52 protein-coding genes and 1 riboswitch (1 of these 53 cut by a window edge) are annotated in these 57,671 nt (G+C 53.8%); of the genes, 16 read left to right on the plus strand and 36 right to left on the minus strand.

Annotated features, from left to right (window positions below; genetic code table 11):
* Positions 1-154: 154 nt before the first annotated feature.
* The 4 genes from MUB23_RS05190 to MUB23_RS05205 all read left to right on the plus strand — a co-directional run bounded on the left by MUB23_RS05190 (position 155) and on the right by MUB23_RS05205 (position 4,505).
* Positions 155-1,249 carry a Bug family tripartite tricarboxylate transporter substrate binding protein gene (locus MUB23_RS05190; protein ID WP_244799281.1) on the plus strand — a complete coding sequence of 365 codons (1,095 nt, stop codon included), beginning with the start codon at positions 155-157 and terminating at the stop codon, positions 1,247-1,249.
* A 70-nt stretch (positions 1,250-1,319) separates the two neighbouring features.
* Positions 1,320-1,796, plus strand: a complete 477-nt coding sequence (locus MUB23_RS05195; RefSeq protein ID WP_244799282.1) for a tripartite tricarboxylate transporter TctB family protein — start codon at positions 1,320-1,322, stop codon at positions 1,794-1,796.
* A 13-nt stretch (positions 1,797-1,809) separates the two neighbouring features.
* Positions 1,810-3,312 carry a tripartite tricarboxylate transporter permease gene (locus MUB23_RS05200; RefSeq protein ID WP_244799283.1) on the plus strand — a complete coding sequence of 501 codons (1,503 nt, stop codon included), beginning with the start codon at positions 1,810-1,812 and terminating at the stop codon, positions 3,310-3,312.
* Between the two features lie 11 nt (positions 3,313-3,323).
* Entirely contained in the window at positions 3,324-4,505 is a 1,182-nt protein-coding gene (locus MUB23_RS05205; protein ID WP_244799284.1) for a Gfo/Idh/MocA family protein, read from the plus strand.
* Positions 4,506-4,567: 62 nt separating this feature from the next.
* On the opposite strand, the gene MUB23_RS05210 is transcribed toward MUB23_RS05205, so the two are convergent.
* From MUB23_RS05210 to nikB, 8 genes are all read right to left on the minus strand, one after another.
* On the minus strand, positions 4,568-5,479 hold the full coding sequence (locus tag MUB23_RS05210) for a LysR family transcriptional regulator (RefSeq protein ID WP_244799285.1): 912 nt from the start codon (positions 5,477-5,479) through the stop codon (positions 4,568-4,570).
* Positions 5,480-5,586: 107 nt separating this feature from the next.
* Positions 5,587-6,345 carry a helix-turn-helix transcriptional regulator gene (locus MUB23_RS05215; RefSeq protein WP_244799681.1) on the minus strand — a complete coding sequence of 253 codons (759 nt, stop codon included), beginning with the start codon at positions 6,343-6,345 and terminating at the stop codon, positions 5,587-5,589.
* A gap of 144 nt (positions 6,346-6,489) precedes the next feature.
* The gene (locus MUB23_RS05220; protein ID WP_244799286.1) at positions 6,490-7,434 is read right to left on the minus strand and encodes an MBL fold metallo-hydrolase; all 945 of its coding nucleotides are present in this window, start codon (positions 7,432-7,434) and stop codon (positions 6,490-6,492) included.
* Between the two features lie 87 nt (positions 7,435-7,521).
* A complete protein-coding gene (locus tag MUB23_RS05225; protein WP_244799287.1) occupies positions 7,522-9,156 on the minus strand; it encodes an ABC transporter substrate-binding protein in 1,635 nt (544 codons plus the stop codon).
* A gap of 12 nt (positions 9,157-9,168) precedes the next feature.
* Positions 9,169-10,119, minus strand: coding sequence for an ABC transporter ATP-binding protein (locus MUB23_RS05230; protein ID WP_244799288.1), 951 nt, complete (start codon positions 10,117-10,119; stop codon positions 9,169-9,171).
* A gap of 3 nt (positions 10,120-10,122) precedes the next feature.
* Positions 10,123-11,130 carry an ABC transporter ATP-binding protein gene (locus MUB23_RS05235; protein ID WP_244799289.1) on the minus strand — a complete coding sequence of 336 codons (1,008 nt, stop codon included), beginning with the start codon at positions 11,128-11,130 and terminating at the stop codon, positions 10,123-10,125.
* A gap of 11 nt (positions 11,131-11,141) precedes the next feature.
* The gene (locus MUB23_RS05240; RefSeq protein WP_244799682.1) at positions 11,142-12,035 is read right to left on the minus strand and encodes an ABC transporter permease; all 894 of its coding nucleotides are present in this window, start codon (positions 12,033-12,035) and stop codon (positions 11,142-11,144) included.
* Positions 12,036-12,038: 3 nt separating this feature from the next.
* Positions 12,039-13,016: a nickel ABC transporter permease gene (gene nikB / locus MUB23_RS05245; protein ID WP_244799290.1), complete on the minus strand. Its 978-nt coding sequence runs from the start codon at positions 13,014-13,016 to the stop codon at positions 12,039-12,041.
* A 309-nt stretch (positions 13,017-13,325) separates the two neighbouring features.
* Here nikB and MUB23_RS05250 point away from each other — a divergent pair, with 309 nt between their 5' ends.
* The gene (locus tag MUB23_RS05250; RefSeq protein WP_244799291.1) at positions 13,326-14,246 is read left to right on the plus strand and encodes a LysR family transcriptional regulator; all 921 of its coding nucleotides are present in this window, start codon (positions 13,326-13,328) and stop codon (positions 14,244-14,246) included.
* 83 nt (positions 14,247-14,329) lie between these two features.
* Here the strand turns inward: MUB23_RS05250 and MUB23_RS05255 are convergent, their stop codons facing one another.
* The 5 genes from MUB23_RS05255 to crcB all read right to left on the minus strand — a co-directional run bounded on the left by MUB23_RS05255 (position 14,330) and on the right by crcB (position 18,131).
* The gene (locus MUB23_RS05255; RefSeq protein ID WP_244799292.1) at positions 14,330-14,800 is read right to left on the minus strand and encodes a hypothetical protein; all 471 of its coding nucleotides are present in this window, start codon (positions 14,798-14,800) and stop codon (positions 14,330-14,332) included.
* 96 nt (positions 14,801-14,896) lie between these two features.
* Positions 14,897-15,988, minus strand: coding sequence for a hypothetical protein (locus tag MUB23_RS05260; protein WP_244799293.1), 1,092 nt, complete (start codon positions 15,986-15,988; stop codon positions 14,897-14,899).
* A 10-nt stretch (positions 15,989-15,998) separates the two neighbouring features.
* Positions 15,999-16,613 (minus strand): hypothetical protein, encoded by a 615-nt coding sequence (locus MUB23_RS05265; protein ID WP_244799294.1) that lies wholly within the window; start codon positions 16,611-16,613, stop codon positions 15,999-16,001.
* A gap of 155 nt (positions 16,614-16,768) precedes the next feature.
* Positions 16,769-16,860: riboswitch (cyclic di-GMP riboswitch) on the minus strand.
* Between the two features lie 118 nt (positions 16,861-16,978).
* On the minus strand, positions 16,979-17,668 hold the full coding sequence (locus tag MUB23_RS05270; RefSeq protein ID WP_244799295.1) for an N-acetylmuramoyl-L-alanine amidase: 690 nt from the start codon (positions 17,666-17,668) through the stop codon (positions 16,979-16,981).
* 91 nt (positions 17,669-17,759) lie between these two features.
* The gene (gene crcB / locus MUB23_RS05275) at positions 17,760-18,131 is read right to left on the minus strand and encodes a fluoride efflux transporter CrcB (protein WP_244799296.1); all 372 of its coding nucleotides are present in this window, start codon (positions 18,129-18,131) and stop codon (positions 17,760-17,762) included.
* A gap of 211 nt (positions 18,132-18,342) precedes the next feature.
* Between crcB and MUB23_RS05280 the strand changes: the two genes are divergently transcribed.
* Positions 18,343-18,789, plus strand: coding sequence for a MarR family winged helix-turn-helix transcriptional regulator (locus MUB23_RS05280; protein ID WP_244799297.1), 447 nt, complete (start codon positions 18,343-18,345; stop codon positions 18,787-18,789).
* Positions 18,790-18,792: 3 nt separating this feature from the next.
* The gene (locus MUB23_RS05285; protein ID WP_330641791.1) at positions 18,793-20,199 is read left to right on the plus strand and encodes an MATE family efflux transporter; all 1,407 of its coding nucleotides are present in this window, start codon (positions 18,793-18,795) and stop codon (positions 20,197-20,199) included.
* A gap of 185 nt (positions 20,200-20,384) precedes the next feature.
* Here the strand turns inward: MUB23_RS05285 and MUB23_RS05290 are convergent, their stop codons facing one another.
* The 3 genes from MUB23_RS05290 to MUB23_RS05300 form a co-directional block, all read right to left on the minus strand.
* Complete coding sequence (locus tag MUB23_RS05290; protein WP_244799298.1) at positions 20,385-20,885, minus strand: pyridoxamine 5'-phosphate oxidase family protein; 501 nt, start codon at positions 20,883-20,885, stop codon at positions 20,385-20,387.
* A gap of 14 nt (positions 20,886-20,899) precedes the next feature.
* A complete protein-coding gene (locus tag MUB23_RS05295) occupies positions 20,900-21,508 on the minus strand; it encodes an ECF transporter S component (protein WP_244799299.1) in 609 nt (202 codons plus the stop codon).
* A gap of 89 nt (positions 21,509-21,597) precedes the next feature.
* Positions 21,598-22,143, minus strand: a complete 546-nt coding sequence (locus MUB23_RS05300; RefSeq protein WP_244799300.1) for a pyruvate kinase alpha/beta domain-containing protein — start codon at positions 22,141-22,143, stop codon at positions 21,598-21,600.
* Positions 22,144-22,461: 318 nt separating this feature from the next.
* Here MUB23_RS05300 and MUB23_RS05305 point away from each other — a divergent pair, with 318 nt between their 5' ends.
* Both MUB23_RS05305 and MUB23_RS05310 read left to right on the plus strand, forming a co-directional pair.
* On the plus strand, positions 22,462-23,271 hold the full coding sequence (locus MUB23_RS05305) for an oxidoreductase (RefSeq protein ID WP_244799301.1): 810 nt from the start codon (positions 22,462-22,464) through the stop codon (positions 23,269-23,271).
* Positions 23,272-23,396: 125 nt separating this feature from the next.
* Entirely contained in the window at positions 23,397-25,010 is a 1,614-nt protein-coding gene (locus MUB23_RS05310; protein WP_244799302.1) for a sensor domain-containing diguanylate cyclase, read from the plus strand.
* Between the two features lie 263 nt (positions 25,011-25,273).
* On the opposite strand, the gene rpoC is transcribed toward MUB23_RS05310, so the two are convergent.
* From rpoC to yedE, 6 genes are all read right to left on the minus strand, one after another.
* On the minus strand, positions 25,274-28,981 hold the full coding sequence (gene rpoC, locus MUB23_RS05315; RefSeq protein ID WP_280515671.1) for a DNA-directed RNA polymerase subunit beta': 3,708 nt from the start codon (positions 28,979-28,981) through the stop codon (positions 25,274-25,276).
* 14 nt (positions 28,982-28,995) lie between these two features.
* Positions 28,996-32,850 carry a DNA-directed RNA polymerase subunit beta gene (rpoB, locus tag MUB23_RS05320; protein ID WP_244799303.1) on the minus strand — a complete coding sequence of 1,285 codons (3,855 nt, stop codon included), beginning with the start codon at positions 32,848-32,850 and terminating at the stop codon, positions 28,996-28,998.
* A gap of 415 nt (positions 32,851-33,265) precedes the next feature.
* Entirely contained in the window at positions 33,266-34,303 is a 1,038-nt protein-coding gene (selD, locus tag MUB23_RS05325) for a selenide, water dikinase SelD (RefSeq protein WP_244799304.1), read from the minus strand.
* Between the two features lie 10 nt (positions 34,304-34,313).
* A complete protein-coding gene (locus tag MUB23_RS05330; protein WP_244799305.1) occupies positions 34,314-34,559 on the minus strand; it encodes a DUF3343 domain-containing protein in 246 nt (81 codons plus the stop codon).
* A gap of 1 nt (position 34,560) precedes the next feature.
* Entirely contained in the window at positions 34,561-34,767 is a 207-nt protein-coding gene (locus MUB23_RS05335) for a sulfurtransferase TusA family protein (protein ID WP_244799306.1), read from the minus strand.
* Between the two features lie 11 nt (positions 34,768-34,778).
* Positions 34,779-35,867, minus strand: a complete 1,089-nt coding sequence (yedE, locus tag MUB23_RS05340; RefSeq protein ID WP_244799307.1) for a YedE family putative selenium transporter — start codon at positions 35,865-35,867, stop codon at positions 34,779-34,781.
* A 152-nt stretch (positions 35,868-36,019) separates the two neighbouring features.
* Between yedE and MUB23_RS05345 the strand changes: the two genes are divergently transcribed.
* The 4 genes from MUB23_RS05345 (at position 36,020) to MUB23_RS05360 (ending at position 41,307) form a co-directional block, all read left to right on the plus strand.
* On the plus strand, positions 36,020-37,201 hold the full coding sequence (locus tag MUB23_RS05345; protein ID WP_244799308.1) for an aminotransferase class V-fold PLP-dependent enzyme: 1,182 nt from the start codon (positions 36,020-36,022) through the stop codon (positions 37,199-37,201).
* Positions 37,192-38,097, plus strand: a complete 906-nt coding sequence (locus MUB23_RS05350; RefSeq protein WP_244799309.1) for a selenium metabolism-associated LysR family transcriptional regulator — start codon at positions 37,192-37,194, stop codon at positions 38,095-38,097. The genes MUB23_RS05345 and MUB23_RS05350 overlap by 10 nt, the downstream gene beginning before the upstream one ends.
* A gap of 81 nt (positions 38,098-38,178) precedes the next feature.
* Positions 38,179-38,640: a hypothetical protein gene (locus tag MUB23_RS05355; RefSeq protein ID WP_442874106.1), complete on the plus strand. Its 462-nt coding sequence runs from the start codon at positions 38,179-38,181 to the stop codon at positions 38,638-38,640.
* A gap of 405 nt (positions 38,641-39,045) precedes the next feature.
* Positions 39,046-41,307, plus strand: coding sequence for an adenosylcobalamin-dependent ribonucleoside-diphosphate reductase (locus tag MUB23_RS05360; protein ID WP_244799311.1), 2,262 nt, complete (start codon positions 39,046-39,048; stop codon positions 41,305-41,307).
* A gap of 148 nt (positions 41,308-41,455) precedes the next feature.
* Here MUB23_RS05360 and MUB23_RS05365 read toward each other — a convergent pair whose 3' ends face one another.
* From MUB23_RS05365 to MUB23_RS05380, 4 genes are read right to left on the minus strand one after another with little or no spacing between them, the layout of a single operon-like run.
* A complete protein-coding gene (locus MUB23_RS05365) occupies positions 41,456-42,823 on the minus strand; it encodes a D-alanyl-D-alanine carboxypeptidase family protein (RefSeq protein WP_244799312.1) in 1,368 nt (455 codons plus the stop codon).
* Positions 42,824-42,876: 53 nt separating this feature from the next.
* Positions 42,877-43,332, minus strand: a complete 456-nt coding sequence (locus tag MUB23_RS05370; RefSeq protein ID WP_244799313.1) for a DUF1934 domain-containing protein — start codon at positions 43,330-43,332, stop codon at positions 42,877-42,879.
* 13 nt (positions 43,333-43,345) lie between these two features.
* Positions 43,346-44,161: a glutamate racemase gene (gene murI / locus MUB23_RS05375; RefSeq protein WP_244799314.1), complete on the minus strand. Its 816-nt coding sequence runs from the start codon at positions 44,159-44,161 to the stop codon at positions 43,346-43,348.
* A gap of 2 nt (positions 44,162-44,163) precedes the next feature.
* Positions 44,164-45,222 (minus strand): D-alanine--D-alanine ligase family protein, encoded by a 1,059-nt coding sequence (locus MUB23_RS05380; protein WP_244799315.1) that lies wholly within the window; start codon positions 45,220-45,222, stop codon positions 44,164-44,166.
* A 199-nt stretch (positions 45,223-45,421) separates the two neighbouring features.
* On the opposite strand from MUB23_RS05380, the gene spoIIR reads away from it, so the two are divergent.
* A complete protein-coding gene (gene spoIIR, locus MUB23_RS05385; RefSeq protein ID WP_244799316.1) occupies positions 45,422-46,042 on the plus strand; it encodes a stage II sporulation protein R in 621 nt (206 codons plus the stop codon).
* 9 nt (positions 46,043-46,051) lie between these two features.
* Here the strand turns inward: spoIIR and MUB23_RS05390 are convergent, their stop codons facing one another.
* From MUB23_RS05390 to MUB23_RS05415, 6 genes are read right to left on the minus strand one after another with little or no spacing between them, the layout of a single operon-like run.
* Positions 46,052-46,876 carry an aldo/keto reductase gene (locus MUB23_RS05390; RefSeq protein ID WP_244799317.1) on the minus strand — a complete coding sequence of 275 codons (825 nt, stop codon included), beginning with the start codon at positions 46,874-46,876 and terminating at the stop codon, positions 46,052-46,054.
* Positions 46,877-46,879: 3 nt separating this feature from the next.
* Complete coding sequence (locus MUB23_RS05395) at positions 46,880-47,722, minus strand: sugar phosphate isomerase/epimerase family protein (protein ID WP_244799318.1); 843 nt, start codon at positions 47,720-47,722, stop codon at positions 46,880-46,882.
* The gene (locus MUB23_RS05400; protein ID WP_244799319.1) at positions 47,719-48,360 is read right to left on the minus strand and encodes an RpiB/LacA/LacB family sugar-phosphate isomerase; all 642 of its coding nucleotides are present in this window, start codon (positions 48,358-48,360) and stop codon (positions 47,719-47,721) included. The genes MUB23_RS05395 and MUB23_RS05400 overlap by 4 nt, the downstream gene beginning before the upstream one ends.
* A gap of 22 nt (positions 48,361-48,382) precedes the next feature.
* On the minus strand, positions 48,383-49,747 hold the full coding sequence (locus tag MUB23_RS05405) for a GntP family permease (protein ID WP_244799320.1): 1,365 nt from the start codon (positions 49,745-49,747) through the stop codon (positions 48,383-48,385).
* Positions 49,744-50,388: a hypothetical protein gene (locus tag MUB23_RS05410; RefSeq protein WP_244799321.1), complete on the minus strand. Its 645-nt coding sequence runs from the start codon at positions 50,386-50,388 to the stop codon at positions 49,744-49,746. Before MUB23_RS05410 ends, MUB23_RS05405 begins: the two co-directional genes overlap by 4 nt.
* Positions 50,385-51,203, minus strand: coding sequence for a sugar phosphate isomerase/epimerase family protein (locus MUB23_RS05415; RefSeq protein ID WP_244799322.1), 819 nt, complete (start codon positions 51,201-51,203; stop codon positions 50,385-50,387). Before MUB23_RS05415 ends, MUB23_RS05410 begins: the two co-directional genes overlap by 4 nt.
* Positions 51,204-51,552: 349 nt before the next feature.
* Between MUB23_RS05415 and MUB23_RS05420 the strand changes: the two genes are divergently transcribed.
* On the plus strand, positions 51,553-52,416 hold the full coding sequence (locus tag MUB23_RS05420) for an AraC family transcriptional regulator (RefSeq protein ID WP_244799323.1): 864 nt from the start codon (positions 51,553-51,555) through the stop codon (positions 52,414-52,416).
* 74 nt (positions 52,417-52,490) lie between these two features.
* Here MUB23_RS05420 and MUB23_RS05425 read toward each other — a convergent pair whose 3' ends face one another.
* The 3 genes from MUB23_RS05425 to MUB23_RS05435 form a co-directional block, all read right to left on the minus strand.
* Complete coding sequence (locus MUB23_RS05425; protein WP_244799324.1) at positions 52,491-53,012, minus strand: peptidylprolyl isomerase; 522 nt, start codon at positions 53,010-53,012, stop codon at positions 52,491-52,493.
* 115 nt (positions 53,013-53,127) lie between these two features.
* Complete coding sequence (locus MUB23_RS05430; RefSeq protein ID WP_244799325.1) at positions 53,128-53,874, minus strand: TPM domain-containing protein; 747 nt, start codon at positions 53,872-53,874, stop codon at positions 53,128-53,130.
* A complete protein-coding gene (locus MUB23_RS05435; RefSeq protein ID WP_244799326.1) occupies positions 53,871-54,893 on the minus strand; it encodes a hypothetical protein in 1,023 nt (340 codons plus the stop codon). Before MUB23_RS05435 ends, MUB23_RS05430 begins: the two co-directional genes overlap by 4 nt.
* 820 nt (positions 54,894-55,713) lie before the next feature.
* Here MUB23_RS05435 and MUB23_RS05440 point away from each other — a divergent pair.
* Complete coding sequence (locus MUB23_RS05440; RefSeq protein WP_244799327.1) at positions 55,714-56,682, plus strand: helix-turn-helix domain-containing protein; 969 nt, start codon at positions 55,714-55,716, stop codon at positions 56,680-56,682.
* Between the two features lie 589 nt (positions 56,683-57,271).
* Here MUB23_RS05440 and MUB23_RS05445 read toward each other — a convergent pair.
* Positions 57,272-57,671: the 3' portion of a glutamine synthetase III family protein gene (locus MUB23_RS05445; protein WP_244799328.1), read on the minus strand. Its footprint extends 1,712 nt past the window's final position; only the last 400 of its 2,112 coding nucleotides appear in the window; the start codon falls outside the window, past its right edge — the gene reads right to left on this strand; the stop codon is at positions 57,272-57,274.

Raw genomic sequence — 57,671 nt, forward strand, 5'->3', positions numbered from 1 at the left:
GTTTCATTAAAATAAAGCATTTTACTTCCCCAGCCCAGTTTGCTATATTTATCCCATCAGAAGCGCGTGTTTCCAGACTATTCCCCTGGGAATAAAGAAAAGTAAAACTGGTTACAGCGTAATTCCTGGCATTGATTCAAAAAAGGAGGAAGAAATGAAAAAAATCATCAGTTTTGTCATGGCGATCGGTATGACTCTGGCTCTGACTGCCTGCGGCGGAAACGGCGGCTCTACGACAGCGGCGGCCGGATCCACAACGGCGGCAGGCGGCACGACGGCCGCGGGAGATTCCACCGCAGCGGCTTCCGCAACGGATTTCCCGACCAAAGATTTCCAGGGAAGCATCATGTGGTCCGCAGGCGGCGTCTGCGACACGGTTTCCCGCGCGATTGCCCCCTATGTCAAAGACGCACTGGGCGGAAAAACCATCATCTACACCAACCGGGCCGGCGCAGCCGGAGGCATCTCCACCCAATATGTACATGAACAGCCGGCCGACGGCTATAACCTGCTGTTCGGAGCGGAAAACCCTCAAATTGCCAAAGTAATGGGAACTTCCGAACTGGATTATTCCAACTTTATCCCGATCAATATCTTCTGCACCAGCATCGGAGTGGTGATCGTCAGCCCGGATTCCCCTTATCAGACGCTGGAAGCTCTGGTTGACGCCATGAAGTCCGGCACCACGCTGAACATGGCCGATACCGGCCCTGGCGGACTTCCCTATGCGGCGGCGGCCATGATGACCTCGGTCAACGGAGTCACTCCGAACCGGATCACCTACGACGGTGAGTCGGCCTGCGTCACCGCAGTGATGGGAGGCCATGCCGATTATTCCATCGTGACCATGGGATCCTGCGCGGAGCTGACCAATGCAGGGAAAGTGAAAGCGCTGGCGCTGATGCACAATGCCACCCTCGAAACGTTCCCGGATGTTCCGGCCATCACGACAGTCTATTCCGACTATGACAAGCTTCTCCCCTGGGGGCCGTTCTACGGCGTACTGGTCCGCGAGGATACGCCTCAGGATGTCGTGGATCAACTGACCGCAGCGTTCTCCGAGGCTGCCGGCAATCCGGAATTCCAGAAAATCCTGACGGATCTGGGCTGTGTGCCCTGCAATATCCACGGGCAGGAAGCCATCGACTATCTGGATAAATACCGCAGCGTTTCTTCCTGGCTGATGTATGATGCCGGAGCCACAGAGATTTCCCCGGATTCCGTCGGTATTCCCCGCGTAAGTGAATAAACCCGAATTGTCCTGAGCGTGCTGCGCACCGCAGCACGCTCACTCTCAAAGAAAGGTGGTCCTGCCGAACATGAAACCCAGAAAATTAAATCCAGGCGAACTCTCCTTCCTTGTCTTTTTAGGCATCGTAAGCGTCATCGCCTTTATCCTTTCTCTCCAAATGTTTTTGGAAAACCCCAGCCTTTCCGGCCAGGGTGCCTTTCCTCTGATTACCTCCTCGGTTCTGCTTTTGATGGAAATCCTGATGTTTTTGGAAATCCGCCGCTGTCCCAAAACCTTTGAAAAAGGCAGCCGGATTCCCGACCGGGTTCTCGCTGTCATCCGGCATTTGTTCCCGGATAAAATCGCCATCATCCTGGCCTATGTGATCATTTACGCCATCCTGCTGCCAATCGCCGGCTTTGCTATTTCCACCTATCTGTTCCTCTGGGGCTCCATGATCACGCTCAACCGTTCTAAGCTGGTTCAGTCTATATTTGTGGCCGGCGGCGTTTTGATCTTCATTCTGGTTGTGTTCCAGTTCGTGTTTAAAGTTGTCATGCCTTAAAGGAGGAACGTACATGGAAGTGTTATCCCATATGTTTGCAGCCCTGGCGGATCCGATGCTGCTGCTCTACCTGGCAGCAGGGGTCTTCCTGGGAATCTATATCGGCGCCATTCCGGGCCTTTCGGTCACCATGGCGGTCTCACTCTTGATCTCCTTCACCTATGCCTGGGACGTGCTGCCCGCCATGGCGGCCATGGTCGGCGTCCAGATCGGAGGCGTTTACGGCGGTTCCCGGTCAGCGATCCTGCTGAACATCCCCGGCGCTCCGGCAGCAGTAGCCACGGCATTGGACGGTTATCCTCTGGCCCAAAAAGGGGAAGCCGGGAAAGCCATCGGCGTCACCGTGATTCAATCCGTATTCGGCGGCATCATCGGCGCTCTCTTTTTGGCCATCGGCGCCCCGCTGATCGCGGACTTTGCGCTTTCCTTTGCCCCGCGGGATTATTTCCTGCTGGCAGTGATGGGCTTGATGCTGGTGGGCAGCCTGGGAAATGAATCTGCGGCCAGAGGAGTGTTTGCGGCGGCCCTTGGCCTTTTCGTCGGCTTTGTCGGGCTGGATATGGTCACCGGACAACAACGCTTCACATTCGGGAACGTTTACCTGCAGGGCGGCGTCAATTATGTGGTGGTGATGATCGGACTCTTCGGCATGTCCGAAGCGCTGATGCAGCTCCGGGATCTCAACATCCAGCCGGTGAAACAGGACGTGGGTAAGATCGTTCCGGGCTGGAAAAATATTATCAAGTACCTGCCGCTCTCCCTCCGCACCTCCCTGATCGGCGTTTTTGTCGGCGCACTCCCCGGAACCGGGGGTGATATTGCGGCTCTGATTTCCTATGATCACGCCAAGCGCACCGTGAAAAACCCGGAGGTTCCCTTTGGACAGGGCGCCATCGAAGGGCTGGTCGCGCCGGAAAGCTCCAATAATGCAGCGATCGGCGGGGCCTACATCCCCATGCTGACTCTCGGCATTCCCGGCGACGCGGTGACGGCGATTGTCATCGGGGCCATGTACATCCACGGTTTGAAGCCCGGTCCGATGCTGATGGTGGAATCGGCGGACGTATTCTGGTTCATCGTCGGCGCGGTGCTGATCGGAAATGTATTCCTCCTGATCTTTGGTTTTACGGGAATTAAGCTATTCACGAAAATCGTGGAGGTGCCAAAATATATTCTGATGCCCACGATTATCATTTTATCCGTGGTGGGAGCTTATACCATCAACAACAGTATCATGGACATCTACTGGATGATTGGTTTTGGAATCCTCGGATACTTAATGAAGCTCTATAAAATCCCCGTGGCCCCGGTCATTCTGGGGGTCATCCTCAGCTCCTTGATCGAACAAAATTTCCGCCGCTCCGTGTCCATGGTGGGAAACAGTTTTCCTCTCTTCGTCAAGGATCTCTTTACCCATCCAATTTCCATCGTACTGACGCTTGCGATTTTGATTATGCTTTTTGGTCAGACCTCTCTTTGGAAGAAATGGAAAGCAAAAAGACAGGATAATAAATAAGGAAGGTTGCTATGAAAACAGTTTCAATCGGCATGATCGGCGGCGGTTTTGCCGCCAGGCTTCACGGAAATTCGTTCCGCATGGTCGGCGGGCTGCAGCTTCGCCTCCGCGGCGTCGCCGACGTCAATCCGGCTTCGGCCAAAAAGACAGCGGAAGAGTACGGCTATGAACATTATACCACCGACTATCGGGAATTGTTGTCGGATCCGGAAATCGACGTGGTGATCCTGTGCACGCCCCCCTATCTCCACCCCGATATGATCATCGAAGCGCTGGCGGCGGAGAAACATGTGATCTGTGAAAAGCCTCTGACCGGGTATTTTGGGCTCCCAGAGGATCCGGATCCCATCGGTGACACGGTTTCCAAAAGAAAAATGTACCGCACGGTCCAAGGCGATCTGAAACGCCTGGAGCAGGCGGTCTGCTCCAGCAAGAAGCGGTTCATGTATGCGGAAAATTACATCTACTCCCCCAATATCCAGCGGGCTGCGGAATTCCTCCGCGCAAAGAAAAGCACGATCACCTTCCTGCGCGGGGAGGAAAGCGTGCAGGGCTCCCCGACAGCAGGCGCTGGCGCCTGGAAAAATATTGGAGGCGGCACGCTTCTTCGGATCGGCTGCCACCCGCTGGCTGGAATCCTGTATTTAAAGTCGGTGGAGGCAGCTGCCAAGGGGCGGGAAATCTCGATCCGGGAGATTGTGGCCGACACCGGCCGGATCGCCCCCACCCTCTCTCAGACAGACCGGCGTTACCTGATGGCTCATCCTCAGGACGTAGAAGATTTTGGAACCATGACCCTGACCTTTTCCGACGGCACCAAGGCAACGGTTTTTGCCAATGACAACGTGGTCGGCGGGATTCAAAATTATATTCAGATCTACTGCAACGACGCGACCATGCTCTGCAAAATCACGCCCACGGATTCGCTCCAAACTTATTTTCTGGATTCGGAGGGTCTGGACAATGTCTATCTGTCGGAGAATCTCTCCCACAAAACCGGCTGGAACCGCGCTTTTGTGTCGGAGAGCATTGAACGGGGCTATGTGGCGCAGCTCCAGGATTTTATGGAATGCGTCGCCTACGGCCGGGAACCTCTTTCCGGTTTTTCCCTGGCCAAGCAGACGATCGAGGCTCTCTACGCCGCCTATATCTCTGCGGAGGAAGGCCGGCGGGTGATTCTGCCGGAACTGTAAGCGTCCCTTTTGGAACGTCCGGTTTTCCGTCCGCCGAACACCTTTCGGTTTTCTGTGATGATTCAGCTTTCTTCCTTAATATATCGATCCAGAAAAAGCGCCCGCTCCATCACAAAATCCCGAAACCGCTCGGTAGCCGGAGACATATAGTGGGTGTTGCTCCAGATCATATAGAGATTTCGTCCGGGTATTGAGTCTGAGATGTCTAAAATTTTGACCCGCTCCGGCCGGTAGCCCAAGGGTTTGGGAATCAATCCGACGCCGAAGCCGGACGCTACGATTCCAAGAATCAGGTTGTCATACATGACCTCGGAGACAATCTGCGGCTGGCATCCCCCCTCTACCCCCTCCAGTAACCCGTCGATGTACTTGCGGATTCCGCATTCCTGGGTATATGTAACCAAAGGAACTCCGTCCAGCTCCTTTAAGGCCACGGACCGGCGTTCCGCCCAGGGATGGTTCTCCGCCACCACCAGAACTGTCCCATGATTTCCCAGATAGAACGAAGAGATGGATGGCAGATCTACCACGGAGCTGATGCCCAGGTCAGCCTTGCCGTCCAGGATCTCCCTCTCGATCTTTGAGGTGGGATACTGGGACATCTCAAACTTGGTCTCAATCTGTTCCGTGCTCTGGTAAAACTTCATGGTCAGCCACGGGACATATTGGTTCAGGGAGCTCAAGTAGGACAACCTCACTGTTCCTTTTTGAGGGTGGGTGTATTCGTTTAAAATACGCTTTCCCATGTCCAGGGAATCCAGCGCCTGATCCACATACTCCAGCCAGATTTCTCCGTACCGGGTCAGCCGCACGCTTCGGCCCTGGCGTTCAAACAATTTCACTTCCAGCTCTTCTTCCAGATCCCGGACCGCATGGCTTAAATTCGGCTGTGTGACATTGAGTTGCTCCGAAGCCCGCGTAAAATTCTCCAGCTCGGCAATCGTTTTAAAATACAGAAGGTGGTGCAGATTCATTCTGGGGCCCATTCCTCTCTCAGACGTCTACAATAAGTTTTCACCTTCTTATTATAAGAATATTTTACCCATTTGGCCAGTGTCGTTTGATTCGATTTTTTGCCGGACTACGCCGCGCCCTCCTCCCGGTACTGTTTCGGCGTCTGGCCCATCCTCTTTTTAAAGACCCGGTTAAAGTTCTGAACGGAACTAAAACCGCACCGGAACCCGACTTCCTTGATCGGAAGCTTTGTCATCCGGAGCATCTGTTTTGCCTGATCCAGCCGCACTTCATTCAAATAGGAAGTAAAAGGCTGTCCGGTCAGTTCATGAAAAAGGGAGCTGAGATATGCGGCGCTGATGGAGATCCCTTGGCTGATCCCGCTGAGTGATAAGTTCATATCCGCATAATTCTCCCGGACAAACTGCTTCGTCTCCTCCACATAACGAAGCTGACGCTTCCGGTTTCCGTCGCAGGCCTGACTGTCCTCCTGCGCGGCGAAGGACTCCTCCTTCCCGCCCCCGTGCAGCTGTTCTTCCGGCAAACCAGGGATCCGGCGGGGCTCCCGGCCCTGATCTTCCGACAATTCAGATTCCCGTTTGCTCCCCCGCCCGGAAAGGAGATAAGGCACCGCGGCCTCCTCCCCTCTTTTTACAATCATAACGCAGCAGATGTTTTCCGCTCCTTGGTTTTTTTCCAGCTCTTCGCAGAGCGTTCCGGGGGAGACCTTCAAAATCTGCTCCGCAGCCAGCACTCTCTGCAAAAACTGTTCGGCCGCTTCCTGTTCCGGCCCGGCGGTTCCCGTTTTTCTTCCGGCATGACGCCGGGGAAATCGTGCTGCTATCCCCAGATGCGCCAATCCCTTTTGGAACCAGTTTCTGATCATTCTCAATCCATTTCCCCCCATATCAGTGCGCGGAACGTTTCTGCCTGTCTGATCCCCGCGGCATCCATTTCTGTTCTCCATTTTACCGAAACAAAATGGCAAAATCCATCGAAACAAGGGGAACGCCAGCCTATAATTGAAAAATTACGGCAGGGCCATGGTTTCCGGAACCGGCTCCTCCAAAAACGGGATCGCTTTGTCCCGGTAGACAAAGAAATAACTCTTCTGATACATCACCCCGATCTCTTCCTGCGAAAGCTTCCGGTAATCCGCAAACCGGTCCCGCAGCTCCTGGAGATAACGCCGCCATTCTCCAGGGTCGATAAATGCGTCCTTCTCCCCCCGGAGCACCCGCTCATGCTTTTCGTACGTATCATTGTGGAACGGATGATTTCCCAGCATCACGTCCACTTTTTCGTCCCACACCTTGTCAATGGACCGGGAGAACGTATCCCGCATCTCCATGGTCAGTCCGCACTCCTTCAGCCGTTCCTCGCTGAGAGAGATAAATCCGGCACCACCGTAGATGCCGACGCGGTACTTCTTTCCATCCTCCTCGGTCTCCCAGAAATGGGACATGACGCCAACCGTATGGCCGGGAGTCAGCACGCAGCGGATCTTCGTGTTGCCCAGCTCCACCACGTCGCCGTCCTTCAGCGCTACATCCGCCTGAAAGCTTTCGTTAAAGCGTCCGGCTTCATGATTCATCCGTTCGAACCGCTCTCCTGCCTTCGCCATATCCGCCACATCCAGCTCGCCCATAAAAGTCTTCGCGCCGGTCAGATGTACCAGCGCCCGGACCGCGCCGTAGTGATCCACATGAGCATGGGAGACGATGATGTACTTGATCTGTCTCGGATCAAAACCCAGACGCCAGATGCCGTCCAGCAGATAGGCAAGTTCCGGCAGGCACGGCGTATCCAGCAGGATCAGCCCGTCCCCTGTGTCGATCAGGTGGGAGCTGCACCAGGTGTTCCCCACAAAGTACACGTTGCCTACCATGTGGAACGGATCCTCCGCCATCAGATAGGAGCGCCGCATGATTTCCTCCGGCGGCGACATGTTGCCAAAACGGTTGAAGTTACTCATAAATCGTTCCTCCTTTATCAGGAAACGCATGAAAATGGCTGGGGCCGGAAGAGCAGTCCGCCGGCCCCAAACACTTCGTTTCCCATTCTACTCAAAAAACGTTTGATTGGTGATCCTCAGGATATCCTGCCCGAAAGTCACGTTCTGCAAAGAGTCCGTGGCAAGGACATATGCCTGGATCGAGTTGACCGGAATCCAGATCAGATTGTCGGTGAAAATCTGCTGCATTTCCTTGCAGAGCGAAAGGCGCTCCGTATCGTCGTAGCAGGCGCGGATCTTGTTCAGGATATCCGCGTAGTCCTTGGCGCCTTCTTTGTCCATGGTGTAGAACAGGTAGTTGGTGCCGCCCACGCCGCTGAATTCCGGATGGGAATCCCTCCACAGACAAGACAGCGGGTCGCCTGCGCTTCCCACGTTGTCCAGCAGGAATAAATCAAAGCCTTCCCCGGTGGCCATGATTTCTTTTTGCTTTGCAAGCTCCATGGTCTGCACTTCCAGTTCAATTCCGATCTGAGACAGAGAAGCCTGCAGCAGCTCCACCAATGCCTGGTGGTAGGTCCGGGAGTCAGTCAGAATCACGCAGCGGAACCCATCGGGATATCCGGCCTCCGCCAGACATGCCTTGGCAGCCTCTAAGTCATAGGCGTAGGGATAATTTTTCTCCATGTCCGCATCCCATCCCCAGATGCCGGAAGCTACGCTGCAGTAGGCCGGAACGCCGACGCCGGGCGAAATGATGCTGGTCCAGGAGTCCCGGTCGATGCAGTGGGCGATGGCTTCCCGCACCTTCTTGTTACTCATATACTGGGAGTTGTGGTTAAAGTTGATGTTGTTGTTCCGAAGCACCAAGGTCGGCTCCGTGACCGCCTTGACGCCTTTGATCTCGCCGCCTAATACCCGCGCCACATCATTGCCGTCCGGGTTAATCATCACATCGGCGCCGCCGGTCTCCACCTCGATCAGGGCCTGGGATACCTCGGAGATGGTGCGGATCTTGACGGTGCTAAGCAAAGGCGCGCCTCCCCAATAGGCTTCATTGGCTTCCAGGGTCATCATGTCTCCGACCACCCAGTCCGTCAGCTTGAAGGGGCCGGTCCCGACCGGTTCATACTGATACTGATCCCCCATCTCCTGATATGCCTTCTTGTTTACCACCAGAAGTTCCGAAAAATAGCTGAGCTGTCCAGAGTTATCCTCCTTCATCGGAACCACCACGGTCTTCTCATCCGGCGTGGTGATGTGTTCCACATCGCAGGCGGAATAATTGGTCGCCTTCCCGCCGGTGGAGTTGTTGACCATCTCTTGGATCGAAAAGACAACATCGTCCGCCGTCATGGTCTCTCCATTGTGGAAGGTTACGCCTTCCCGCAGATGAAAGGTAATCTGCTTTTGATCCATCTCCCAGGATTCCGCAAGGCCGGGCTGAATCTCTCCTTTGGTATCCACCTCCACCAGGCCGTCGAAAATCAGGTACTGAGGGAGCCTCGCCCCGATACTGACGGTGTTGTAGGGGTGCAGGTTCCCCGGTTCTCCTGAGGTATTGGCGATCACCAAGGTATCCTTGCTGCTTCCCTCCGGTGTTTGAGCGCTGACATTTCCGGCCGCTGTCCCGGAAGTCCCCGGATCCGCAGGCTTTGTCGTCTCCGCGCCTCCGCCGGAACAGGCCGCCGCGGTCCATACCATCACGGCTGATAGTGCGAGCGCCATCCATCTTTTCTTCATGTTTCCTCCTCCTTAAGCTTGCTTATTTTCTGCAAAGTGACAGGCTACCAGGTGGCCGGGAGCAATTTCCTTTAACTCCGGCTCCTTCTTTGAGCACTCCGGCTTTGCAAAATTACATCTGGCTGCGAAACGGCATCCCGGCTTCGGATTGATCGGGGAAGAGAGCTCCCCTTTCAGCAGGATCCGCTCCTGCCGGTGATCCACATCGGGGACCGGGATCGCTGACAGCAGAGCCTGGGTGTAGGGGTGCGCCGGCCTCCGGAACAGTTCCGCCGCAGGGCTTTTCTCCACCAGCTGGCCCAGGTACATCACACAGATATCATGGGACACATATTTCACCACGGACAGATCGTGGGTGATAAAAAGGTAAGCGAAGCCTCTCTCCTTTTGCAAATCCAAAAGAAGGTTAATGATCTGTGCCTGAATCGAGACATCCAGGGCGGAGACCGGCTCGTCGCATACAATAAACTTAGGATTTAACACCAGGGCGCGGGCCACGCCGATCCGTTGGCGGCGTCCGCCGTCCAGTTCATGGGGATAGCTGTTCACCAGCCGCTGGGCCAAGCCGACCGTATCCATCATCTCCTTCACCTTCCGGTCAATCTGATCCTTCGGCACCAGCTTGGTGATTAAAAGCGGCTCCCGGATCGTCTCGCTGACCGTCATCCTCGGATTCAGAGAGGAAAAAGGATCCTGGAAAATGATCTGCATGCTTCGCTGAAGCTCTTTCAGCTTCTTTTTTCCGACGTTGGTGATATCCTCTCCCTCAAAGAGAATCTTCCCGCCGGTGGGTTCCAGCAGGTGAAGGATCACCCTTCCCAGAGTAGATTTCCCACAGCCGGATTCACCGACCACTCCCAGAGTCTTTCCCGTATCGATCGCGAAGCTGACGCCGTCCACCGCGTGCAGATTCCCGCCCGGAGTCTGAAAATACTTTTTTAAATTCTCAACTTCCAACAGCATTTCTTACTCCTCCTTTCCCGGAACCGGGCACCGGCGGCAGCGCACCAGATGTCCGTCCCCGAAATCCCTCAGGGGGATGGGATCTTTCTCGCACTCGTCCGTCCGGTAAGGACACCGTTCCGCAAAATGACACCAATCCGGCAGCTTGGTGGGATCCGGCATCATGCCGCTGATGGGTTTCAGCCGCCTTTCATCGAAATCCTGTTCATCGGCCGCCTTCATGTCCGGCAGGGAACCAAAAAGGCCTAAAGTGTAAGGATGATATGTATTTTTGAACACCTGCCTGGTGGTCCCCCATTCCACGATCTGCCCGGCATAAACCACAGCCACCCGGTCGCACATCTCCGCCACGATTCCCAAATCATGGGTGATCATAATCACCGACATCCCCAAATCCCGCTTTAACTGGTTCATCATCTCCAGAATCTGGGCCTGAATCGTCACGTCCAGCGCCGTGGTCGGCTCATCGGCGATCAAAAGCTCCGGATTACAGGCCAGGGCAATCGCAATCACCACCCGCTGCTTCATCCCGCCGGAGAACTGATGAGGATAATCAAAATACCGTTCTTTCGGGATTCCCACCAGCTCCAAGGTTTTCTTCGCCGCCTCTTCCGCTTCTTTTTTATGTAGGTTCTGGTGCAGAATCACGGATTCCGCGATCTGCTCCCCGATCGTGTGCACCGGGTTCAGGGCGGTCATTGGGTCTTGAAAAATCATGGAGATATGATCCCCGCGGATTTTCTGCATCTCTGGAATACTTTCCTTCAGCAGATCTTTTCCTTTCCAGAGAATCTCTCCCCGGACGATCCGTCCCGGCGGGTCCGGGATCAGGCGCAGGATGGACAGGGCAACCGTGGTTTTTCCGGCCCCGGTCTCCCCGACCAGTCCGACCGTCTCTCCTTTTCCCACGTTCAGGTCTATCCCATTGACCGCCTTCACAATGCCGTCCTCCGTCTGGTACTCGACGGAAAGATCCCGGATCTGCAGTAAAATTTCGCTCTCCTTCTTCATCGCTTTCCCTCCTAATCTTTCAGGCGGGGATCCAGAGCATCCCGCATGCCGTCGCCAAACAAGTTAAAGCCGTACACTGTGATCATGATCGCAAGGCCGGGGAACAAGGTCAGCCACCAGTTATAGCGGATCAGAGACCGGCCCGCCGACAGCATAGCGCCCCATTCCGGCGTCGGGGGCTGCACGCCAAGCCCGACAAAGCTAAGGCCCGCGGCCGCCAGGATCGACGCGGCGATTTTCAGGCTGTACTGCACAATCAGCGGCGCCATGATATTCGGAAGAATATGTTTAAAGATGATGCGGCTATTGCCTGCACTGATCGCCTTTACCGCTTCGACGTATTCCTGATCCCGGACCGAGAGAACCGAGGCCCTGGTAATCCGGGCGAATTCGCCGATGCTGCTGATGGAAATAGCGATCACCGTATTGACCAGGCCGGTTCCCATCATGGCTGAGATGGAGATGGCTAAAAGCATATTGGGGATCGAGAGCACGATATTGATCAGGCGCATCAGCACATTGTCCAGCGCTCCGCCGAAATATCCGGCCACAGCCCCGATACATCCGCCGATCAAAGTCGCAAGGGTCACGGCGGCGAAACCGACCAGAAGGGAGGTCCTGGCTCCATAGATGACACGGCTTAAGATACACCGTCCGTATTTGTCGGTTCCAAAGGGATATTTCGCGCAAGGCCCCAGCAGGCTGTCAGCCAAATGCTGTTCCTCATAGGGATAAGGGGCCACCACACCGGCGAAAACAGCGATCAGGATCATAAAGATCACGAGCACCAGCCCGAACATGGCCAGTTTATTCTTTTTCACGCGCCCCAGGGCCGAGACCCATTGGCTTTTTTTCTTCAGCTCCACGGTGGGAGTCATCAAAGCATTCGTCTGTGCCGAATTCATCATCTATGCCTCCTTCCTCTCCAATGGCCGGTTCCGTTTCCTGCCGCCTGCCTTCGCGTACTGTGTCTTGATCCGGGGATCCGCGTAGGCGTAAAGAATATCCACCAGCAAGTTCACCACGCTGAACACAATAGCCGTAAACAAGACACCGCCCTGGATCACCGGATAATCCCGGCTGGAAATCGAATCCACCAAATATTTGCCGAGTCCGGGGATCGAGAAGATGGTCTCTGTGACCATCGCGCCTCCAAGCTGAGAACCAATCTGCAACCCGATCACCGTGATCAGAGGGATCAGGCAGTTGCTGAGCGCGTGATGGATTACCACCGTCTTCTCCTTCACGCCTTTGGCTCTGGCCGTCCGGATATAATCCTGCCGGATAATCTCCAGCATGGTGGACCGGGTCATCCGCATCACCATGGCCGAGGTATTTAGTCCCACCGTAATAGCCGGAAGGATCCAATATTTCGGCCCGTAAAACCCGGTCGCCGGCAGCCACCCTAACTTTAGGGAAAAGAATTGGGCGAGAAGGAGCCCCAACCAGAAGGCCGGCATCGAGACGCCGAACAGTCCGATAAACGTGGCTGCCTTATCCATCCACGAATTCTGTTTGACCGCCGCGATAATCCCGGTCGGAACGCCGATCAGCACTGTGACGACAATCCCGCAGAGGGCTAAAAGAATCGTGGTCGGAAAACGGTTCAGGATCTCCGACATCACCTCGCGGCCGCTGACATAGGAGGTTCCCAGGCTTCCATGGAAAATCAGGTTCTTCATATAACGCCCGTACTGAACCACCAGGTTATCATTGAGCCCCAGTTCTTCCCGCAGCTCGGCGATTTCCTCCGGGGAAGCGGTGTCGCCCAGCATGCTCCGGGCCGGATCACCGGGAGTCAGGTGCAGCATCAGGAATACCAGAACCGTGATTCCCAGCAAAACCGGAATCATCATCAACAGGCGTTTTGCGATATACTTATACATACCAATCCTCCTCAAATTGTTTACGATAATCCACTTCTCCCCTTGCTTTTTTCATTTATCCGGACTTTTTCCTCCCTCTTCTTCCTCTTTTATGGCTAGTATACCGAATCGATCAGCAAAATCAATTTTCCATTTGATATACACTTATTCCAATCTGTTATCGATTTGATTTTACAACTCCCGTTTTTAAATCAATAAGGCGAATACTTCTTGCTTATTTTGCCTTATTTTGTTATACTACTTTCATCCATTTCTCCTTACTTTTTTATCTTTGACTCTCCCTCCTTCCCAAAAAGGAGGATTGTTATCATGGAAATGCAGCAGCTCCACGCGTTTTCCCTGCTTGCCCAGTATGAAAATATGTCCACGGTCGCACAGATCTTAAACACCTCTCAGCCCCAGATCAGCAAGCTGATCGCTTCCCTGGAGGCAGAGCTTGGCGTGCGGCTCTTTGACCGTGTGGGGAGGGGCCTTCGCATCAGCGAGCACGGCCAGCTTTTCTGTCAGTACGCGGAGGAAGCCCTTGCGTCAATGCAGAGCGCCAAAATGGCAATGAAGAATCTCCGCAATTCCCTCCTCGGCACGGTACGGATCGGTACTTTTGCCTTCGCGCCTATTTTGAATCCCTGCCTTCTCGCTTATACAAAAAAAGAGCCGAATGTAAACTTCTGTTACATCCAGCGCAGCCTTTCTTCTTTAAAACGGGATATTGATATTCTTCTTACCTCCAGCGAGAACGGGTATTATACAGCGGAGAATCATTTCCCGGTCTACTGCAATTTGTTTGAGGAGGAATATTATATGATTCTCTCGCCGAAATTCCGGGACTATCCGGAGGGGAAGACCTCCATTGATCTTCATGAAACCAAGTATTTTCCTTTTATTGTCATGGGCCAGTCTCACCCATATAAAACGCCCACCTATGAAATGCTTCAGGCATTCAGCAATCTGATTGGGTTTACGCCGCGGGTGGCTTATGAGGTGAATGAATTTGTCTTTAAGGTGCTCCTGGTGTCGGAGGGGGCCGGGATTGCGTTCCTTCCGAAGGTCTGCCTGCCTGCCGCCAAAACGATCGCGCCGGATCTGCGGATTCTCTCGATTGAAAGGTATGCTACGACACGCTCCGTAGTTCTGGCGCGCCAGAGGCGAAGGGAGATGTCGCCTGCGGCCAATGATTTTTGGGATTTTGCCATTGAGTATTTTCATCAGCCGGCGGATGTGCTGCCGTAGGAAGGCGTACATGAAAAAGCTGGAACACAAAATGTCCCAGCTTTTTCATTATGATTATGATAAATTCCTGTTCAAAAAATCAGTTACGGGGTCACATTACCATAGGTGAAAGTAAAGGTAACGGTTGCGGTATGATCACCAGCGGTTTTAAAAGCACTTGCTGGTTTCCCGACCGTAAAGCTGCAAGATGGGTTGGTTCCGTCTAATTTAGCGCTCCCTGTAAGCGCAAAACTAAGCTCCTGAGTATCATCTCCGGTCCCTACGGTTATTTTGTCTCCAACCACATCCGTCGAAACTGTTACTGCTTTGCCCGTCTCCAAAATAGCGTCTTTGATACTGACCGCTATCGTCGCACCGTTGTCTTTATCCACGGATACACCGCTAGGAATTAAAGCCGTATAAGACACCGGCTGTGTATAGGTTACTGTCGTTTGACCAGTGGCATTCGACGAATCGGATCCGGAAGCTTCCGTATCCGCTGCCAATACCGGCACACATGTCCCCACAGTCATCAGTACAGCCATACCCAGGGCTGCAATCGCTTTTCTCCTCATAGTACCATCCTCCTATTAAATAGAATAAATTTGCTCGCCAATAGGGACGTGCCGCCTTTTATATTTCCAATGCAGTTTCCTGCATCTGGATTCTCTTTATTCGGGTTCCGGCTGAAAGGTTACAGTGAAATTCAAATTTCCCCGGTAAACGCCAGCCCAGTGTGATCGTCCTTGATCCGGTACCACTTTTGCTTGACAAGAATGTTCCTCTGTCGCAAGTTCCACTTGGTTTTGAACCGGCGTGACCAAGTTCTCACCAATCTGGAGCTGGAATCCCCAATAGGCCTCCCCGCAGTAGAGAGCGAAACTATCGCCGTCCGGCGTCTCGGTTCCCTGCACCGTCACCAACACCCGCCCATCCGTTACCTGCTTCGCGGGAACGGTCTGGATCGTAAAGCTGCGTCCCTCGTTCAAAATGATCTGTGCTGGAATCTCTACGTAAAATGCGGGTTCCCCACCTGGAATCTCCTCCTCGGCCGAGCTGCTCTCCTCCAGAGCCCCCTCCAAGGTATCGACACTGCTCTCCAGCGGCAGTCCATCCTCCCCCAGACCGGTCTCCGTCTCCGGGCTTCCTGTCTCCGCGCCGGACGGATCGGTCAGAGCGCTCTGCCCGGCAGATTCTGTTCCGGTTGTCTCAGCTTCCGTGGATCCGGTTGTCTCCAAGCTTTCTGCTTCCGTGCCCGTATCCCCTGTTGATTCCATTTCGGTGGTCTCAACGCCTGCCGTCTGTGAACTCTCCGGTTCCCCAGTCTCCTGGCCTGCGGTATTATCCTCCTCGCTGGAACTACTCCCTTCCCCAGAACTACTCTCTTCCGAAGATTCGGCGGAGTCCGCTTCCGACCCGCTGGCCTCAACCGTCGCTCCTGTGGAACCATCGGAACTGCTCTCCGTCTGCACTTCTCCGGGGTCCGCCTCCAGGCCGCTTTCTTCCGTTTCTTCCGACGGAATTGGCTCCGAAACGTTTTCTTCGGTCAGACACTCCAGCCCTTCCTCCGGACTGCTCTCCAGAAGGGCCAGGAGACTGGCTTTTTCTGATTCTTCGATCGAGAGAGATTCCTCAATGCTCCGGGAGGCGTCGGAATCAACCACGGCGGCGGCCTGATACGAGGACAGAGCGATCAGGCCCACGGCCAAAGCTACTGCCATTCCTACCGGAAAAAGTCTCCTTTTCCGGTGAAAACCGCTCATAAGATCCCCCCTATTCCACTTTCAGCGTCGTTTCCATATTGGCGCCGTTCATCGGGGACAGATCTTTGATGCTTGCCGTTGTAATCTTCAGGACAGCCTCATAGCTCCCCGCATCCAGCGCTCGGCTCAGAGTGGCTTTTGTGATCGCTTCCCCCGGCGGAACCTGCTTGGACTCGTAGAGAACCTCATCATTTTCTTTCAGCACCAGCTGAAATGTGAAATAACAAGGGTTTCCCTCCGGATTGGCGAACGCCACATCCACCTCGGTTTGTCCCGCCGGCAGATAAATTTCCGGATAGCCGGGTACCGCAATATTTTCCGCGTCAGGATTTCCCTTAGGAGCCTGGGGAATCGAGCCGTCCCAGTCTCCAGCGTTCGGGTCGATGTCCGCTCCTGCGGCAGTCCCCGGATCAGAATTCTTTAATCCAAACCAATTTTTCTGATACCCGACGACGGCAACTGCTCCTGCCACAACCACACAGGCCAGGGCTCCGATCAAAAACTTTTGAAGCCGCAAAGCCTTCTTCATCTTCACGATGTCTCTGTCCGCAGTTTTACCTTCTTTATCTCCGGATGAATTTTTCTGCTCGCCAGAACCCCGGCTGCTCTTTTCTTTCTCTTCCACTTCCGTTCCCCCATTTGATCCCCGCTCTGCCTGCCCCTATCGCCCGATTTTGGTTCCGCAGAGTTATTGTTTTTGGGTACAAAAAAACTGCCCGCAGAGTCTGCAAGCAGTCGTATACAAACAAAATAGATAGAGCCCACCTATTATAACAAGAATACGGCAGCTGGCTGTCATTGTCATTGGATCTCCGACTTTAGACCCTATAGCTTTGTGTCATTGCCTTTCGGCAATTTTACTATGGACGTATATGAAATTTTATTTATAGTTATACCTTATACTTGTTTATGTAAAATGTCAACATGTATTTCAACTTTCCCTGATACTTCCAATTCCTCATCTATGGTTTTCATCAAACCGCTGCTTCTTCATGCCGTCTGTGCATTTAAATATCCCAGGATGCCTTTGCAGATGGCGTCGGAGACTTTTTCCTGATAGTCGTCTGTGATTAACAAGTCTGCTTCACCGGGGTTGCTGAGGAAACCGCATTCCACGATTACCACCGGGCATTTGGTGTGGAGAAGCAGATAATAGTTGTCGTTTGCCTTGGCTTTCCGGGTGTTTTTCTCCACGACCCCGTCGAAGGACGCCTGCAGGATCTCGGCCAGCTGCTGTCCTTCTTTGGAATCCTTGTAATAAAACACCTGGGGTCCGCTGATGCTGCTGTCGTGATAGCTGTTCTGGTGGATGCTGACCGTAATCTCGGCGCCGCTTTTTTCGATCAGACGGCAGCGGGCGTTGAGATCCGAAACTTTTTTGTTCTTATCGTTGGCCTGGTACAGACCGTCGTCATTTTCTCTGGTCATCAAAACTTCGATGCCGGCGGCTTCCAGTTTTGCCTTCACCTTCCCGGCAATCGCCAGATTGATTTCCTTTTCCAGCGCATTGTTGATTCCTACCTTGCCGGGATCGGAACCGCCGTGACCGGCGTCCAGCACAACCACCTTTTTTTCTGCGGCGCTTCCTGCTTCCGCCACTGCTTCCAACCCCTGGCTTGCCAGAAGGCTGATCATCAACAGCATCACCAATCCCAAAAATGTATCCATATACCGTCTCATAAAAAAAATCCCCCTCCGGCACTTACTGTAACATATGCCGAAGAGGGGGATTCTAAAACCAGTTTTGTCCTTGCCGGGACAAAATCCCTTTTCACACTCTTCCCAGCCGGCGCCCCAAAGCCCGGCCCAGCCCGACGCCGAGGAGACAGAGCAGCACGCTGAGTAGAATGTACGCCCCTCCTTGTATGGTTTTTCCATTCTCCAACAAATTCCATGCCTCCAAAGAAAAGGTGGAAAAAGTGGTGAATCCCCCGCAGACGCCGGTCTTCCAAAATAAAGTCCACGTTTCCGGCCATGCTTTTTCCGTGCTGATCCCGACAATACAGCCAATCAGGAAAGCTCCCAGAAGATTCGTGATCAACGTCAGCCAAGGGAAGCTTGTCTTCACCGGCAGCAAACTGATCGAATATCTTCCGATTGCCCCAAGAGCCCCTCCCAGGCCCACAGCAATCCATTTTTCCATGTATCTCTCTCCCATTCGTTTTACTCGGAAGCTGCGCTCCCCATTATTTTTTAGTTTATCCCTCCTTATCCGGGATGTCAAATAAAGATCTGCAAATGGTTCCTTCTTTATATAACGAAATTCGGATCAACTACTTGCGCACGCAAATACTTTATGCTATACTGTGTCCTGATATTTGCGGACGCAAACAACTCTTGAAAGGCGGAACTGCATGAAATCATCCAATTATACTTATTATCGCTACATCTCCCGGCTGTACCGGCTGGGCAAACCATACTTTGATTTTCTTTTAAAGGACGCCCATCTCACCAGCAGCCAGCAATATTTTCTGACCGGGATTATGGACCGCCCAGGCGTCACGCTCAGCGAGCTGAGCCGGATCGACCACTGTGACAACGCCACGGTCACCAGAGGGGTCCGCCGCTTGGAGGACATGGAATATGTGATCCGGAAAACCGATGAGAACGACGCGCGGATCAGCCATCTGTATCCCACAGAAAAAAGCAAAAGCCTCTGGCGGCAAATCAAGAAAGCGAGGAATCAGTTGAACCAGGTTCTGACCGAGGGTTTTAACGAGCAAGAACGGGCCCTGGCCGAAGATCTCCTCCGCCGGATGTCAGAAAACGCATTACTCCAAAAAGAGAAAGGATTTGATTGATTCATGGAAATGGAAAAAGAATCTCAGCCCAAAACCACTGTTTCCGACCGGAACTCCGTCATGGGAACAGCCCCGATCCCCAAACTGATGCTGCGGCTGGCCATCCCCTCGGTGGTGGCCCAGCTGATCAATGTGCTCTACAACATCGTAGACCGCATGTACATCGGCCATATTCCGGAAATCGGCGCCACCGCCCTGACCGGCGTGGGCCTGACCTTCCCGATCATCATGCTGATCTCCGCGTTCAGCGCTTTTGTCGGCGCAGGCGGCGCCCCCCTGGCCTCCATTCAGATGGGAAAAGGGGATCATGAACGAGCGGAGCGGATTTTAGGCAACGGCGTCACGGTCCTGCTTTTTTTCTCCGTCACACTGACGATTGTGTTTCTGATCGCCAAGCGCCCTCTGCTCTATCTGTTCGGAGCCAGCGACGCTACGATCGGGTATGCGGATACCTATGTGGGAATCTATCTGCTGGGGACCGTCTTTGTCCAGCTTGCGCTGGGTTTAAATATGTTTATCACCGCGCAGGGAAAAGCACGCACCGCAATGCTTTCGGTTCTGATCGGCGCGGTGACCAATATCGTGCTGGATCCAATCTTCATCTTCGTCTTTGACATGGGTGTGGCCGGAGCCGCCTGGGCCACCATCACCTCCCAGGCCTTGAGCGCCGCCTGGGTTCTGCGGTTCCTGACCTCGCAGAAAACCGCCCTGCGCATTGCCCGGCGTTATCTGAAACCAGATTTTCGGCTGATCGGAAGCTTTCTGGCCCTGGGTATTTCTCCATTCATCATGCAGGCCACGGAGAGCGCCATCAATATCGTACTGAATCATGGTCTTCAAGCTTACGGAGGAGACTTGTATGTCGGATCCATGACGATCCTTCAGAGCGTAATGCAGCTGATCGTCGTGCCGATCACTGGGTTTACCCAAGGCATTCAGCCCATCATCAGCTATAACTTTGGAGCCGGGAAATTTGACCGGGTGAAAAAGACTTACCGGATTGCGATTTCCCTGACCTTTATCCTCGCCACAGCCGCCTCCCTGGTGACCACCCAGTTTCCCACCGTATTCGCCTCAATCTTTACGGACAAGGCGGAGCTGATCGAGCTGGTCGGCCAGGTGATGCCGATCTTCATGTCCGGGATCTGGATGTTCGGGATTCAAATTGGATGCCAGACCACGTTCCTGGGTCTAGGCCAGGCAAAATTTTCTTTGTTTATCGCCCTGCTCCGAAAGGTGATCCTGCTGATTCCGTTGGCGATCATTCTGCCGAAGGCGACCGGAAGCGTCATGGGAATCTATTATGCCGAACCGATCTCCGACATTACGGCAGCGACCATCACCGGTCTTCTCTTCCTGTTCGCCAGGAAAAAGATCCTGTCAAAGGAAGCGCTGGAAAAACTCCATTAAGGGGTTCCGCAAGCGCCTCGTGAGAGAAATGTTTCTTCTAATAGGAACTCTCTCCGCAAAGCAAAAAAGAACTGCCGCAGCCTCGCACCATTCGTACGGATATGGCCTCCGCCATCCGGCCCCGCCGGTCTCCGTAAGAAAACAGCCTGTCTGCGGCAGTTCTTTTTCGTCTTTCGCCTCCCCCGTTACTCTTCCATCTCCCCGAATTTCAATTCCTTCCCGTCTTTCCCAAACTTCTTCCGCTTTCCGGTCATCTCCTGAATTCGAATCTTCCAGACCCCGGTCTGGGGAATGCTCCGGGCAACTTCCTCCTCAAAGGCATCCATATGGGTAGGGACATGGTGTTCGCACAGAAGGCGGATCACACGCTGTTTCTCCGCTTCCTCCGTCACTTCCTCGGCAATTCCCCGAAGGACAGCGGACTCGAATTCCGTCGTAAACTCGTGAATGGCCCGCTTGGTATCTCCGACACAGGCCATGCAGACCTTTGGATTGGCCCGCAGCGCATCGATCTTCCGCCCTTGCTTGGCGGTATGAAAATATACCGCGCCGTCTTCCCTCACAATCGAGATGGGGACGCAGTAAGGGCTGCCGTCCGCCTCCACCAGGGAAAGCACGGCCCACTCACACTTGTCGGCTACCTGCTCGGCAAATTCCCGCGGCATCTCACGGTCTTTTCTTCTCATCTCCGACACCTCCTCTATTCCTTTCTTTTTCTCTTACCGGCCTTTAACAGCAGCCCGGCCCGCCTCAGCACCGGCCGCACCGCGTTGTAAAGAATCACTGCCACTATGGAATTGGTTACCGCATTGATCAGCGTCGTATACGTGGTCACGGCCAACAAGGCTTTGATCGCGGACGCAGCCTTGTCGGGATTCGGGATCAGCAGCGTATACCATACGTATTTCAGCGCCGGCTCAAAAATACAGTTCACTCCCAGACCGGCCACTGCGGCGATAATCGACCATTTCAGAACATAAGGGGCCGGATGATCTTCCGATAAGTGCGCAATCCGGTGGGCTACCAGCCCGACCACCAGTCCGATCACGAGCTTAGTCAAAAAGGTCCGGGGCGCGGACTCGGCAAACCCGCCCAGGATATCCGCCAGGCTCAAACCGACGGCTCCGGAAAGTCCGCCGTAGGTCCCGCCCAGCAGATAAGCGGCCAATACCACAAAAGCATTTCCAAAATGGATCTTGCTCCCGTCAGCGCTGAGCGCGGGCAGCAGCGCGTATCCAATATAGCAGAGGGCCGCCATCAAGGCTGCCAGAACCAGCCGGTAAAGGTCTTCGTTTCTATCTTGTTTCATCTCACCATATCCTCCTCACGGTTCTCTATCCTACCACAGGACATGGAATGGTGAAAATATCCAGTTCCTACTTTTTTGCCCAGTCCAGTTTATCCCCTCGGCTTGCAGAGAATCTCCTCCACTTTGGTATTCAAAATCCGGGAGCTGTTGGCCGCCCGCAAAATCAGCGCCGTATCCGCCCCATGGCTGGATCCGCCGACGGCAATCACCGGCTCCCCGGACGGAATCAAGCCCGCGTCGGCCGCCATGGTCGCCACCTCCACGCAAACCTTGGTTCCCTGGCCGAACATCCGGAGCGCGGCCGCCAGGATTTCCAGCGGATAAACGCCGTGAAAAACGGATGACAGGCCTCTCTCCGCCCCGCTCAGGGCATGAGCTGCCGTACACACCTGATATCCCTTGGCCAAAAACGCCGCTTTCTGCTCCTCGCTGATCCGGCTTTGGTTGGGTTCTTTGCTGCCGTAGGCGGTGGTCACGACCACCACTTGGATCCCCTCGCAGTCCGGCAGACGCGTCGGCGTAAATCCATCGGAACTTGCCAAAACCAGATGACGGATCCCCCTCTCCCTCGCCGTTTTTACTGCTAAATTCAGAACTTCATCGGTGTTTTCTTTTCCCGCCTTTTCAAAATACATAGCTCCACATCCCTTCCCCGGCCTGCATGCCGGTTTTTCTTCGATTATACGCAAGGAATAAGAAAAAAGCAATCCCGTTATTGTCAGGCCATCCGTTCATAAACCTGGCTGAAATCCCGTATTCTTTTTTAGCTGCCCATAAAATCGCAGGATTTTCATTCTCACTGCACGGACCGCATCCGCGCAATGCCTGGCTTAAATTTGAAACTCTTTTCGTCCAATCGGATTTTTATCTAACAAGGGAGGTGTTGTCTATTTTGAACAACGCGAAACTCATTTAAGCTTTCCTTCTTCCCCCGTATTGACCGGAGCCGCACCGTGTTCTCCGGCTGGCGGAATCTGGCTCAGGGCGTTCACGCCTACGGCAGCTGCATCTTTATCCAGCTGACGCCCGGCCTGGGACGGGTCGGCCCGCCCCAATGTCTGTTAAACGAGCTGAAGCTTCCTGTGTCGGCGTCCCTGAACCCGAACTTTTACATACCGGAACTTCCCTGCCTGCCTCTGACGGACCTGGCGTTAAAAAAGATCATTAAAAACGGGGCTCAAGCGGCGTGCGACGCCAAGACCGCAGGCCTGGACGGCGTCTACCTTCATGGTCACGAAGGCTATCTGTTGGATCAGCTGACCAGCCCCGCCTTTAACCGCCGGACCGCAGGCCGTTATGCCTACTGGCAGAACTTCGGCATGGATCTGATCCGTGCCATCCGCGATACGCTGCGTTATATGGAAAACCTGGTCAAAGCAGGCGCCGACATGTTCGACGTGGACTTGGGCTGCTACGACAACTGGTGGCTGCCCCATCCTCCGGCCAGCATGCCGACCGGCTGCTTCCTGCCGATCTCCCGGATTGCCAAGAACTACTTCAAGGCCCGGAACATTAAGTCCAATGCCGGAATCGATGTGCCGATCGTGGCTGTCGGCAAACTGGGCTACCCGGATTTGGCCGAGCAGGCCCTCCGGAACGGAGACTGCGATCTGGTGATGCTGGGCCGTCAACCCCAGAACCGGCATGGAGGACGTGATTCCGGAATACCTGACTCCGGCCGAGGAGCCCAAGACCATCGGCGTCGTAGGAGCCAGACCTTCCGGTTCCAGCTGCAAGCCGATTTATATCAGATAATTTTATAAATAATAACTAAAAAAGGAAGATTTTTTCTTCTATGTGTGCTAAAATAGAAATGAGTCCAAAGAAATCAACGTGGGGCGACGATGGATTTGAACTAGAAATCAAACGATATTCAGGGGAACTCTATATGGAAGCGATTAAAATCAAAAATCGAAAAAAAGCGCTGGCAATGGCTGTCACGTTTGTGGTGGTAAATTTGATCGCAGTCTTTCTCATCGGAGGGAAAGAATCTGCAACCATTGACCGCAGCTTAACGGGACATGCCGAAAGCACAAAGGCTCAATTTCAGGATGTCATGGACAATTACAAGCAATCGTTTCAGCTCTTTGTCCAGATGATGTCCCATGAAATTGATCGCACTCCGGACCCGGATCAGGTGCTGGCTTATCTGAAAGACATGGACCCCAAACTCCTGGAAATTGAGGGAGATACCTACGACGGCCTTTACATGTACTATCAAGGACGGTATCTCTACAGTTGGGATACCCCCTATTCGGTTTATGAGGAGTCCGGCTATGTCGCGACCGAGCGCCCATGGTACAAGGATGCCATGGCGGGCAGAGGAGAGATTGTTTTTACCCCTCCTTATATGAGCTATGCGAATCACTATATCCTGACCACGATTTCTCAGCTGCAGCCGGATGGGGAAACCGTATTCGCCTATGATATCAAAATGGGGGATATCCAAGAGCTGGTCTCTTCTTTGGACTATTTCAGCGATGAACAAATTCTCATCTATGACAACAACGGCACCGTAATCGGCAGCACCAACACGGATTACCTGGGCGGCAACCTGCTTTCCTCGGTGGAGGAAACGGCTCAGGTCATTGCAGACGCGGAACAAGAGCTGTTGGAAACCGATGCGAATGTTGCCGATGAAATCAGCAAATTAGAGGAACAGATTGTCTCGGCGAAAGCCTTCCACGCCTTCCGTGAGTCCTTCGGCGATGAATTGTCAGCGCTGCAAGAATCCCAGGATGGAGCCTGCCGCATCAAGCTGGACCGCACCGGTTATTACGGCTATCTGCTCTCCGGCGATGATTTCAGTTTTCTGATCCTGGCGCCTTCCCTGTCGGTCTATCAGGGAACCCTGACAGCCTGGCTGATCCCATTCCTGATTGTAGAACTTCTCCTGATTTACGTCCTGGGACGAGTCAGCAAAGACCAGAAGAACCGGGAACTGCGAGCTGCTTACGTCGAGCTGGGCCAGACGCAGAAAAGGCTGGAAATCGCTTTATCCGCCGCACAAAAAGCGGCGGCCGTCGATGAGCTGACCGGTATGATGAACGCCCGCTCCTTCAAAAAAGCCATGACGGACTCCCTCTCTTCCATGGACAAGACGGAAGGCGGAATTCTGATCATGCTGGACGGCGATCACTTCAAGCAGATCAACGATACCTACGGGCACAATATCGGCGATGAGGTCATTAAGCTTTCCGCTCAGATGATCGTCGGCCGTATTCGGACCATTGACTTGGCTTCCCGCCTCCACGGGGATGAATTTGCGATTTTTGTATCCAACACCACCGACTATTCCGTGGCGAGGCGCATCATCTCGGATATCAATCACACCATTGAGAAAGAAGCCAAAAAGCGCAACATGCCTTCGATTACCCTTTCCGCCGGAGCTGTCATCGCCCACGCCGGGGATAGTTTCAACACGCTCTCAAAGAAAGCGGATGAATATTTATATCAGGCGAAGGAATCCCACGATGGCGGCTTTTCCCATCCAGGCGAGTAAAAAGCATTTTGCCGGCCTGCCATCAGGGAGCGTCTTTCTTCGGAACATAGTGTGCGCTTTGCGCACACTCGCGCCGGAGCGCGGCTGCGTCAGCAGCCATTTTCCTTTGCGCGGAGTGCGCCTCCACAGCGGAGCATTTTTTATTTGATAGGAAATTTCTTTGAAATTTCCTATCAAATAAAAAATTCTTCTACAATAAAAGGACAACGCTGCGCGGCGTTGTCCTTTTATTGTACTTGCCCTCTGACAGGCCTAATCTTTGCTTACTCTTCGTCCCCTTCCGGCAGTTCCTCAAAATCCTCTAAATCTTCGTCGGATTCCTCGTCTACGCCGTCCAGTTCATCCTCCGCCTCATCGACATCTTCCTCTTCCAGAGCCGGAATCTTCTTCTCCTCCTCCGGATAAACGATGCGCTCCTCTTCCTCCAGCAGATCGCTGCCGTCGGTATTCAGCTGCACGGAACGGTATCTCTTCATACCGGTGCCGGCAGGAATCAGCTTACCGATGATTACGTTCTCCTTTAAGCCAATCAGCGGATCTACTTTGCCGTTGATCGCAGCCTCGGTCAAAACCTTGGTCGTCTCCTGGAAGGATGCGGCCGACAGGAAGGAATTGGTAGCCAAAGCCGCCTTGGTGATTCCAAGCATCACCTGTTTGCCCTCCGCAGGCTCTTTGCCCTCGGCATTCAAAGCCGCGTTCATGTCGTCGTAATCCAGAACGTCCATGGAGGTGCCGGGCAGGATATCGCTGTCGCCGCTGTCCTCGATGCGGATCTTCTTCAACATCTGGCGAACGATCACTTCGATATGCTTATCATTGATTTCCACGCCCTGCAGACGGTACACACGCTGTACTTCCTGGATCATATAATCCTGTACGGCGCGGACGCCCTTGATCTTCAGCAGATCGTGAGGGTTGATGGAACCTTCGGTCAGCTCATCGCCCGGATCCAGAATCTGTCCGTCCTGCACCTTGATACGGGAGCCGTAAGGGATCAGGTAAGTCTTGCTGTTTCCGGTCTCGCGGTCGGTCACAATGACCTCGCGCTTTTTCTTGGTATCCTTGATATACACCTCGCCGCCGATCTCTGCAATGATCGCCAGGCCCTTGGGCTTTCTGGCCTCAAACAGTTCCTCAACACGGGGAAGACCTTGGGTGATATCGTCTCCGGCCACGCCGCCGGTATGGAAGGTACGCATGGTCAGCTGGGTACCCGGCTCACCGATGGACTGAGCTGCGATGATGCCGACGGCCTCGCCGACCTGCACCGAATCGCCGGTGGCCAGGTTGGAGCCGTAGCACTTCGCGCAGACGCCCAGATGGGAGCGGCAGGTCAGCACGGTGCGGATCTTAACGGATTTCACACCGGTCTTCATGACCGCGGCGGCCTTTCTCGGAGTCATCAGCTCATTGGCATGGCCCACGATCTCGCCGGTATTCGGATCCACTACATCCGCTGCCAGGGTACGGCCGGTAATTCTCTCTTCCAGGCTCTCGATCACTTCCTGTCCGTCCACAAAGGCGCGGATTTCCAGGAACGGGATCTCGCCGCCCTCGGAACAGTCGTCCTCCCGGATGATCAGATCCTGGGACACATCCACCAGACGTCTCGTCAGGTAACCGGAGTCGGCGGTACGCAGAGCCGTATCCGACAGACCTTTTCTGGCGCCGTGAGCGGAAATGAAATACTCCAGAACGTCCAGGCCTTCCCGGAAGTTGGACTTGATCGGCAGCTCGATGGTACGTCCGGTGGTATCCGCCATCAGTCCGCGCATACCGGCCAGCTGCTTGATCTGCTTATCGGAACCACGGGCGCCGGAGTCCGCCATCATAAAGATGTTGTTGTACTTATCCAGGCCGCCCAGCAGCTCTTTGGTCAAAATATCATCGGTCTCTTTCCAGGTCTCGATGACTTCTTTATAACGCTCTTCCTCGGTGATCAGGCCGCGGCGGAAGTTCTTGCTGATGATATCCACCTGGTCCTGAGCCGCCTTGATCAGATCCTTCTTCTTGGCCGGAACGGTCATGTCGGAGATGGATACGGTCATGGCTGCGCGGGTGGAATACTTATATCCGATGGCTTTGATCCGGTCCAGTACCTCGGCCGTCTCGGTGGTGCCATGGGTGTTGATGACTTTCTCCAGGATCTGCTTTAAGCCCTTCTTGCCGACGTGGAAGTCGACTTCCAGTTTCAGCTCATTGCCCGGAACCGAACGGTCCACAAAGCCAAGATCCTGCTCGATGATCTCATTGAAGATAAAACGGCCCAAGGTGGATTCCACATTTCCGGTCATCTCGGTGCCGTCCGGCATCTCCTTGGTCACGCGGACATGGATGCGGGCGTGAAGATCCAGCTCTTTATTCTCATAGGCCAGGATCGCTTCATTGATATCCTTGAAATATTTGCCTTCGCCCAACACACCGGGACGCTCCTGAGTCAGGTAATAAATTCCCAGAACCATATCCTGGGACGGAACCGCCACAGGTCCGCCGTCAGAAGGCTTCAGCAGGTTGTTCGGGGACAGCAGCAAGAACCGGCACTCGGCCTGCGCTTCCACACTGAGGGGCAGATGGACTGCCATCTGGTCGCCGTCAAAGTCGGCGTTGTATGCGGTACAAACCAGAGGATGCAGCTTGATCGCCTTGCCCTCGACCAGGATCGGCTCGAAAGCCTGGATTCCCAGACGGTGCAGCGTAGGGGCGCGGTTCAGCATAACCGGGTGCTCCTTGATCACGTCTTCCAGCACATCGAACACTTCGGACTGGAGACGCTCCACCATCTTTTTCGCGCTCTTGATATTGTGGGCAATGCCTCTGCCGACCAGCTCTTTCATGACAAAGGGCTTGAACAGCTCAATGGCCATCTCTTTCGGCAGGCCGCACTGATAAATCTTTAATTCGGGACCGACTACGATAACAGAACGACCGGAATAGTCGACACGTTTTCCCAGCAGGTTCTGACGAAACCGGCCCTGTTTTCCCTTCAGCATATCGGAGAGGGATTTCAGCGGACGGTTTCCGGGACCCGTAACCGGACGGCCGCGGCGGCCGTTGTCGATCAGAGCGTCCACAGCTTCCTGAAGCATCCGCTTCTCGTTGCGGACAATGATATCCGGCGCGCCCAGCTCTAAAAGGCGGGCCAGACGGTTGTTCCGGTTAATGATCCGGCGGTACAGATCGTTCAGGTCGGAGGTGGCGAAACGGCCGCCGTCCAGCTGTACCATCGGGCGCAGATCCGGAGGAATCACCGGCACCACGTCCATGATCATCCACTCCGGCTTATTGCCGGAAGCCTTGAACGCCTCCACGACCTCCAGGCGCTTGATGATGCGGGCGCGCTTCTGGCCGCTGGCATCTTTCAGCTTGGTGCGGAGGTCCAGAGAATCCTTTTCCAGATCAATCGCCTTTAAAAGTTCCTGAATCGCCTCGGCGCCCATGCCGACACGGAAGTTGTTGTGGCCGTATTTTTCCACAGCTTCCCGGTATTCCTTCTCGGAAAGCACCTGCTTATACTGCAGATCGGTGCTGCCCTGATCCAGGACAATATAGGAGGCAAAGTACAAAACCTTCTCCAAAGTCCGGGGGGACAGATCCAGGATCAGGCCCATCCGGCTGGGAATCCCTTTAAAATACCAGATATGGGAGACCGGCGCGGCCAGGGCGATATGGCCCATCCGCTCGCGGCGGACGCTGGCCTTCGTCACCTCGACGCCGCAGCGGTCGCAGATTACGCCTTTATAGCGGATCTTCTTATACTTTCCGCAGTGGCATTCCCAGTCCTTGTTCGGCCCGAAAATGCGCTCGCAGAACAGGCCGTCCTTTTCCGGCTTCAAAGTACGGTAATTGATGGTCTCTGGTTTCTTCACTTCGCCGTGGGACCAATCCAAGATTTTTTCCGGAGACGCCAGGCCTATTTTAATCGCATCAAATATCAATGGTTGGTAATTATCCTCATTGTTCATTGCAGGCATGTTGTTCTCCTCTCTTATTCTTCGTCAAAATCATCCGCTTCGGCTTCGGAGTCTTCCAGCCCTTCCAGGCTCTCCAACAATTCCTCCTCCGGATCCACGTCCACCAGCTCGCCGCCGGCAAATTCCTGCTCCTGATAGCCGTGGGCGCCAAAGGACTCCTGCTGGCGGGGTTCCCGGTCGCCTTCGATGACCGAGCGCAAATCCCGCTCATTGTAGTCCACGTTCTCCTGGACTTCCACTTCGGTTCCGTCGTCGCGCAGCAGCTTGACGTCGAGACCCAGGGATTGCAGTTCCTTCAGCAGTACTTTGAAGGATTCGGGCACGCCGGGGGTCGGGATATTGCCGCCTTTAATGATCGCCTCGTAGGTCTTCACACGGCCCACCACGTCGTCGGACTTCACAGTCAGGATTTCCTGCAGCGTATAGGCTGCGCCGTAGGCCTCCAGGGCCCACACTTCCATCTCTCCGAAACGCTGGCCGCCGAACTGGGCCTTTCCGCCCAAAGGCTGCTGCGTGACCAGGGAGTAAGGTCCGGTGGAACGGGCATGGATCTTATCGTCCACCAGATGGTGCAGTTTCAGGTAGTGCATGTGTCCGATCGTAACCTTGCCGTCGAAGTTCTCGCCGGTCCGGCCGTCGCGCAGCTGAACCTTACCTTCTCTGGTGATCGGCACGCCTTTCCAAACCTCCCGGTGTTCCAGGTGGCTTCCCAGATATTCCATGACGTCATCGCGGATGGCGCCTTTATATTTTGCTTCAAACTCTTCCCAGCTGGAATTGACATAATCATTGGCCAGCTCCAGCGTATCCATGATGTCGTCCTCATTGGCGCCGTCAAAGACCGGAGTGATCACCTTAAAGCCAAGGGCCTCGGAGGCCAGGCTCAGATGGGTTTCCAGCACCTGTCCGATATTCATACGGGACGGTACGCCCAGAGGATTCAGCACGATATCCAGCGGACGGCCGTTGGGCAGGTAAGGCATATCCTCCACCGGCAGCACGCGGGAGACAACACCCTTGTTTCCGTGACGTCCGGCCATCTTATCGCCGACTGAGATCTTTCTCTTCTGGGCAATATAGATGCGAACCGTCTCATTCACGCCCGGAGACAGCTCGTCGCCGTTCTCCCTGGTGAATACTTTTGCGTCAACGACAATGCCGTAAGCGCCGTGAGGCACTTTCAGGGACGTGTCGCGGACCTCTCTGGCCTTCTCGCCGAAGATGGCGCGCAGCAGCCGTTCCTCCGCGGTCAGCTCGGTCTCGCCCTTCGGCGTCACCTTTCCGACCAGGATATCTCCGGCGCGGACTTCCGCACCGATGCGGATAATGCCGCGGTCGTCCAGATCCTTCAGCGAATCATCGCCGACACCGGGCACGTCGCGGGTAATCTCTTCCGGCCCCAGCTTGGTATCGCGGGCCTCGGCCTCATACTCTTCAATATGAATCGAGGTATAGACGTCGTCGCGCACCAGACGCTCGCTCAAAAGAACGGCGTCCTCGTAGTTATAGCCTTCCCAGGTCATAAAGCCGATCAGCGGGTTCTTGCCGAGGCCGATCTCGCCGCCGCTGGTGGACGGGCCGTCCGCCAGCACGTCACCCTTCTTTACGATCTGGCCCTTATCCACGAGGGGCTTCTGGTTGTAGCAGTTGCTCTGGTTGCTTCTCTTAAATTTGATCAGATGGTACTCGTCTCTGCTGCCGTCCTCCGCTCTCACGGTAATGGAATCCGAGGACACCCGTTCCACGGTTCCGTTATGCCGCGCAAGGACGCAGACGCCGGAGTCCACCGCCGCTTTGCTCTCCATACCGGTTCCGACAATCGGAGTCTCTGTGATCATCAGCGGCACGGCCTGACGCTGCATGTTGGATCCCATCAGCGCACGGTTGGCATCGTCGTTTTCCAGGAAAGGAATCATGGAGGTAGCCACGGAGAACACCATCTTCGGGGATACGTCCATCAGATCGATTTTTTGTTTCTGGAATTCGGAAGTCTCCTCCCGGAAACGGCCGGCTACATTGTTATTGATAAAGTGGCCTTCCTCATCCAGGGGAGAGTTGGCCTGTGCGACAATATAATTGTCCTCCTCGTCGGCGGTCAGATAGACCACCTCGTCCGTAACCACCGGGTTCTTCGGATCCGTCTTGTCGACGACGCGGTAAGGCGCTTCGATGAAACCGTATTCATTGACCCGCGCATAGGTGGCCAGGGAGTTGATCAGACCGATGTTCGGACCTTCAGGGGTCTCGATGGGGCACATTCTTCCATAGTGGGAATAGTGTACGTCTCGAACCTCGAATCCGGCGCGGTCACGGGACAGGCCGCCGGGGCCCAGGGCGGACAGACGCCGCTTATGGGTCAGTTCGGCCAGCGGATTGTTCTGGTCCATGAACTGGGACAGCTGGGAGCTTCCGAAGAACTCCTTGACCGCCGCGGTCACGGGCTTGATATTGATCAGGGACTGGGGAGAAATATCCTCCTGGTCCTGGGTTGTCATACGCTCGCGCACCACCCGCTCCATACGGGACAGGCCGATGCGGTACTGGTTCTGGAGAAGCTCGCCGACCGCACGGATCCGGCGGTTGCCCAGATGATCGATATCGTCGTTGTTTCCGATGCCCTCGCTGAGGTGCATGCAGTAGTTGATCGACGCAAAGATATCTTCCTTGGTGATGTGCTTCGGAACCAAATTGGCAATATTTTTGCGGACCGCGTCCTTCAATTCCTCCTCGTCGGGGAACTGCTGAAGCAGATTCATCAGTTCAGGGAAGAAAACATTCTCCCGGATTCCGACATCCATGGGGTCAAAATTCACGTAGCCGGACATGTCGACCATCAGGTTCGAGAGGATCTTGATCTTCCGCTCCTCCCCCTGCAGGTAAACAAAGGGAATGCCGGCGTTTTGAATCTCCGTGGCCATCTCCTTGGTCACATTGGTCCCGGCCTCGGCCAAGACCTCCCCCGTCTCCATATCAATGACGTCCTCGGCCAGGATGTGGCCGACGATTCTCTTATTTAAATGAAGTTTTTTATTGAATTTATAACGTCCTACCTTGGCCAGGTCATATCTTCTCGGATCGAAGAACATGCTTTCCAGCAGGCTTCTGGCGTTGTCCACATAGAGCGGCTCGCCGGGACGGATTTTTTTATAGAGATCCAGCAGGCCTTCGTCCGCGTTGGTCGCGGTATCCTTGCCGAAGCTTGCCATGATCATCGGTTCCTCGCCGAACAGTTCTAAAATCTCCGCATTGGTTCCCACGCCGAGGGCGCGGACCAGCACGGTCACCGGAACTTTCCTGGTACGGTCCACGCGGACATAGAAAACGTCGTTGGAGTCGGTCTCATACTCCAGCCACGCACCGCGGTTCGGGATCACCGTACAGGAATAGAGGTTCTTTCCAATCTTATCGTGAGATACGCCGTAGTAGATGCCGGGGGAACGCACCAACTGACTGACGATAACACGCTCAGCGCCATTAATTACGAAAGAGCCTGTCTCCGTCATCAGCGGCAGGTCACCCATGAATATTTCGTGTTCTTTAATTTCGCTGGTCTCTTCGTTGATCAAACGAACCTTTACCTTTAACGGGGCCGCAAAGGTCGCATCTCTTTCTTTGCACTCTTCTATGGAATATTTTACGTCATCTCTGCACAAAGTAAAGTCGACAAATTCCAGACTGAGGTGGCCGCTGAAGTCGGCAATGGGTGAGATGTCTTCAAAAACCTCTTTCAGCCCCTCATTTAAGAACCACTGGTAGGAATCCTTCTGAATTTCGATGAAGTTCGGCATCCCCAGTACTTCTTTTTGTCTTGAGTAACTCATTCGCACGCCTTTTCCGGCTCTCACCGGGCGCATTCTGCAATTCTCCATAGACGATTCACCCCTATATTTTAATCTATATTTACACTCCTGTGTGAGGATAGGCATACATCACCACAATAGTGCACATTTAAGAATATCAAATAAAAGTCAACCTGTCAACGACTTTTTTTCCAGTTTGACCACTATTTATCCATACTTTTCCTGTTCTTTTTCCTGACCCGGCACAGAATCCGCTGCTGCTTCTTCCGAAAGCTCCCATCTGCCGGGAGGCATACGATCCCATTTTTTGCAGCTTATCCTTTTCCCATCTTTTTGTCAATCGTTTTCTGATTTATTCTATCCAATTTTTTCCTATTTTAGTCATATCGCCCAAGAACATCCTCCACCCGGAAAAGGCAGGTATCAAAAAAAGACAGGATTCCGCTATTTTCCCGGTCCTGCCTCTTTTCTGAAACGCCAAATCCTATTCGAGAACAATCCACTCCCCTGTATAGTCCGTCACATATCCCACGATCTTGGCATCCGGGATGTACTCCGTCAATTCCCGCCAACACCTTTCCGCCGCGCTCTCCGGCACTGCCATCAGCAGTCCTCCGCTGGTCTGCGGATCATAGAAAATATCCTGCATGGCCCGGCTGATCCGATCCGGAACCGCAATGCCGCCTTCCACATAGGTTCTGTTGCGGTAAGCGCCGGCAGGAATGAAGCCCATGGCGGCAAGTTCAAGAGCCTCCTCATAAAAAGGCACCCGTCCGGCGGTCAGATGGATGGTGCAGCCGCTCCCCTGAGCCATCTCAAAGCTATGCCCCAGCAGCCCAAAGCCGGTCACATCCGTGCAGCTGTGGACCGGATATTTCACCATGATGTCCCTGGCCGTCCGGTTCAGCGACGCCATCTGCCGGTAAATCCGATCCAGCGTATCTCCGGCCACCATCCCGGCCTTCGCCCCTGTGGTCAAAATGCCGATCCCGATCTTTTTCGTCAGAATCAACACGTCCCCCGGCTTTGCCCCGCTGTTTGTCAAAACCTTTTTCGGGTGGACGAACCCGGACACAGCCAGACCGTAAATCGGCTCCGCGCCATGGATCGTATGACCGCCGGTGATGATGGCCCCGGCCTCGTAGGCCTTGTCGTAGCCGCCGCGCAGAATCTCCCGCACCGTTTCCTGCTCCATCCGCTCCGTCAGGCACAGGATATTTAACGCAAGCTTCGGTTCCCCGCCCATCGCATAAACATCACTCAACGCATTTGCCGCCGCAATCTGCCCATATAGAAACGGGTCGTCCACAATCGGCGGAAAAAAATCCGTAGTCTGGACCAGCGCCAGATCCTCTTTGATCTGATAGACGCTGGCATCATCGCTCTTATCATACCCGACGATCAGCCGCGGGTCTTCGTGAGTCCGAAACCCTTCCAGCATATGCGCCAGCGTGCCCGCGCCGACTTTCGCACCGCAGCCAGCGCATTGAGCCAGCTTTGTCAATTTTACTTCTGTTTCCATCCCCGCCTCCTCAGCTGTTTTCCGCGCGGAACAAAATATGGTAACCGTCCGGCCGGACGGACACAACCTGTTCCACCTCCTCCGGCCAGGCTGCCGCCGGACAAGGATCCCCTGCTTCATACTGCACACAGATTCCGCAGCTGCTGCTGAGGTTCCGGGGGACAGGCATCATCTTCGCCGCCTGTTTCTTCTGCTCACAGAGCTTTTTAAAACGAATCGCCCCAAAATGGGAATAAAAGGTCGCTATGTATATCATCTCATTTCCTGATGTTGAGCGTAAACTCCCCATCCTTTTCCTCCACTTCCACCTGATATCCCTGATGCTCGGCATAGCGGGTCACGTTTTCTCTGGAAGCCGGATTGTCCACAATCATCTGATACTCCGCCTCATCGGAATTCATGGCGTCCCGGATTAAGATCACCGGTTCCGGGCAGGAAAGCCCTCTCGCATCCAATCTGTTCATCTTTTTCCTCCTTATGCTTTCTCTTTTCGAAACGTATTCATACAGGCAATTGCCAAAACCACGGCAATGCCGATCAGCACTCCGATCTTACCGTTCCCCGTCGGTCCCTCGCCGCTGGAGGCGAGGCCAAAATTGTGGGCAAACGCAGCGCCGGCCATCAGTCCGAGAACCGCAATGGCGCTGTCGCTATTTCCTTCCCCAGCCAAAACCAGCTGACGCAGCGGGCACCCGCCCAAAAGCACACAGCCAAAACCGGTCAGCAGCATACCAAGGCCATTCCAAAGCCCGTCGGTATGGGCCACCGCCTGGCCGTCCATTCCCAGCTTAAAATAGGTATCCGGGGTTGCTGCGGTGAGAATCAGATTACAGATCAGCGCACTGGCCAAAATGGCAAGAAACCCCGCCAAAAGCTTCCACTCCCGGAACAGCACGGCATCTCGGATTCCGCCGACCATGCACAGGCGGGTTCTCTGCGCCAGCGCGCCGACAATCAAACCGGCCCCCAAGCTGATCATCAGGCCGGCATGTTTCGCACCGGGTCCGCCGCCTGCTTCCGTAAAATGAATAAAGGAAGGCGCGGCAATCAGGAGAATCAAAAACACAACTTCCAGACCGGCAAACAGCCTGCCTTCCAGCGCTGGAAGCCGGTAAGTCCGTTTCAGGGAAAAGCCTTTGCTTAAGAAAAATACGCCGGCAAGAATTCCGCAGATAAATCCGGCCAGTCCGAAAACCGCATTCGAATCACCTCCGGCAAGCCGCAGAATCATGCGGAAAGGGCAGCCTAAAAACATTAAGCAGCCGATCATGACGAAAAAGCCCAGCAAAAAGCGGGTCAACGGCGCGCTGCCGCCCCGCGAAGAAAATTCCTTCCGGCAGCAGGCCAGAATAAAACTGCCGAGAACCAGCCCGATGATCTCCGGCCGTATGTACTGGACGGCGGCGGCAGAGTGAAGACCAAGGGCGCCGGAGGTATCTCTCAGAAAGCAGGCAATGCAAAATCCCATGTTGGATGGATTGCCCAAGTATACAAGCAGTGCCGAGAGGATACCGATGAGAATTCCGGCGAGAATGATGGTTGTCTTTTCTTTTTTCAAATTCATAGTTTTTCCTCCTGTATTCCATCGTAAAATCAGTATAGCAGATCTCTTTTTTCTTCTCCAATTATATTTATCGACTTATCCGATCGTTTTATTTGATATTCCGATAAGTATATGATAAGATAAAGAAAAGCCTTAATAGGAGCTGTCTACCGATGAAAAAAATTTATTTTGACCAGGCGAGCACAACCTTTCCCAAACCCCAAGCCGTGCCGGACGCCATGTACCGGTACATGACGCAGATCGGAAGCAATATCAACCGCGGCAGCTACGAAAAAGCCTATCAGACCGAGGAGGCCGTCTACGAAACAAGACAGATGCTTTGCCGCCTGTTCGGCGGACAAGACTGCAAAAACGTCGTTTTCATGAAAAACGTGACGGAAAGTCTGAATGTTATTCTGAAAGGTTTTCTAAAGCCGGGGGATCACGTCATCACGTCCTCGATGGAGCACAACGCCGTCATGCGCCCCTTGACCCAGCTGGCCAGACAGGGGGTCGAGTTTACGCGGGTTCCTTGCCGCCGGGACGGTACCCTTCCCGCCGAAACACTCGTTCATTTCCTAAAGCCCAACACAAAGGCGATGGTCATGACCCACGCCAGCAATGTCTGTGGAACACTTCTTCCCATAAGGGAGGCCGGGGAGTTCTGCCGCGCCCATGGGCTTCTCTTCTTTGTGGACTCTGCTCAGACCGGCGGAGTTTACCCGATTCATATGGAGGAGATGAAGATCGATGCGCTGGCCTTCACCGGCCATAAAGGCCTTTTGGGTCCCCAGGGCATCGGAGGCTTTCTGCTGAGAGACGGCCTCGCTTTGCAGATCGAACCGCTGTTATCCGGAGGAACCGGCAGCATCAGCCATACGGAGGAGATCCCGGATTTTATGCCGGACCGTTATGAGGCCGGCACCATGAATCTTCCCGGTATCCTCGGCCTGCGGGAAGGCCTCCGTTTTCTGGAATCTACCGGCATAGATCGGATCCGAGAACATGAGCTCCGCCTGACCGGCCGTTTTCTCACCGGACTTCACGGGCTGGATAACGGCGGGCGGCGGCTTCGAATCGTCGGGAAAGACGGCACAGACGGCAGGACCGGAGTGGTATCGATCCAGCTCTTGGATCAGGACATCGCCGGGGCTGCCTGGGAGCTGGATGAAACTTATGGAATTATGACAAGGGTCGGCCTTCACTGCGCGCCCTCCGCCCATCAAACATTAGGGACTTACCCCACCGGTACGATCCGTTTTTCTTTTGGGTGGTGGAACAACGAGGAAGAGGTGGACCAGGCCCTGCACGCCCTTAGCCTGGTTCTGGAAAGGCAGGGAGACCGATGGAACTAAAGCAGCTGCAATCCTTCGTCGCCGTTGTCGAATACAAAAGCTTCACCAAAGCCGCGCAACAGCTTTATCTCTCCCAGCCCACCATCAGCGCCCACATCCGAATGCTGGAAGAAGAATTGCGCTCCACCCTGATTACCCGGACCACAAAAAGCATTGAGGTTACGCCGAGAGGTCTGGAACTGTACGAGTGCGCCAGCACCATCCTGAATCTGAAGGATAACCTGATCCAGCGCTGGTCGAGCGAAGAAAATAAAATCATTCATCTGGGAGCTTCCACCATTCCGTCCGCCTATATTTTGCCGGAGATCCTCCCGGAATATGGAAAGCTGCACTCTGAGGTCTATTTTGTGATTCACCAAAGCGACAGCCAGAAGATAACCGAAGGCCTCCTCAACGGCAGTTTTGACCTTGGGATGATCGGCATGGACTGTGAAAACGAATCCCTGGCCTGCGTTCCGTTTTATCGTGATCACATGGTTTTGATCACTCCGGTCAACGAACATTTTCTCGCCCGAAAGGAACAGGGGCCGGTGGATCTGCAAATCTTGCTCCAGGAACCCATGATCCTGCGGGAACAGGGAAGCGGCAGCAAGAAGAGCGCCGACTATTTTCTCGACAGTATCGGATTGCAGGAATCCGACTTAAAAGTCGCCGCCCGGATCAATGACCAGGAGTCGATTAAAAACCTGGTGGCAGGCGGATTCGGCATCTCCATCATCTCCGAGCGGGCCGCTCAAAATTTTGTGAAAGAAAAACGGCTGCTGATGTTCGAGCTGCCGGAACCGGCGGCGGCCAGGAACCTATATCTGGTTTATAAGAAGAATGATACCGGCAAGAAATACATCCTGGATTTCATTCATTATCTGACAAAGTATTATTTTTCAATTTGTCCCTAACTTCTGCTTGCAAGCCCTCCGGACCGATGCTATAATCAGGTAGGATTTGTGCGAAAATCTAAGAGAATTGAAAGCGGAGGAATGAATATGTCAGTTTGGCAGATTATTACCATTATCCTCTTAGTCATTCTGGCCGTCCTGGTGGTCCTGTATTTTGTCGGCCGCCGGATGCAGAAAAAGCAGGCCGAGGCCAGCGTTCAGATGGAAGCGATGAAACAGACCATCTCCATGCTGATCATTGACAAGAAGAGGTTAAAAGTCAAAGAGTCCGGACTTCCCCAGGTCGTCATCGATCAGACGCCCCGGTATCTGCGCTGGACCAAGCTGCCTGTCGTAAAAGCCAAGGTAGGCCCGAAGATCATGGTGCTGGCCGCCGACCGCGCGGTCTGGGACGTGCTTCCGGTCAAGCAGGAGGTCAAGGTAGAGGTCAGCGGAATCTATATCGTATCGATCAAGAGTGTCCGCGGCGGAAGCATTCAGCCTCCGCAGAAAAAGAAGGGCTTTTTCGCCCGGTTTAAAAAAGACAAGAGCGAGAAGAAATAATAAGTTCCGACAGCCGGACAAGAGGGCTCCTGATGAGGAATCCTTTGATCCCGGTCAAAAAGCAGGCATGCCACGCCACGGTGGTCTGCCTGCTTTTTTGGTAGGGACGAAGTCTGGTTCACAATTCCAGCGATTCGGCTTTTTACTGGTTACAGAATCCATCATCTCCCCAGATTTGGTTCCATGCAAATTTATATGAGATCCTCCTCTTTTTTGCAACAATTAGAATGGTTTCCCCTCTTTCAGACAAGAATATAAGAACCTGTGGTATCGAAGAATTTCCGCACACAAAAAGCAATGAAAAACAAATTCGGAAAGGCTTTCAAAAAGTCCTTGCGCCCATCTACATATTGTGCTATTATACTTTTTGCATACCACATATGGAATTTAAGGAGAGAATATAGAATGACAATCGAAGAATGGCTCGGCAAAGACAATCACCTGGGAATCGACATTTGGAATAACAAATATAAAAATCACGGCGAAGACTTCGAAGCATGGGTGAACCGCATCACCGCAGGCAACTCCGAGGCGGCCGGTCTGGTGCGCCAGAAGAAATTTCTGTTCGGCGGCCGGATCCTCTCAAACCGCGGCCTGGAACAGGAAGGCAGGAAGGTCAGCTTTTCCAACTGCTATGTGGTGACCCCGCCGGAAGACAACATTGAAAGCATTTTCGACTGCGCCAAGAAACTGGCCCGGACCTACAGCTACGGCGGCGGCTGCGGCGTGGATATCTCCCGTCTGGCCCCCAGAGGAGCAAAAATCAATAATGCCGCGAAGGAAACCAGCGGCGCCGTTTCCTTTATGACACTCTATGCTCTTGTCACCGAACTGATTGGCCAGAACGGCCGCCGCGGCGCTCTGATGATCTCCATCGACTGTTCCCACCCGGATGTCGAGGAATTTATTGATTTGAAAACCGACCTGGAAAAAGTGACCAAGGCCAACATCTCGATCCGGATCGACAACGCCTTTATGGAGGCCGTGAAGAACAACGCGCCCTATCTCCTCCACTACACCAGGGAGGCCACCGGGGAGGCGATCGAACGGGAAGTCAACGCCCAAGAGCTTTTCCGTCATATCGCGGAAGTTAATTGGGACTATGCGGAGCCCGGCGCTCTTTTCTGGGACCGGATCAAAAGCTGGAGCCTTCTCAGCGGCACAGAAGAGTTTTCCTTTGCCGGGGTCAATCCCTGCGCGGAAGAACCGCTGCCGGCCGGGGGAAGCTGTCTATTGGGGAGCTTAAATCTCTCGGAATTTGTCAAAGAGCCCTTTACCAAAAACGCGGTCTTTGACTTTGAAGGCTTCAAGGAAGCCGTTGCCGTTGCAGTCCGGGCTTTAAACGAAGTTTTGGAGGAAGGCCTTCCGCTGCATCCTCTGGAAGAACAGCAAGAAAGCGTCCGGAACTGGCGTCAGATCGGCCTTGGCATCATGGGACTGGCCGACATGCTGATCAAGCTTGGCATCACCTACGGGGAAAAAGAGGCTCTGAAACTCTGCGACAAGATCGGCTTCATCATGGCCGACACCGCCATCGCCGCTTCCGCTCAGCTGGCAAAGGAACTGGGCCCGTTCCCGAAATACCGAATGGAAAATGTGATTTCCACGCCCTTCTTCCAGGCCAACACCTCGGAGGCCACGGTGGAGTTGGTAAAAAAACACGGAATGCGCAATTCCCAGCTTCTTACCATTGCGCCGACTGGAACCCTCTCCACCATGCTCGGCATCTCCGGCGGAATCGAACCGATCTTTGCCAATTATTATGAGAGAAAAACCGAATCCCTCCATGGGACGGACGTCTACTATAAGGTTTACACCAAGATTGTGGACACCTACATGAAAGCCTTCCAGATCACGGACGACCGGGACCTGCCGGACTTTTTCGTCACGGCCATGACGCTGGAATACCACAGCCGGATCGACATGCAGTCCGTGTGGCAGCAGCATATCGACGCCTCCATCAGCTCCACGGTCAATGTGCCGAACCATTTCACTGTGGAGGAGACGGAAAACCTGTACCGTTATGCCTATGAGAAGAAGTTAAAGGGCATCACAATCTACCGGGACGGCTGTAAGCGCGCCGGTGTGCTGACCACGGAAGACACCTCCGGCCCTGCTGTGGCAGGCGACGGCTTAAAGCGCGGCGAGATTGTGCTCGTCACCGACGACGTGGTCGGAAAGAAAAGAAAACTGATCACGGGCTGCGGCAGCCTCCACTGCATCGCACTGTTTGATCCCAATACCGGCGCACTCCTCGAAACCTACCTGAGCAAGGGCTCCACCGGCGGCTGCAACAACTTCATGATCGGCCTTTCCCGGATGATTTCTATCAGTGCCCGCGGAGGAATCGACATTTACACGATCATCGACCAGCTGAATTCCACCGGATCCTGCCCGTCCTACACGGTGCGCCGGGCGCTTCACAAGGACACCAGCAAAGGAAGCTGCTGCCCCATGGCCGTCGGCAACGCTCTCCTCGACATGTACAACGAAGTACAGCAGGAGCTGGCGGCTCAGAAATCCACAAAGCCTGCCAAAAAACTGCCCAAGCCCCAGGCCGTGCAAAACGCAAGGGACAAGATGCGCTGCCCGGAATGCGGGGAGAACACGGTGATGGAAGGCGGATGCACGATCTGTAAGAACTGCGGGTGGAGCAAATGCCTGTAAAAGGAGGTCAAGCCGGTTTTTAAAATATATCGGGATGATTTTTTCATAGGAAATTTCGATGGGATTTCCTGTGCATTACAAAAGGACAGAACCAGCAAACTGGCTCTGTCCTTTTGCATGATCTTTCACTTCCACGCATCTGTCTCCGCTATCTTCTCCGCGCCTGCGAATACCCGGCCTGCCGCCGTCTCTGCTGCTGGCGGAGCTTTCTTCTTTTCCTCCTGCGCTGATTCTTGATGATCTGAATCACAACCCAGGCGATCACCAAAATCGCCGCTAAGACAGCTAGCACCACCAGGATCCAGAACCAGAACGGCTTTCCGGAATCCTCGGCCTTTGCCGTCACCGGCAGGCTGGACTGGGCATTCTCCACGGTTCCCTGAATCACGATCGGCTGCCGTCCCAGTGTCGAAGCGCCGCTGCGGTAGAGCAGATCCCCGACTGTGCCTTCGGGATCGCCCTCCTCCCTGCCGATGAACTCTAAGGTCAGGCTCTCCACCCCGCTGGGGATCGTCAGTTTGCTCTCCCCGGAGAGGGCCAGAGGCATCGGATATCCGGCACTGAGGCCTGCGCAGAAATTCCGGCTGGTGGCTCCCATGTCCACCATACGGAAATTCTGGAAGCCGTAGTCCAGAATGCTTTTGGTATCCTGATACACCACGCCGCCGCCGGCATCCTTCATCACCACGCAGACCAGCTCCATACCGTCCTTCTCCGCATAGGTCACCAGCGTATTCTTCGCAATCGAGGTGTAACCGGTTTTCCCGGCCTTAACCCGCTCGTCGTGGTACTCACTGGAAGATAGCATCATCTTATGGTGCATGGTGCACTTGAACCCCTTGGGATTCTTCTCCGTCGGCGGGATCTCAAAGGACGTGGTGGAATCAATTCGATAAAACGTCTCGTTCTGGAGCGCCGCCCAGAAAATCAGCGCCATGTCGTGGGCCGTGGTCGTGTGATTGGAATCATTGAGCCCGTGCGGGTTGGCGAAATGGGTGTTGGTGCAGCCCAGGGACGCGGCCTTCTGATTCATCAGATCCGCAAAAGCGGACAGGGACCCCGCCACATGCTCCGCCAGCGCATAGCCGCTCTCATTGACGGAGTTCAAAAGAAGCAGATACAGACACTGCTCAACGGTCAGCGTCTCCCCTTCCAGCGCCATCCCGCTGAAATTTCCGCCGGATTCGATATCCGTCACCGCTTCATGGGAAAAAGTCACCTGCTCATCGAGCTGGCAGTGCTCCAATACCACCAGAGCCGTCATCACCTTGGTGATGCTGGCCGGAAACCGGGTTTCATTCTCATTTTTTCCGTAGAGGACCGCTCCGGAGTTGATCTCCACCAGATAAGCGCTCTCCCCGGTGATGGACGGTCCCGACGGCCATCCTTCCATGTCCCGTGCGTCGGTCTGCTGCAGATCCGTACGGCCGCCCACGGCAAGCGCCTGCATCGGATTGACACACAAAAGCACGGCCAGCAGCATTAGACCGAAAATTGTTCTGTATCCCCTTCTCAAACTTCAAAACCTCCTGCGTCGTTTTCCGGACCGGCCGGTTCATCCCTCGTCCTCTAGGAAATCAGGGTAAAATCTTTTGACTCCTTATCCTGGACATGAATCTTGATCGAACAGTCCGAGATATGTTCATAATTGATTTCCAAGGCATACTCCACATTCACGTGGATTCCGCCTTTTTCTTCCATCACTTCCAACTCGTTGGCGCGGATCCCCAGGACCAGATTGCCGAACGGTGTCGAATAGTGAGACACGTTTTCTTTTCCCTTGGTGAAGGTCAGCTCCGTCTCGATCAGCCCTTTCTTGCGGATGCTCACCGTCTCCGGTGAAATTTTCAAAAGATTGTGGACCGGCTCGGTGAAATTTTCCGCCATCTCATCGTAGGTAATATAATGCTTCCCGTTCTTCCAATAATACTGGCCGGGCGCAATCACTTCGATATCCTGCCGCTCCGCCTCCTCGTCCGCCATAAAAAGCAGGCCGCTCACCGTCACCAAAACGTCTCTGTCCATCTCGTTTTCCCCTCTAGTATTTTTCGATGTCTACGACCTGGGTGGCCGGAATCTCGCGGGGCAGGATGGAGTTGGCGAAAACCCGGAATTTTTCCGCGCCGTCGCTGACATAAAACTCGTATTTCCCCTCCGCCGCAGCCAAGCCGTCCGAGAGCAGCCCCTTCTCCGTCAGGAGACGCCGCAGACTCAGCGCGGTTTCATAGGCCGGATTCACCAACTGAACGGAGTCCCCCATCACTCCGCCGATTAAGGAGCGGAGCAGCGGATAATGGGTGCAGCCCAATATCAGCGTATCAATCTCCTTCTCCTGCAGCTCTTTCAGATACCGTCTGGCGATCTCCTCCGTCACAAAGTCGTGGGTCAGACCTTCTTCCACAAGCGGCACAAACAACGGACATGCTTTTCCGAAGACCTGGATTTCCGGGTTGATGCTCCGGATAAAATCCGTGTACAGGCCGCTGCCGATCGTCGCGTCGGTGGCGATCACGCCTACTTTTCCGTTCCGGCTGGTCCTGGCCGCGGTCTTGGCTCCCGGCTTGATCACGCCGATAATCGGAACATCGATCTCTTTTTCAATGGTTTCCAGCGCGTAGGCGCTGGCTGTATTGCAGGCCACCACAATGGCTTTTACTTTTTTCGTCTCCAGAAAGCGAATGATCTGGCGTACAAAGTGGAGAATCGTCTTTTGCGATTTGCTTCCGTAGGGCAGACGGGCCGTGTCGCCGAAATAGACCAGCCGTTCCTCCGGAATCTGGCGCATGATCTCCCTCGCCACGGTCAGACCGCCGACGCCGGAGTCAAAAACCCCGATGGGCGCATGAATCCCCATGGTTACGCCCTCCGCAGAAACGCCGTCTGGATCAGCTCCTCCACCAGCTCCGGCAGCGCGCGTCCGCGGGCTTCCCAGAGCATCGGATACATGCTGATCGACGTAAATCCAGGCAGCGTATTGATTTCATTGAATACCACTTCATTGGTCCCGTCCTCTAAGAAGAAATCCACGCGGGACAGGCCCAATCCGTCCACCGCCTCGAAGATTTTCACCGCATCCCGCCGGATCTCCTCAGCCACGCCTTCCGGCAGATTAGGATCCACGACGGTACGGGACTCATTGCTGTTGTACTTGGCATCGTAATCATAAAATTCCGCAGCTGCTAAAATCTCTCCGACTCCGGAGGCTTTCGTTTCCCGGCCGCCAAACACCGCGCACTCCAGCTCCCGGCCCACAATGGCCTCCTCGACCAGGATCTTGGAATCCTCGGCCGCCGCACGCTTCAAGGCCTCCTTCAGGCTTTTTCTGTCCACCGCTTTGGAAACGCCCTTGGAAGAACCGGCATTGGACGGTTTGACGAACACCGGGTAAGGCAGACTCTGTTCCACCCGGTCCATCACGGCCTCATCATCATTCAGCTCCCGGCGCAGCACCGGGACAAACTTGGCCTGGCGGATGCCTAAGCCGCCTATGATCACTTTTGTATAAAATTTATCCATGGAGACCGCGGACGACAGCACGCCGCAGCCCACATAGGGAATACAGGAGAGCTCCAGCAGCCCCTGTACCGTGCCGTCCTCACCGTAAAGACCGTGAAGCACTGGAAACACCACATCCACCTTTTGCAGCTTCGCATCGTCCCCGTCCAGGAAAAGAATCCCCTTCATCGCGGTGTCCGGAGACAGGACCGCGCGGGTCCGGTTCTCCCGCCAGGCGCCGGAGCGGACCTCGTCCAGGGAGTCCACCTTCAGCCAGCGCCCTTCTTTCGTGATTCCGATCAAAAAGACCTGGTATTTTTCCGGATCTATATTTCCGGCTATGGTGACCACCGAGAGACAAGATATTTCGTGTTCCGAAGACTGTCCGCCGAAGAGAACGGCGATCTTTATTTTAGACATGACAAAGTTCCTCTGTTTTTTCTTTTTAGTTTACTCCAGAAAGAGGAATAATTCAACCACAAATGGGAAATACTCTGGATGCCGGCGGAAAACCCGGCCTTGCAATCTACCGGGATTGCTGCACAATCGCGGGGAAGCGCCTGGCAGCGCCGATAAGGATATGCCGGTGGTAAAATGTGGTACATAGAAAGGAAAGACGATGAAACGAGATCTGCGTTTGGTGGTTTTGGTAATTATTCTCAACAGTTTTTTAACTCTTGGATGCTGGGAGGGGCTGCGCCAGGACCAGATGGTTGCGCCGGTAGCCGCGGAGGTGCTCCGGTTCCGGGTCCTTGCAAACAGTGATTCCGAGGAGGATCAGAAATGTAAGCTGATGGTGAGAGACCGAATTTTGGACGAGCTCGGCAGCAAACTGGATACGGCGGCCAGCCCGGAAGAGGCGGAGCAGTACGCCTTGGCCCACCGGCAGGAACTGGTGGAAGCAGCGGAGGCAGCGGTCCGGGAGGCTGGTTTTTCCTATCCGGTCAGCCTGTCGGTCGGAGATTTCTATTTTCCGGAAAAGACTTACGGGGATATGACCTTCCCCAGAGGGACCTACCGCGCCTTAAAAGTAGAAATCGGAAAAGCAGCGGGGAACAACTGGTGGTGCGTGCTGTATCCCCCGCTGTGCTTTACGGATGCGGTTACGGCCGAGGTCCCGGAGACGTCCCGCGAAAAGTTGGAACACGTACTGACGGAAGAGGACTGCCAAATGCTCACGGGAGAAGTGGAAGTCCGGTCCGCGTTTTTGGACTGGGTGGGAGGGCTGTTTCACTCCTGACCATGCCTTTTAGCCATTGTAGGTAAAGGGATCGGATCCCGCCCGGATTCCGGTCTCCATCTCATCGATGATCCGGATCTCGTCCGCCGAAAGGGCAAAGTCAAAAATTTCACTGTTTTCCCGGATTCTGTCCCTGTTGCTGGACTTTGGGATTGGGATCTGGCATTTTTCCACATGCCAGCGCAGGACCACTTGGGAGATTGTCTTCCCATGCCGTTCTGCAATCCGTATCACCTCCGGATTTTCCCGGTAGGCCCCCCGGTTCAAGGGACGGTAATCAATCACCTGGATCCCCCGCGCTTTACAGTAATCCGATATTTCCTTTTGCTGAAACGACGGGTGGCACTCCATCTGGTTGAGGACGGGATAGTCCCCGAAAACCTCTTTCAGCTTTTCCATTTGATCCGGCTGAAAATTGGAAACGCCTACGCTCCGGATCCATCCTCTTTCTTTCAGCTTCAGCACCTGCTCATACGCGTTCAGGCGCCTGCTCTCCTCTGTTCCCGGCCAGTGGAGAAGGTAGGCATCCAGATATTCTGCCTGAAGCCCCCGCAGCGTCTTTTGGAGGGCCTCTTCGGCCTTTTCATAATCGGAAGGCCAAAGTTTGGACAGGAGATAAATTTCTTCCCTCGGCACCCCGCTTTTCTTCACGGCCCGGCCAACCTCCGCCTCATTTTGATAACAGGAGGCGGAATCAATATAACGGTAGCCCGCTTCTAAGGCGTTTCCGACCGCATTTTCTTCCTCTTCCCCAAAAGAATTATAATTTCCAAACCCCAAAGCCGGGATCTCATATCCATCCCGCAATTTCCAGGTTTTCTGTTCTGTTTTCATTTTTTACCCCTCTCCCAAATACTGTTTGGTCCGGCGGAGTGCTTCCGTGACATACGCCAAAAATCCGGATTCCGCCATACGTTCCGGATTCGGCGCCTCGATACCGCGGACCACTGGAGGCAGGCAGTCAAGAATCCCCCGGATATCCACTGCGCCTTCCCCCGGAAAAAGCCGCCCGGCAAGCCCGGTTTGAATCAGCTCCTCCCGGCTCTCCGGAATTTCCGCCGGACAGTCGCACAGGTGGACGTATCGGAACCATTGCTCCGGCAGCCCCTTCAACTCGCCGGTCGTGTTGCGGGACCGGTAAAAATGGAGGGTATCCAGTACAATTCCCTGATTTGGCCGGCCTGTCTTTTGTAACAGCCGCACCGCATCTCCCAGCCCCATAACGCCGGACCAGGTCACGAATTCCAGATTGATATTCTGGCCGTAAGGGGCCGCCAGCTCGCAGAGCCTGGCAAACGCCTCTTCATAGAATGCCGAATCCTCCGTCCAGATATTGGTCAAAATCTCTCGAATCCCCAGCTCCGCAGCCGCTTCTAAATCCCGTTCGTAATCCCGCACGTCCACGCCGTCGAAGATCCGGGCGTTCTCCGTGTCATGGATCACGATTCCCTCGGACCGGGCCGCTTCTCTGGTCTCTCGGAGCAGCTGCTTATCATCTGCCAGGGCGAACGGCATTTTTCCTGTCACGGATTCCTGTACGGATTGGACGTTCCGTCTCATCCGGGTTGGAATGCTTCTCAGGCTGACACAGTCAAACCCCGCCTGGGCCGCGGTCCGGATCAGTTCCGGAGGCGGACACAAGGCGTTTGTCAGATGGACCAAAGAATAAGAAGCCTTCATCGCTTTCCCTCCTGATCATAAATTTCTATCACAGCCGCCTTCTCCGGGCTCTCCGGCGCGCTTTCCATCAGTTCCCGCACCCCTTTCATCCCCAGAGCAGGGAGCAAAAGGTCCCGGTCGATCAGCGGAAGGATCTCCAGAAAACTTTTCCGGAAGGAATCCGACTGTGATCTCAGCTTTCGGTGCATCCGGCGGATCAAATCCGCCCGCTCCGGCGGGTAGCCTCCCCCGACGGGCACTGAGAACGCCTGATCCAGGATCAGGCGGATCTGCTCTTTTCCGGCCAGGCCCCAGCCCCGGTTGAAAGGCAGGCTGAGACAGTTTCCTGCATTCACCTGCATAAAAAGCCAAGCTTCCAGAGGATCATAGACGAGCCCGCAGAGCACTCCGGGAAATGCCATCACCCCATTGAGAAAACCCTGCCCGGTCCCGCAGCCTCCGATCACAAAGTCCACCGCTTTGGTATTTAATAGAATTCCGGCAAGGAGGGAGGTGTGGAGGAAAGTCAAACTTTCCTCCCCTTCCTCGCCCCGCATCCCCACCTGATAACATTCATGGGCTTCATAGCCGGACAACACCTCCCAGATATCCTTTGCATGGTGGCTGGTAGAGCCTTCTACAAGCAACGCGATTTTCATTTTCCACACTCCTATCTTTTTCTCAGCCCACACCTAACGTTGCCGGGATCGGCAGGAACAGCGCCCCTAAAAGGGCAATTCCGAAGATCACAAAGGCACAGATCATCTGACTGGTTGTGTACGTTTTTAAGCCGCCGCTGACCTTCATGCCGGACAAGTTGGCCGTCACCCAGAAGGCGCTGTCATTCAAATGCCCCGGCCCCATACCGCCGCTCAGGCAGGCCACGGCAAGGAAAAATGGATGGATGCTGAGTCCGGCGGAAAAGCCCGCCATAATCTGCATGCTTGTGATCCCGGCCACGGTTCCGGACCCCTGCGCCACCTTAAAGATAAACGCAATGCCAAAGCCCACCAGCATCAGAAGGATTCCACCGGAGGTTCCCTCGATTCCCATGCTCTCGATGATGGTATTCCCAATATCCGTCGCCTGAATCACCGCTCCGAACGCGCCGCCGGCCGCCGTTACCATCGCGGCAATGCCGCTGCCTTTCAGCGCAGCGTTTCCCGCCTCGTCCAGGCCCTTTTTCCCCAGGCTCTTATAAGAAATCAGGTAGGCCGCCAGCGTGCCGAGAAGCATGGCGGGAAGACGGTTTCCCAGAACGGAGATAATCATCGGAGGTTCCTCCCAGATCACGCTGCCCACGGTTCCGAGCAAAATGCAGACCAGCGGGATGACCACGGGGAGCAGGGCCGCCCCGAAGCTGGGACTGTTTTCTGTTTTCGTCTCCGTGATTTCAATCACCGCCGCAGGATCCAGATCAGACTCTTTAAAAAATCCTTTATCCATAATTTTCGTGTAAACCGGTATTACGATCAGCACATTGAGCAGCCCGATCACCAGACCGCCGATCAGCATCCCGCCCAAGTCGAAGCCAAAGATTTCCGGCGCAGCCAGAGGGTTCGGGGTCGGGGGCACCAGCACATGGGCCGTGCAGCCTCCGATGGCGATCGCCCCTACCACATAGGCGATGGATTTTTTGATTTTCTTGGCAATCGAGATTCCAATCGGAATCAAGATAATGAAGGTAATATCAAAAAATACCGGGATGGAGAGAATAAAGGCCGTCAGCGCAATCGCATACAGCGACTTTTTTTCCGGAAAGATCCTTACCATGGTCTCTGCAATCACATTGGCCCCGCCGGACTGGCTCAGCAATTCCCCGATGATTACGCCGAGGATGATCGAGATTCCCATGCTGGACATGGTGCTTCCAAATCCGCCGCCGATGGAAGAAATCGTCTCCATCCACCCAAGCCCGCAGGAGACTCCCATGTACAGGCTGGCGAGAATCAGGGAGATCACCGCATTCAGATGAAATACCATGATGGTGATCAGGATAATGGCAATGGAGATTGTCAGATTTACAATCAAAAGTGTCGTACTCATGCTTTTCCTCCTCTGTTTTTTTCAATTACAACAAATACGCTCCGGGAGCAGCTGTGATACCGGTGCCAGGGATATTCCCCCCGCTCATCCCAGATTCTCCCATTGGCCGTTCCTGGACAGAGCGGCAGCTCACCGCAGAGGGTTCCGGGATCGGAATCCTGAAAAATCTGGACGCGGCCGGTCCCGCACACCTGCAGATGGATCTCATCAAAATCCTCCCCGTGCTCCCGGTGAATTGCCGAGGGCGCATCGGCCTCCGCCAGACAGAAATTCATCCCAATCCTTCCGCCTACCACGGCGCGGGGAGATTTATAGTAAGGGACATTCCGATTCCGCTCTTGGCGAGAATATTCCCAAAGAGACTTCCAGGTTTGCTTCATCCGCTTTGCCGTCCGGCCGTCCTCCACCGAAAAAGAACCGAAATTCCGGATCACCAGCGCCTGCCCCGGAATTTCCAGATTTGCGCCGGTCACAACCGCGCTGCAAAAAGATTCCAGCAAAAACGTTCCGATTCGGACCGGGGACTCGGACCTTCCGGCGAGATTCAAGATCAGGCAGCGCTCCCGCACCGGGTAGGCCGGCTCCGCCTCCACATATTCCGCCTGAAAAAAAGGTTCCGCAAAATCCAGTTTCTGAATCATTTTCCTTCTTCCCCCTTTAAATAAGCCTTGGTGCGCCTCAGCGCCTCTGCGGCATATTTTACGTATCCCATTTCTTCCCAGCGTCTCCGGTGGGGAATCTCGATTCCATAGACGGCCCAGGGCTTCCGCCCGGCAATCTTCCGGATATCGATTCCTCCCTCGCCGGGATAAAGCCTTGCTTCTCTGGCCGTATAAGCAAGTGCGTCCGGATCCTCCGGGATCTCCCCCGGCGCGTCGCAGATATGGAGGCAATACAGCCACTCTTCCGGCAATTCCTCCAATTCTTTGAAAGTTACCCTAGACCGGTGAAAGTGGAGTGTGTCCACCAGAATCCCCGCGTTGGGGCGGTTTACCGCCTCCAACAGATTCTTGGCCTCCCGAAGGTCTTTCACCTTAGACCAGGTCACAAATTCCAGATCAATCTGTTGGCCGTATTCCGCCGCCAGATCGCAAAGCTCTCCGAATTTTTCCCGCGCGTACCCGGCGTCGGCCGACCAGACATTGGAGAGGACATGGCGGACTCCCAGTTCCGCTGCCGCCGCCAGACAAGGTTCATAGTCTTTTACCGACATTCCGTCGAAAATCCTTGCGTTTTCTATGGAATCCACCCATACCCCTGTTTCCGCCGCCGCCCGCCTGGCCGCTTCCAAAAGCCGCCGGTCTTTCGACAGGTCAAAGGGTTTTTCACCAGGCAGCCCCATGGGAATGGTCCTGGCGTCAATACAGTCGTATCCCGTTTCGGCGGCAATCCGGATCATCTGCTCCGGAGAACAGCATTCGGTTGTCAAATAAATTAAAGAATATTTCTCTTTCACTCTTCCCTCCTGACTCGATTTTTGCTCCCCAGGCGCCTGGAGAGCAAATCGGAACGCGCAAATCATCGCGATGCAAAGCGGTTCCGTAATGGTATGCCCGATTGAGCATATTTTCTTAGACAAAAAAAGTATAACAATTTTTCTTGTTTTTCTAAAGAATCCATCCATCCGTCCTGCGCAACAATCCTGCTGTTTTTTCTTCCGTTCCTTCACGCTTTTCCACGGTTTCAGGCCAGCGCTTTCCAAGAATCCTGTTTTTGCCGTAAAATTTCCTGCCAAACGCTCTCTTTTCTTTTTTCCTTCTTTCGGTTATACTAAAGCCAAATTCAAAAAGTCCGGAGGTATGCCCATGATCTTTTTGCCTTTTCAGCCGGTACAGGAATCGGTCTTCACGGATAACACTAGGCTGGAACTTGTAAAAATCGTCCATTCTTACAACCAGCCGGGCTGGATGCTTCCCTCCCATTCCCACCCGGATCAGACGGAAATCCTCTATATTGCAGGCGGAAAGGGAATCTACACCGCGGACAACACCCCGTACCATGTCCAGTCCGGCGATATTGTAATCTTTAACAGCAACGTGGTGCACTCGGTGGAGTCGGATGATCAAGCGCCCCTGGACGTCTGGTCCTGCGCGGTCCGGGGCTATCAGCTTCCCGGCCTGACACCCAACCACATCTTGCCGGCAGGATCCAGCCCAGTCCTTTCCACAGGGGAGCGTCATGCCGTTTTTGAAGCAATCTATCGGGAAATCTATTACCAGGGAAAACAGCAGGATAAGGGATATTATTCCATCTGCACAGCGCTTGTAACCGCTCTAGTGCTCCTCTGCATCCAGCTCTCCGAGGAACAGCAAAAATATCAGACAAAGGAAAAGGACTCCCTGGCAGCGGATGTCCTCCTGTATCTGGACGAGCATTTTTCCGAACCGGTTACCATGGAATCCCTTTCCCGTCACTTTCATGTGAGCGCCAGTCATCTCAGCCACGAGGTAAACAGCGCGTTTCATCTCTCCCCCATCAGCTACCTGATCGGCCGGAGGATCCGCCAGGCCCAGTGGGAACTGGTCTCCACGGACTTCTCCCTGAAAGAAATCGCGCTGCACGTCGGTTACGAAAACGCCAATCATTTCAGCAACTTATTTTATAAGAGGACTGGAATGAAACCGCTGGAATTCCGTCAACATTATACCGAACAAAAAAAGACGACATAGCAGCCATGTCGTCTTTTTTCCTATCATTCCTCATGTCCAAGGCCAAAATGTTTTTTCTTAGGCGGCCGGGATTCTCAGCACGTTTCCGGTTCCGGATACTCCACGTCGAAGGTCTCCGCTGTCATGCTCTGGATTCGCTGGGACAGCAGCGGGCGATCCATATAATTGGTGGGCACGGCGGCAATCGCATCGATCACTTCCACCCCTTCGGTCACCTTGCCGAACGCAGCGTATGCGCCGTCCAGATGCGGAGATTCTTCGTGCATGATAAAGAACTGGGAACCCGCGGAATCCGGGTGCATGGAACGGGCCATGGAAAGCACGCCTTTGGCATGCTTCAACTGATTTGTAAATCCATTCTGAGAGAACTCTCCTTTGATGGAATAGCCGGGGCCGCCCATGCCGGTGCCCTGGGGATCGCCGCCTTGAATCATGAAACCAGGAATCACGCGGTGAAAAATCAATCCGTCATAAAAGCCCTTTTTTACCAGGCTTAAAAAATTGTTGACCGTATTCGGAGCAATCTCCGGATAAAGCTCCGCCTTCATGACGGAACCGTCTTCCATGGTAATCGTTACTACTGGATTCTGTGCCATTGTTTTTTGTCTCCTTTAATCGTTCTCTTAATAAATAGGATGCTTCAAGCCGCGCCCGGCCATTCACCGAGTGCGGACACATCTTTAATCCGTGTGCTCCCGCCAGGCCGGGGCATTAAAAACTTCTCCCGCCTCCGCGGGAATGGCCGCCCCCGCCGGAGCTTCCTCCGCCGCCGGAACTGTTTTCCTTCGGCTTCGGCACCGGGGTTCTCACCACTGTCGTATGGGTAAACTGATCTCTCTGGCCGTGCATATGGATGGAATTTCCCATGTAGACCCGTTTGGAGGAATTCTCAAGCTTCCGTTTGCTGGTCTTTGCCATAATGAAAACCACGGCAGCGGCCAAAACCATGCTGCCCGCCAGCGCTGCCGCCGCTGTCCCTGCATTCAATGTCACCTTGACATCCGCGTACTTTTTGGCCCCTTTCAGGAACTGCCTGCAAGCATCGGCATAATCCCCGGACTGCATGGCCGGCGTGATCCGATCATATATTTTTTCTATCTCCGTGTCGGTATACTGGCTGTCGCCGATTCCGGCTGTCAGCAGAAAGAACTGGCGGTGCTCCATATCAATTAAAAATTGAACGCCGCTTCCTCCCGGATATTCGTACCCGAAAGAATGGGTGTTGTAAAAAAATTCATTGTAATCCGACGTACTTCTGCCGCCGGTGTCGAATGTGGTGACCAGAATCACATCCATCCGGATCTGATCCGAAAGCTTTACCGCCTCTTTCTGGAGTTCCTCTTTTTCCGCCTCCGTCAAAAGCCCCGCGTCATCATAAACTTTTTGCTGATTCGCATCAAAACTGCAGAAAAACAGCATGCAGACCGCCAAAAAAATGAAGATCTTCCTTTTTCTCATACGCCGCCTCCGAATGCCAGCCCCAGCAAGGAGATTGCGAAGAATACGGCAGTCAGCCCGCCGAACCAGATCCCCATCTTCTTTTTCTCCTGGGGAATGCCGCCGACAATCTTGCCGGTCTGCCCATTCATAGCCAGCGTGTAAGCCTGCCCCTGATAGCGGTAGGATAAAAGCCAGACCGGAAGCAGCGTATAATCCTGACTTTTCACTAGGCAGTCCGCCTGGGACTGCCGCACATCCACCACGGAATACCCTCCGATCGTGTTCCGGGCTTCGCTGACCGCAGAATGACGGATTTTTTCTTCCGCCCTTGGCTCCATCTGGGAGCTGTCATAATCATAGCGTTCAGAACAAAAACCAGCCAGATACGGCATCCGAAAGGACCGGAGCTCCTCATAGCGAAACGGCTCCAGCCGGTCCATGGTATCATCGTCCATCTTCTCCGAGGCATCCACAGGGATCTTTTCAAATTCCACATCTAAGTCCCGGAAAATGTCATAGTGGTCCGTATAGGTTGTAATCCAGTCGCCGGTCCGCATGGAGCGCACCTTGGTCCCGTGAGCCTGCATCCGGATGTGCACATCCATGTCATAGATCCAGTAGGGGACGTAGATTCCGGCGATTGATTCCAGGGTACTCTGTTTTTTTAAGATTCCCGGCGTGAATACGCCCTTTTTGGTCCAGGCCCGGAACAGTTCCTGGGCTTTCTTTTTATCAATCGTAAAGGGCAGCACCTGCGATGGCTTCCACTCTCCGGCAAGACGGCTTTCCACCAGGTTCGGTGTTCCGCAGAATCCGCATACCGTTGCCGAAGTCTGCTCATCCGCAATGACCTCTGCGCCGCAGCTGGTGCAATGATACACCCTCATCTCTTTTTCCGTCTGTCCATGGCCGGAGTCGGCCTCTTCCACCGTGCAGCTGTTTCCGCAATGGCCGCAAAGCATCCGTCCGCTTCCCGCATCGTAGACCATCGGCGCCCCGCAATTTTTGCAGGGGTAACTCACTGCCAATCCTACCACCTCTCTTCCTTCTCCTGATCTTCATTTTATCAGATTCCCTTGCTCCTGTCTATTGTTACTATTCATGCCCCCGTAAAAAACGGGTGAATTTACCTTTGTCTAATTGTCAGTTTTTCTGGTATTTGCGCAGTTTTTGCGCTTAACTTCTCAGTTTATTTTTAACAACACATTTTGTTTAGACTTTTTTTACAACATTTAGGAATCCTTAAGTAGACGGACATATTTTTGTAACGATTCCAGGATATACTAAATATAACAACAAATAGTTGTTATTCATAGTTTTTCCGATAAGGCTCTTGTCTCATCCACAAAGCCTTATCACCCTCTCCTTTCTCACAAAAGGACCTGCTGCGAGGCAGGTTCTTTTGCTTCTGAAAAAATCTGTTCTGATCCATCCGGTTCTTCCTTTTTCCTTCAGATTTTGTTTCGAATTTTTTTCCAACCTTCCAAAATCCTTAATTGGAAGGACACAGTTTCGTCACGGTTTTTCGCTATACTGTACTCATCAACAAACAATGTTGTTATTCATAGTTTTCCGATAAGGCGCTTGCCTCATCCACAAGGCCTTATCATCCTCTCCTTTCTCACAAAAAGAACCTGCCGGACGGCGGGTTCTTTTGTATTGATCGGATTTGATTTTGTGCCGCAGCGCATCCATTTGATCAAAGCAGCGAACCGATTTGATTATCAACCGTTCCAAATTACGCGAGATCGGATTTTGAAGGGATCCATTAGAGGAAATTAGAGCAAGTAAAGTCAAGCGTCAGCCTCTTCTTTCCGTTATCATAGAGACAGACGGCTGAAACGAGGTGAACAAATAATGTACGAATGGCAGAAGCAAGTTCAAATGATGGTAGATGAAATTGACAAATGTATCAAAAGTTATCACGATGAAGCCCTGACTCTGCGCTTTCTTTCCCGTAAACTGGGATATTCCGAATTTTATACAACCAGGAAATTTAAGGAAATATCCGGGATGCCATTTCGGGACTATCTCCGGAACAGAAAATTAGCCTTTGCGTTAAAAGAGGTTCGGGACAGTGATAAAAACCTCCTGGAAATCGCCTTTGATTACGGTTTCTCCTCCCATGAGGCCTTTACCAGGGCTTTCAAAGGAGCATACGGGGTAGCGCCCAGCGAATATCGAAAGAATCCTAAGCCGGTTGTTCTCCGCACCAAAATCAATGCCTTTGACCGCTACTTTTTCGGATTGGAGGAAATCGGCATGGTTCAGCCATCCGGCGATGTCAAGGTTTATTTTGTAACGATTCCCGCCCACAAATTTCTGCACATTGAAAATAACAAGAGCAACGGATATTGGGATTTTTGGCAAAAGCAAAATCTCATACCGGGCCAGGATTACGACACCATCTGCGGCTTGCTTGATAGCATCAAAGGGAAATTGGACGATGGCGGCGGATGCGAAGCCAACTGCGGGAGCGGTCAGATCATGGCCTACCGGAATGACCCGGACGGCAGGCTTTGCGATTGGGGGATCCCGCGTACGGAGTGCTGGGGCGTACGGCTTCCTTTCGACTATCAGGGGGAAGTACCGCCGCAAATGATTTTGCTTGATGTCCCCGAATCCGAGTATATTGTTTTTGAACACGGACCGTTTGACTATGAACGAGAAAATTGCAGCGTTGAAGAAAAGATTGAAAAGGCGATGGCCGCTTTTGACTACGCAGACAGTGGTTACCGCCTCGATTCATCCGCCGGTAGGATCATGTACTTTTATTACAATCCGGAACAGTATTTTAAGTATATCCGTCCAGTGCGAAAAGCGTAAGCCCTCGGACGCCGGCCGTATTCGGCGGATCAGCGGCGCTGGTTTTGACGCTGGGATTGTTGTATTCAGGCGTTGGAGATAGAGGCAATGTCCGGGCCGCAGGTTCTCCGCCTGCACTTTTCATTTTTTTTATTGTTTGTTTGGATGTTTTTCTCGATTTTACCAAAATCCTTAAGTATCCGGCCACATTTTTGTCATGTCTTTTGGGTATTCTATTATTAACAACAAACAAGTTGTTTTTCATAGTTTTTCCGATAGGGCTCTTGCCTCATCCACAAGGCCTTATCACCCTCTCCTTTCTCACAAAAAGAACCTGCCGGATGGCAGGTTCTTTTGTTTGTCGATTCCACTATTTTCTCCGGTCGCTTTTCCTTTCGTTTCTGTTTCGATTTTCTTATTAATTTTCTAAAATCCTTAAGCGGAAGGACACATACCGGTCACGATTTTTGGGTATACTATATTCAACAACAAACAAGTTGTTTTTCATAGTTTTCCGATAAGGCTCTTGCCTCATCCACAAGACCTTATCATCCTCTCCTTTCTCACAAAAAGAACCTGCCGGGCGGCAGGTTCTTTTTGTTTTCTTCTTTTATACCTCAAAGATCAAATCCCCGTAAGACGGGAACGGCCACAGATCTTTGTCGACGATCATTTCCAGCTCGTCAGCCGGAGCACGCAGCGCTTCCATGGCAGGAACCACCCGGTCGTGATAGGCCCGCGCGGACTCCATCACGCCTTCCACCTGGGCGGCTTCACCATTGACCCGGATCAGTAAATCCAACGCCTGCTGCATCTCGGCGAGAAGCCGGGAAGCTTTCATCAATAGTCCCTGCTGAACACTGACGTCCGCTTCCGGACAGGCGTCCCGCACGGAGCGCAGGGAAGAAGCCAGGTCCGATGTATACCGGATTACCGCCGGAATAATCTGCTTTCCGGCCATATCGATCATGGTCTTCGCCTCGATATTCACGGTCTTGGAGTAGCCTTCC

Origin of the sequence: Cuneatibacter sp. NSJ-177 (assembly GCF_022867805.1) — a bacterium.
Lineage (GTDB): Bacteria > Bacillota > Clostridia > Lachnospirales > Lachnospiraceae > Pseudolachnospira.

What these genes read in the sequence shown, in the direction of transcription:
- selD (WP_244799304.1), bottom strand. Translation starts at nt 34,303, where the DNA reads ATGGAAACAGAAGTAAAATTGACAAAGCTGGCTCAATGCGCTGGCTGC.
- MUB23_RS05195 (WP_244799282.1), top strand. Translation starts at nt 1,320, where the DNA reads ATGAAACCCAGAAAATTAAATCCAGGCGAACTCTCCTTCCTTGTCTTT.
- MUB23_RS05410 (WP_244799321.1), bottom strand. Translation starts at nt 50,388, where the DNA reads ATGATTCAGAAACTGGATTTTGCGGAACCTTTTTTTCAGGCGGAATAT.
- rpoB (WP_244799303.1), bottom strand. Translation starts at nt 32,850, where the DNA reads ATGGAGAATTGCAGAATGCGCCCGGTGAGAGCCGGAAAAGGCGTGCGA.
- rpoC (WP_280515671.1), bottom strand. Translation starts at nt 28,981, where the DNA reads ATGCCTGCAATGAACAATGAGGATAATTACCAACCATTGATATTTGAT.
- MUB23_RS05370 (WP_244799313.1), bottom strand. Translation starts at nt 43,332, where the DNA reads ATGGACAGAGACGTTTTGGTGACGGTGAGCGGCCTGCTTTTTATGGCG.
- nikB (WP_244799290.1), bottom strand. Translation starts at nt 13,016, where the DNA reads ATGTATAAGTATATCGCAAAACGCCTGTTGATGATGATTCCGGTTTTG.
- MUB23_RS05390 (WP_244799317.1), bottom strand. Translation starts at nt 46,876, where the DNA reads ATGAAAACAGAACAGAAAACCTGGAAATTGCGGGATGGATATGAGATC.
- MUB23_RS05420 (WP_244799323.1), top strand. Translation starts at nt 51,553, where the DNA reads ATGATCTTTTTGCCTTTTCAGCCGGTACAGGAATCGGTCTTCACGGAT.
- MUB23_RS05430 (WP_244799325.1), bottom strand. Translation starts at nt 53,874, where the DNA reads ATGAGAAAAAGGAAGATCTTCATTTTTTTGGCGGTCTGCATGCTGTTT.
- MUB23_RS05230 (WP_244799288.1), bottom strand. Translation starts at nt 10,119, where the DNA reads ATGCTGTTGGAAGTTGAGAATTTAAAAAAGTATTTTCAGACTCCGGGC.
- MUB23_RS05190 (WP_244799281.1), top strand. Translation starts at nt 155, where the DNA reads ATGAAAAAAATCATCAGTTTTGTCATGGCGATCGGTATGACTCTGGCT.
- MUB23_RS05300 (WP_244799300.1), bottom strand. Translation starts at nt 22,143, where the DNA reads ATGTATTTTGAAAAGGCGGGAAAAGAAAACACCGATGAAGTTCTGAAT.
- MUB23_RS05295 (WP_244799299.1), bottom strand. Translation starts at nt 21,508, where the DNA reads ATGAAACAAGATAGAAACGAAGACCTTTACCGGCTGGTTCTGGCAGCC.
- MUB23_RS05380 (WP_244799315.1), bottom strand. Translation starts at nt 45,222, where the DNA reads ATGTCTAAAATAAAGATCGCCGTTCTCTTCGGCGGACAGTCTTCGGAA.
- MUB23_RS05220 (WP_244799286.1), bottom strand. Translation starts at nt 7,434, where the DNA reads ATGAGTAACTTCAACCGTTTTGGCAACATGTCGCCGCCGGAGGAAATC.
- MUB23_RS05205 (WP_244799284.1), top strand. Translation starts at nt 3,324, where the DNA reads ATGAAAACAGTTTCAATCGGCATGATCGGCGGCGGTTTTGCCGCCAGG.
- MUB23_RS05285 (WP_330641791.1), top strand. Translation starts at nt 18,793, where the DNA reads ATGGAAATGGAAAAAGAATCTCAGCCCAAAACCACTGTTTCCGACCGG.
- MUB23_RS05215 (WP_244799681.1), bottom strand. Translation starts at nt 6,345, where the DNA reads ATGATCAGAAACTGGTTCCAAAAGGGATTGGCGCATCTGGGGATAGCA.
- MUB23_RS05440 (WP_244799327.1), top strand. Translation starts at nt 55,714, where the DNA reads ATGTACGAATGGCAGAAGCAAGTTCAAATGATGGTAGATGAAATTGAC.
- MUB23_RS05260 (WP_244799293.1), bottom strand. Translation starts at nt 15,988, where the DNA reads ATGAGCGGTTTTCACCGGAAAAGGAGACTTTTTCCGGTAGGAATGGCA.
- crcB (WP_244799296.1), bottom strand. Translation starts at nt 18,131, where the DNA reads ATGGAAAAATGGATTGCTGTGGGCCTGGGAGGGGCTCTTGGGGCAATC.
- yedE (WP_244799307.1), bottom strand. Translation starts at nt 35,867, where the DNA reads ATGAATTTGAAAAAAGAAAAGACAACCATCATTCTCGCCGGAATTCTC.
- MUB23_RS05240 (WP_244799682.1), bottom strand. Translation starts at nt 12,035, where the DNA reads ATGAATTCGGCACAGACGAATGCTTTGATGACTCCCACCGTGGAGCTG.
- MUB23_RS05225 (WP_244799287.1), bottom strand. Translation starts at nt 9,156, where the DNA reads ATGAAGAAAAGATGGATGGCGCTCGCACTATCAGCCGTGATGGTATGG.
- MUB23_RS05210 (WP_244799285.1), bottom strand. Translation starts at nt 5,479, where the DNA reads ATGAATCTGCACCACCTTCTGTATTTTAAAACGATTGCCGAGCTGGAG.
- MUB23_RS05235 (WP_244799289.1), bottom strand. Translation starts at nt 11,130, where the DNA reads ATGAAGAAGGAGAGCGAAATTTTACTGCAGATCCGGGATCTTTCCGTC.
- MUB23_RS05335 (WP_244799306.1), bottom strand. Translation starts at nt 34,767, where the DNA reads ATGAACAGATTGGATGCGAGAGGGCTTTCCTGCCCGGAACCGGTGATC.
- MUB23_RS05200 (WP_244799283.1), top strand. Translation starts at nt 1,810, where the DNA reads ATGGAAGTGTTATCCCATATGTTTGCAGCCCTGGCGGATCCGATGCTG.
- MUB23_RS05270 (WP_244799295.1), bottom strand. Translation starts at nt 17,668, where the DNA reads ATGAGACGGTATATGGATACATTTTTGGGATTGGTGATGCTGTTGATG.
- MUB23_RS05255 (WP_244799292.1), bottom strand. Translation starts at nt 14,800, where the DNA reads ATGAGGAGAAAAGCGATTGCAGCCCTGGGTATGGCTGTACTGATGACT.
- MUB23_RS05345 (WP_244799308.1), top strand. Translation starts at nt 36,020, where the DNA reads ATGAAAAAAATTTATTTTGACCAGGCGAGCACAACCTTTCCCAAACCC.
- MUB23_RS05360 (WP_244799311.1), top strand. Translation starts at nt 39,046, where the DNA reads ATGACAATCGAAGAATGGCTCGGCAAAGACAATCACCTGGGAATCGAC.
- MUB23_RS05280 (WP_244799297.1), top strand. Translation starts at nt 18,343, where the DNA reads ATGAAATCATCCAATTATACTTATTATCGCTACATCTCCCGGCTGTAC.
- MUB23_RS05350 (WP_244799309.1), top strand. Translation starts at nt 37,192, where the DNA reads ATGGAACTAAAGCAGCTGCAATCCTTCGTCGCCGTTGTCGAATACAAA.
- MUB23_RS05405 (WP_244799320.1), bottom strand. Translation starts at nt 49,747, where the DNA reads ATGAGTACGACACTTTTGATTGTAAATCTGACAATCTCCATTGCCATT.
- MUB23_RS05395 (WP_244799318.1), bottom strand. Translation starts at nt 47,722, where the DNA reads ATGAAGGCTTCTTATTCTTTGGTCCATCTGACAAACGCCTTGTGTCCG.
- MUB23_RS05310 (WP_244799302.1), top strand. Translation starts at nt 23,397, where the DNA reads ATGGAAGCGATTAAAATCAAAAATCGAAAAAAAGCGCTGGCAATGGCT.
- MUB23_RS05330 (WP_244799305.1), bottom strand. Translation starts at nt 34,559, where the DNA reads ATGATATACATAGCGACCTTTTATTCCCATTTTGGGGCGATTCGTTTT.
- spoIIR (WP_244799316.1), top strand. Translation starts at nt 45,422, where the DNA reads ATGAAACGAGATCTGCGTTTGGTGGTTTTGGTAATTATTCTCAACAGT.
- MUB23_RS05425 (WP_244799324.1), bottom strand. Translation starts at nt 53,012, where the DNA reads ATGGCACAGAATCCAGTAGTAACGATTACCATGGAAGACGGTTCCGTC.
- murI (WP_244799314.1), bottom strand. Translation starts at nt 44,161, where the DNA reads ATGGGGATTCATGCGCCCATCGGGGTTTTTGACTCCGGCGTCGGCGGT.
- MUB23_RS05250 (WP_244799291.1), top strand. Translation starts at nt 13,326, where the DNA reads ATGGAAATGCAGCAGCTCCACGCGTTTTCCCTGCTTGCCCAGTATGAA.
- MUB23_RS05290 (WP_244799298.1), bottom strand. Translation starts at nt 20,885, where the DNA reads ATGAGAAGAAAAGACCGTGAGATGCCGCGGGAATTTGCCGAGCAGGTA.
- MUB23_RS05355 (WP_442874106.1), top strand. Translation starts at nt 38,179, where the DNA reads ATGAATATGTCAGTTTGGCAGATTATTACCATTATCCTCTTAGTCATT.
- MUB23_RS05400 (WP_244799319.1), bottom strand. Translation starts at nt 48,360, where the DNA reads ATGAAAATCGCGTTGCTTGTAGAAGGCTCTACCAGCCACCATGCAAAG.